General features: G+C 35.0%; 49 protein-coding genes and 1 pseudogene (1 of these 50 running past the window's edge). 25 read left to right on the top strand and 25 right to left on the bottom strand.

All coding sequences use genetic code 11. The annotated features are described in order from the left end of the window. A partial coding sequence (locus ABXZ36_RS13320) for a transposase (RefSeq protein ID WP_354616177.1) occupies window positions 1-578 on the top strand: 578 nt, incomplete at its 5' end. Window positions 579-738: 160 nt separating this feature from the next. Here the strand turns inward: ABXZ36_RS13320 and ABXZ36_RS13325 are convergent. The 4 genes from ABXZ36_RS13325 to ABXZ36_RS13340 all read right to left on the bottom strand — a co-directional run bounded on the left by ABXZ36_RS13325 (window position 739) and on the right by ABXZ36_RS13340 (window position 3,167). After that, window positions 739-1,449 carry a DUF4488 domain-containing protein gene (locus tag ABXZ36_RS13325; protein ID WP_354616178.1) on the bottom strand — a complete coding sequence of 237 codons (711 nt, stop codon included), beginning with the start codon at window positions 1,447-1,449 and terminating at the stop codon, window positions 739-741. 322 nt (window positions 1,450-1,771) lie between these two features. Beyond that, window positions 1,772-1,957 carry a hypothetical protein gene (locus ABXZ36_RS13330; protein ID WP_354616179.1) on the bottom strand — a complete coding sequence of 62 codons (186 nt, stop codon included), beginning with the start codon at window positions 1,955-1,957 and terminating at the stop codon, window positions 1,772-1,774. 425 nt (window positions 1,958-2,382) lie between these two features. Then, window positions 2,383-2,538: a hypothetical protein gene (locus ABXZ36_RS13335; protein ID WP_354616180.1), complete on the bottom strand. Its 156-nt coding sequence runs from the start codon at window positions 2,536-2,538 to the stop codon at window positions 2,383-2,385. Between the two features lie 155 nt (window positions 2,539-2,693). After that, the gene (locus ABXZ36_RS13340) at window positions 2,694-3,167 is read right to left on the bottom strand and encodes a DUF6090 family protein (protein ID WP_354616181.1); all 474 of its coding nucleotides are present in this window, start codon (window positions 3,165-3,167) and stop codon (window positions 2,694-2,696) included. A 236-nt stretch (window positions 3,168-3,403) separates the two neighbouring features. Here ABXZ36_RS13340 and ABXZ36_RS13345 point away from each other — a divergent pair, with 236 nt between their 5' ends. Further along, window positions 3,404-4,081, top strand: coding sequence for a class I SAM-dependent methyltransferase (locus ABXZ36_RS13345; RefSeq protein ID WP_354616182.1), 678 nt, complete (start codon window positions 3,404-3,406; stop codon window positions 4,079-4,081). Between the two features lie 274 nt (window positions 4,082-4,355). Here ABXZ36_RS13345 and ABXZ36_RS13350 read toward each other — a convergent pair whose 3' ends face one another. The 21 genes and pseudogenes from ABXZ36_RS13350 to xerA form a co-directional block, all read right to left on the bottom strand. Then, window positions 4,356-4,910, bottom strand: coding sequence for a type 1 periplasmic binding fold superfamily protein (locus tag ABXZ36_RS13350; RefSeq protein WP_354616183.1), 555 nt, complete (start codon window positions 4,908-4,910; stop codon window positions 4,356-4,358). Between the two features lie 16 nt (window positions 4,911-4,926). Then, window positions 4,927-7,326 carry a TonB-dependent receptor gene (locus tag ABXZ36_RS13355; RefSeq protein WP_354616184.1) on the bottom strand — a complete coding sequence of 800 codons (2,400 nt, stop codon included), beginning with the start codon at window positions 7,324-7,326 and terminating at the stop codon, window positions 4,927-4,929. Window positions 7,327-7,368: 42 nt separating this feature from the next. Continuing rightward, window positions 7,369-7,713, bottom strand: coding sequence for a hypothetical protein (locus tag ABXZ36_RS13360; protein ID WP_354616185.1), 345 nt, complete (start codon window positions 7,711-7,713; stop codon window positions 7,369-7,371). A 386-nt stretch (window positions 7,714-8,099) separates the two neighbouring features. Beyond that, window positions 8,100-8,948, bottom strand: coding sequence for a DUF6671 family protein (locus tag ABXZ36_RS13365; RefSeq protein ID WP_354616186.1), 849 nt, complete (start codon window positions 8,946-8,948; stop codon window positions 8,100-8,102). Between the two features lie 14 nt (window positions 8,949-8,962). Then, on the bottom strand, window positions 8,963-9,919 hold the full coding sequence (locus tag ABXZ36_RS13370) for an L-threonylcarbamoyladenylate synthase (protein ID WP_354616187.1): 957 nt from the start codon (window positions 9,917-9,919) through the stop codon (window positions 8,963-8,965). 8 nt (window positions 9,920-9,927) lie between these two features. Continuing rightward, window positions 9,928-11,274: a dihydroorotase gene (locus ABXZ36_RS13375; protein ID WP_354616188.1), complete on the bottom strand. Its 1,347-nt coding sequence runs from the start codon at window positions 11,272-11,274 to the stop codon at window positions 9,928-9,930. A 186-nt stretch (window positions 11,275-11,460) separates the two neighbouring features. Continuing rightward, window positions 11,461-12,951 carry a pyridoxal phosphate-dependent decarboxylase family protein gene (locus ABXZ36_RS13380; protein ID WP_354616189.1) on the bottom strand — a complete coding sequence of 497 codons (1,491 nt, stop codon included), beginning with the start codon at window positions 12,949-12,951 and terminating at the stop codon, window positions 11,461-11,463. Window positions 12,952-13,233: 282 nt separating this feature from the next. Next, window positions 13,234-13,776 (bottom strand): DinB family protein, encoded by a 543-nt coding sequence (locus ABXZ36_RS13385; protein WP_354616190.1) that lies wholly within the window; start codon window positions 13,774-13,776, stop codon window positions 13,234-13,236. 148 nt (window positions 13,777-13,924) lie between these two features. After that, complete coding sequence (locus ABXZ36_RS13390) at window positions 13,925-14,287, bottom strand: hypothetical protein (protein WP_354616191.1); 363 nt, start codon at window positions 14,285-14,287, stop codon at window positions 13,925-13,927. 237 nt (window positions 14,288-14,524) lie between these two features. After that, on the bottom strand, window positions 14,525-15,178 hold the full coding sequence (locus ABXZ36_RS13395) for a class I SAM-dependent methyltransferase (RefSeq protein ID WP_354616192.1): 654 nt from the start codon (window positions 15,176-15,178) through the stop codon (window positions 14,525-14,527). 198 nt (window positions 15,179-15,376) lie between these two features. Then, on the bottom strand, window positions 15,377-16,033 hold the full coding sequence (locus tag ABXZ36_RS13400) for a serine hydrolase domain-containing protein (RefSeq protein WP_354616286.1): 657 nt from the start codon (window positions 16,031-16,033) through the stop codon (window positions 15,377-15,379). A gap of 137 nt (window positions 16,034-16,170) precedes the next feature. Further along, window positions 16,171-16,629 carry a hypothetical protein gene (locus ABXZ36_RS13405; RefSeq protein ID WP_354616193.1) on the bottom strand — a complete coding sequence of 153 codons (459 nt, stop codon included), beginning with the start codon at window positions 16,627-16,629 and terminating at the stop codon, window positions 16,171-16,173. Window positions 16,630-17,619: 990 nt separating this feature from the next. Continuing rightward, entirely contained in the window at window positions 17,620-19,017 is a 1,398-nt protein-coding gene (locus tag ABXZ36_RS13410) for a hypothetical protein (protein ID WP_354616194.1), read from the bottom strand. Further along, window positions 18,989-19,228, bottom strand: a complete 240-nt coding sequence (locus ABXZ36_RS13415) for a peptidase associated/transthyretin-like domain-containing protein (RefSeq protein WP_354616195.1) — start codon at window positions 19,226-19,228, stop codon at window positions 18,989-18,991. The genes ABXZ36_RS13410 and ABXZ36_RS13415 overlap by 29 nt, the downstream gene beginning before the upstream one ends. 546 nt (window positions 19,229-19,774) lie before the next feature. After that, window positions 19,775-20,527 carry a DUF6090 family protein gene (locus tag ABXZ36_RS13420; protein WP_354616196.1) on the bottom strand — a complete coding sequence of 251 codons (753 nt, stop codon included), beginning with the start codon at window positions 20,525-20,527 and terminating at the stop codon, window positions 19,775-19,777. Window positions 20,528-20,702: 175 nt separating this feature from the next. Further along, window positions 20,703-21,560, bottom strand: a complete 858-nt coding sequence (locus ABXZ36_RS13425) for an alpha/beta fold hydrolase (RefSeq protein ID WP_354616197.1) — start codon at window positions 21,558-21,560, stop codon at window positions 20,703-20,705. 153 nt (window positions 21,561-21,713) lie between these two features. After that, window positions 21,714-22,337: a hypothetical protein gene (locus tag ABXZ36_RS13430; RefSeq protein ID WP_354616198.1), complete on the bottom strand. Its 624-nt coding sequence runs from the start codon at window positions 22,335-22,337 to the stop codon at window positions 21,714-21,716. A gap of 640 nt (window positions 22,338-22,977) precedes the next feature. Next, window positions 22,978-23,646: an RluA family pseudouridine synthase gene (locus tag ABXZ36_RS13435; protein WP_354616199.1), complete on the bottom strand. Its 669-nt coding sequence runs from the start codon at window positions 23,644-23,646 to the stop codon at window positions 22,978-22,980. Window positions 23,647-23,988: 342 nt separating this feature from the next. Then, entirely contained in the window at window positions 23,989-24,411 is a 423-nt protein-coding gene (locus ABXZ36_RS13440) for a DUF1348 family protein (protein WP_354616200.1), read from the bottom strand. Between the two features lie 244 nt (window positions 24,412-24,655). Continuing rightward, window positions 24,656-25,483, bottom strand: a complete 828-nt coding sequence (locus ABXZ36_RS13445) for a CPBP family glutamic-type intramembrane protease (RefSeq protein ID WP_354616201.1) — start codon at window positions 25,481-25,483, stop codon at window positions 24,656-24,658. Window positions 25,484-25,585: 102 nt separating this feature from the next. Continuing rightward, window positions 25,586-26,439 (bottom strand): annotated as a pseudogene (gene xerA, locus ABXZ36_RS13450) (site-specific tyrosine recombinase/integron integrase); the annotation flags it as partial. Window positions 26,440-26,508: 69 nt separating this feature from the next. Between xerA and ABXZ36_RS13455 the strand changes: the two are divergent. The 23 genes from ABXZ36_RS13455 to ABXZ36_RS13565 form a co-directional block, all read left to right on the top strand. Further along, complete coding sequence (locus tag ABXZ36_RS13455) at window positions 26,509-27,435, top strand: Ig-like domain-containing protein (protein ID WP_354616202.1); 927 nt, start codon at window positions 26,509-26,511, stop codon at window positions 27,433-27,435. A 258-nt stretch (window positions 27,436-27,693) separates the two neighbouring features. After that, entirely contained in the window at window positions 27,694-27,900 is a 207-nt protein-coding gene (locus ABXZ36_RS13460) for a hypothetical protein (protein ID WP_354616203.1), read from the top strand. A 256-nt stretch (window positions 27,901-28,156) separates the two neighbouring features. Next, the gene (locus ABXZ36_RS13465; RefSeq protein WP_354616204.1) at window positions 28,157-28,765 is read left to right on the top strand and encodes an RNA polymerase sigma factor; all 609 of its coding nucleotides are present in this window, start codon (window positions 28,157-28,159) and stop codon (window positions 28,763-28,765) included. 89 nt (window positions 28,766-28,854) lie between these two features. Further along, window positions 28,855-30,030 carry a FecR family protein gene (locus ABXZ36_RS13470; protein ID WP_354616205.1) on the top strand — a complete coding sequence of 392 codons (1,176 nt, stop codon included), beginning with the start codon at window positions 28,855-28,857 and terminating at the stop codon, window positions 30,028-30,030. Window positions 30,031-30,076: 46 nt separating this feature from the next. Beyond that, window positions 30,077-33,601, top strand: coding sequence for a SusC/RagA family TonB-linked outer membrane protein (locus ABXZ36_RS13475; RefSeq protein WP_354616206.1), 3,525 nt, complete (start codon window positions 30,077-30,079; stop codon window positions 33,599-33,601). A gap of 17 nt (window positions 33,602-33,618) precedes the next feature. Continuing rightward, on the top strand, window positions 33,619-35,013 hold the full coding sequence (locus ABXZ36_RS13480; protein WP_354616207.1) for a RagB/SusD family nutrient uptake outer membrane protein: 1,395 nt from the start codon (window positions 33,619-33,621) through the stop codon (window positions 35,011-35,013). Between the two features lie 124 nt (window positions 35,014-35,137). After that, a complete protein-coding gene (locus ABXZ36_RS13485; RefSeq protein WP_354616287.1) occupies window positions 35,138-35,992 on the top strand; it encodes a PIG-L deacetylase family protein in 855 nt (284 codons plus the stop codon). An 11-nt stretch (window positions 35,993-36,003) separates the two neighbouring features. Then, window positions 36,004-36,894: a PIG-L deacetylase family protein gene (locus tag ABXZ36_RS13490; protein ID WP_354616208.1), complete on the top strand. Its 891-nt coding sequence runs from the start codon at window positions 36,004-36,006 to the stop codon at window positions 36,892-36,894. A 48-nt stretch (window positions 36,895-36,942) separates the two neighbouring features. Beyond that, entirely contained in the window at window positions 36,943-38,205 is a 1,263-nt protein-coding gene (locus ABXZ36_RS13495) for an MFS transporter (protein ID WP_354616209.1), read from the top strand. Window positions 38,206-38,209: 4 nt separating this feature from the next. Next, window positions 38,210-39,073: an ROK family protein gene (locus ABXZ36_RS13500; protein ID WP_354616210.1), complete on the top strand. Its 864-nt coding sequence runs from the start codon at window positions 38,210-38,212 to the stop codon at window positions 39,071-39,073. A 4-nt stretch (window positions 39,074-39,077) separates the two neighbouring features. Further along, window positions 39,078-41,693 (top strand): exo-rhamnogalacturonan lyase family protein, encoded by a 2,616-nt coding sequence (locus ABXZ36_RS13505; RefSeq protein WP_354616211.1) that lies wholly within the window; start codon window positions 39,078-39,080, stop codon window positions 41,691-41,693. Window positions 41,694-41,820: 127 nt separating this feature from the next. Next, the gene (locus tag ABXZ36_RS13510) at window positions 41,821-43,260 is read left to right on the top strand and encodes an SLC13 family permease (protein ID WP_354616212.1); all 1,440 of its coding nucleotides are present in this window, start codon (window positions 41,821-41,823) and stop codon (window positions 43,258-43,260) included. Between the two features lie 465 nt (window positions 43,261-43,725). Continuing rightward, window positions 43,726-44,235: a hypothetical protein gene (locus ABXZ36_RS13515; RefSeq protein WP_354616213.1), complete on the top strand. Its 510-nt coding sequence runs from the start codon at window positions 43,726-43,728 to the stop codon at window positions 44,233-44,235. A gap of 450 nt (window positions 44,236-44,685) precedes the next feature. Continuing rightward, entirely contained in the window at window positions 44,686-45,132 is a 447-nt protein-coding gene (locus ABXZ36_RS13520) for an HYC_CC_PP family protein (protein ID WP_354616214.1), read from the top strand. Between the two features lie 105 nt (window positions 45,133-45,237). Then, on the top strand, window positions 45,238-49,008 hold the full coding sequence (locus tag ABXZ36_RS13525; RefSeq protein ID WP_354616215.1) for an efflux RND transporter permease subunit: 3,771 nt from the start codon (window positions 45,238-45,240) through the stop codon (window positions 49,006-49,008). Further along, complete coding sequence (locus ABXZ36_RS13530) at window positions 49,005-50,234, top strand: TolC family protein (protein WP_435602531.1); 1,230 nt, start codon at window positions 49,005-49,007, stop codon at window positions 50,232-50,234. The genes ABXZ36_RS13525 and ABXZ36_RS13530 overlap by 4 nt, the downstream gene beginning before the upstream one ends. A gap of 43 nt (window positions 50,235-50,277) precedes the next feature. Continuing rightward, window positions 50,278-50,835: a DUF3347 domain-containing protein gene (locus ABXZ36_RS13535; RefSeq protein WP_354616216.1), complete on the top strand. Its 558-nt coding sequence runs from the start codon at window positions 50,278-50,280 to the stop codon at window positions 50,833-50,835. 86 nt (window positions 50,836-50,921) lie between these two features. Further along, complete coding sequence (locus tag ABXZ36_RS13540; RefSeq protein ID WP_354616217.1) at window positions 50,922-53,423, top strand: heavy metal translocating P-type ATPase; 2,502 nt, start codon at window positions 50,922-50,924, stop codon at window positions 53,421-53,423. An 8-nt stretch (window positions 53,424-53,431) separates the two neighbouring features. Continuing rightward, window positions 53,432-54,031: a DUF2911 domain-containing protein gene (locus ABXZ36_RS13545; protein WP_354616218.1), complete on the top strand. Its 600-nt coding sequence runs from the start codon at window positions 53,432-53,434 to the stop codon at window positions 54,029-54,031. A gap of 8 nt (window positions 54,032-54,039) precedes the next feature. Next, complete coding sequence (locus tag ABXZ36_RS13550) at window positions 54,040-54,750, top strand: PepSY domain-containing protein (RefSeq protein ID WP_354616219.1); 711 nt, start codon at window positions 54,040-54,042, stop codon at window positions 54,748-54,750. A 52-nt stretch (window positions 54,751-54,802) separates the two neighbouring features. Beyond that, window positions 54,803-55,261: a DUF305 domain-containing protein gene (locus ABXZ36_RS13555; RefSeq protein ID WP_354616220.1), complete on the top strand. Its 459-nt coding sequence runs from the start codon at window positions 54,803-54,805 to the stop codon at window positions 55,259-55,261. A gap of 31 nt (window positions 55,262-55,292) precedes the next feature. After that, the gene (locus ABXZ36_RS13560) at window positions 55,293-57,047 is read left to right on the top strand and encodes an efflux RND transporter periplasmic adaptor subunit (RefSeq protein WP_354616221.1); all 1,755 of its coding nucleotides are present in this window, start codon (window positions 55,293-55,295) and stop codon (window positions 57,045-57,047) included. Window positions 57,048-57,305: 258 nt separating this feature from the next. Beyond that, window positions 57,306-57,671, top strand: partial view of a DUF3347 domain-containing protein gene (locus tag ABXZ36_RS13565; protein WP_354616222.1) — the beginning only. 498 nt of this gene lie beyond the right edge of the window; the window shows 366 of its 864 coding nt (coding positions 1-366); the start codon lies at window positions 57,306-57,308; its stop codon lies off the right edge, out of view.

Raw genomic sequence — 57,671 nt, forward strand, 5'->3', positions numbered from 1 at the left:
ACAGTTATTTAAAGAAACGAACGGCCACCAAGAACAAGATGCACGGCGAAGAGGTTCTAGGGTTACCTTCAAAGTTTGTGTACCGTTCTTTAAGACGTAACCGTAAGCATCTGGACAAAGAGGTAAATAGTATTGAAGAGAAGCTACTTTCTTTGGTAAAACAAGAGCAACAACATCAGTTGACCTTACTTACCAGCATCCCCGGTATTGGAATCAGGACGGCTCTTTTTTTGATTGTCTGTACAGATGGTTTCAAGAAATTCGAGAGTGCATCCCAACTATGCAGCTATGTTGGTATAACACCAACAATACGTGAATCGGGCAGTAGTGTCAGGGTGCGTAGCAGGATCAATAAGGTAGGAAACAAAAAGCTGAGGAATCTATTGTTCCAGTGTTCGTTCAATGCCTGTAAACATAACAATGCTTGTAAAGGGGTATATGAGCGAATCGTGAACAAAGGGAAAAGCAAGAAATTGGCATTGATAGCAGTAGCCAACAAACTACTTAACCAGTCTTTTGCTGTTGCAAAACCTGGTAGACCATATGATGACACTTATGTTTCAATATTGCCTAGATAAATATGAAGATAGATCGAATAAAAAAAGCTCAAAGAATCAGATTTTAGCATCTTTGAGCCTAGAATAGTAAGGAAGAATTTACTTGTTTTTTACCTCAGTTCTTTGTTGTGCTTTCGTTATTTTTAGTTTCACCTTTAAGTGTATCTGGTATAAAACCATACTATTTCCTCAAACTCCATATTTCATTGATTGGGTCTCCCTTGCTAGAGAAACCTGAGTGGTGCCACTTACCATCAATCAGTTTATAATTAAATTTTAAGCTAAGCCCAACTTTGGAAAAGTCTCTTGAAAAGAATTCGATGTTCTCGGTGTATTCATCATTCATTGTTGTATACGTCCCCCCACCTGTAGCCATAAATTGTTTTGTTTCTGTGTCGTAAGCTATCCATTGAAATCGAGTTCCAGATAAAATTTTCATCGTTTTTCTTGGTCTACTTGTCTCTCGTAATTGAGTTTTACCTTCACTTATTCTGCCAGACATTAACCAGGCTCCTTGTAATTCGCCTGGAGTACCATTATCAATTTTTGTAAATTTCTGTCCACTCCCTACAATTTCCAACGTACTAGTATTGACTTTTACTTTAAAACTAACTTCAGTACCGACCCGTTCAGAATTATCCGTATGAAATTCTACTTTTTCCGTCATAATATCTTCATCTAATTTCCATGTTCCACCATTGGAGTGTATAAATTCTCCAGTAGTTGCATTATATACGGTTAACACTTGATAGCCATAAGCAAAAATAACAACGCTTTTTAAATTGTCTCCATTTTCAGAGGTTGCAAACGTTTCCCAAGCACCAATAACACTTTGGGCTTTGCTTGTAAATGATAACAAAGTACAAACGATACATACAATCATTTTTTTCATCCCTTTGGTATTTTATTAATTATAGACAACACAACAATAATAATGACTAACGGTTTGTGAATGAAACGCAGCGTGTAAAAAGATACTACATTTTTGGTTTATGACAGAGCTATCCCAAAGCTTAGGGCTTATACATTATCTTTTCATCTTTAAGCCCACCATCCCGATAATTATCGGGATGGTGGGCTTGGCTAAAAGCGCTAAACTTATGCCATTAATAAAACAGAAATTTCTGGCTTTCCTCAAAGCCTTCTTTATTTTTTATCAAAATACCTTTTTACATTAGCTTCTAATACATTATTTAGAGAATCTAAATAATGTATTAGTTCTTTTGGTCATCTCCTGGTCTAGGGGACTTGAATACGTCTATTCCCTCTTTTCTATGCTCCACCACTTGTTCATTGATAAATTCACGGAACTCACTATTGCTCTGACCATCCTGTTTGGAGAATTCAGCTACTGTCTTGGTTATTCCTCTTGACTTGGTATTCAAATATGTTGTACTCATATGTTATTTTTTTAATTGTTCATATAGAGAATACAGGTTTAATATTGAAAGGTTATTAATACTATCTTAAAACTCAGAGATTAACTTAACCATTAGCATACTCGTTTAAGGCTTTTACTAGTAGATTCAATTCTTCAAAACTAGTAGAGATGGCAAATGAGACACGTATGACATTAATGCTGTTTTCATAAATACCTCTAAAGCGTAACTTCTTTTTTTAAGTATTTAAAGCCTTTATTCAGAATCCGTCAACGTTACAGCAGCCTTGACTATAATTTTGTTGTGCCGACATTTGCACGGCACTGGGACAAGCTCGTGCGCTGTTAGAATAGACTTTATCACCTATGAATTCTTGCCGTTTAGTGGTTTTTATTTTAGTTTTTCACATACTGCCACAAGAAATATTAGCCCTTTTTGTGCTTTCGTTATTTTTTCAAGGTTCTTAATTCACTATCTATAGATTTATTTAAACCCTCAATTTTCTCAAACAATTGCTTGTAAAAGCTAACCTTAACTGAATTGATAAAGAGACTTTCCGCCAATAAAATCTTGAATTCTTCATCTTTCTTTAATGTTTCCACATTTTTAATTTTGAAATTATATCTATCAAATTCTTGCTGCCAAGTATCAATTCCAGAACCTAATTGGATTTTTGTTTTTTTAGGGATAACTGCGAAGTGCTTTCTAAAAAAGGTGAATTTATCATCATAGGTGTTAGAAAAAGCGTGATTATTTTCTAACTCTTTAAGTGCTGAAACATAAAAGTCATAGAAACGTGTGATTTCTTTAAAAGATTATTGTTTGTTATTAATCCGATATCATTGTTCTGTAGGTTGTTGAATGATGCATTATGAAATAATGTAAGTAGGTCAATGCCTAATGCATCATTAAAGCTAATACTATCTGTAGGTTTAATACTTTCATCAAGTAAAAAATCAAGTAAATGTTGTTCGTTAGTAATTACGACTTTAATATATTGCAAATTCAGCGCACAATCCACTTTGTCAGCTAAAATGTCCTCTTTAATATTTTCAAGAATGGTTATCTCAAATTGTTGCTTTTTGTGATTTTCACTATTATTATTTATTTGCAACGCTATCAAAATTCCAATTACCACAAGAATTATTTCGCCAATTGCATAAATCAAATATTTACTGAATTTATTTTCAGTCAGTAAATTTTGTCTAATTTTTCTAAAAAATTTTATCATTTGGTTATTGTTTGGTCCCGATAGCTATCGGGATGAAGCATAACAGTTAGATTTAGAATCCGTGGTTAAGACTCGGCGTTAATTAAATAGGGCTGGGGTTGGTGCCGGATTAAATGTACGAAAACTTGTGAATTGCACTAAATATGCTAAAAAATGAATTTTAGTCTTTTTTAAAAGACGTTTTTTATTTAGTGGTTTGTTAGTTTTATAGTTTGGTTTATACCAATAGCGTGTTTATGAAGAATAAAGAAAATAGAACTGAAAGAATAAAGAATCCTTGGCCAACTAAAGATACTATGGAACAGGTATATGAAATGAAGCTTTGGGGTAGGGGCAAAACAGACTTTTATTCAGGTTCAGGATCGCATAATCCTGAGATTGTAAATCCATATATAAGTGTATTAACATCATTTTTAACATCCTTTAAAATACCTCTTACGGTATGTGATTTAGGTTGTGGTGATTTTAATGTAGGAAAAGAATTGGTAGAGTATACCAAGAAGTATGTTGCGGGAGATATAGTAAAAGGCCTTATAGAGAATAATAAAAAAAAATTTAAAGAAGATAATTTGGAATTCCTTTGTTTGGACATCGCAGTAGATGATTTGCCATCCGGAGATTGCGCTTTACTAAGACAAGTATTACAACATTTATCGAATGCCGAAGTGCAGCGTATATTGAGTAAGGTAACTGATTATAAATATGTTATTTTAACAGAACATATACCTGAAGGAGATTTTATCCCCAATAAAGATATTATTTCAGGACAAGGAATTAGACTAAAAAAGCTAAGTGGTTTAAACGTATTAGCCCCACCATTTAATTTTAAAGTAAAAGAAGAAAAAAAATTATTGACTGTTCGTTTGATTGATTGCAAAGGGGTTATTGTAACTACTTGTTATAAAATGTTTTGATGCGTTGGCTGCATTCAAATCGTGCTAGAGAATCATGTCTGACTAATGCGCGAAAAACCCAATTATCTTGTCTGAAATCTGTGTTTGAGAGCTTTTCAAATCTATTGAAAGTTGGGAGGTCTTAATTTTAAAAGGTATAAGAAACTCATAAAACAAAATTTCGCCAAGATGTGCATTTGCTTTTTTCTAAAAAAGTCTAAAACTGAATGCCCTTTACGGAAAAATCATAAAGGGCATTCAGTTTGGAACAAAGAAGAGTATGACTAATTAAAATCTATTGTACTGTTACGTTAAAGGTTGCTGCAATATCTGTTTCTCCACCTGCATCTCCCAAACCAGTATTTGGTTTAGAAGGTTCGTGGCGAAGTGTAATCGTTAATGTGCCTGAGCTCACCGTACCCGCAGTAAGCGTTAATTCTGTCCCCAAGTTATTCCCATCGGTATCAAAGTTGCTATAGGCCGTTATAACGTCTAGTCCGCCACCAATCGTATAGAAAAATTGGTGGTCCAAACTTTCTTCTTCTACTTCTTCGGTAATATTTTCTGATGGATTCACAGTTTCGTTAAGCAGTACAATAGTACCGTTATAGGTAACACCTGCTGTCAATGCGCCCGAAACTGTTACAACAGGTGAGTTCGGACCATCTCCATCTAAATCACGAGTCTGTAAGGTAATGGGTGTTGTGCCTCCATTGGGCACAAGGGTTAACGTTAAAGTGGTAATCACTTCTTCTTCGTTTACCGGCTCTGGGGTATCATTGTCATTTGAACACGATACAAATAGTAATGTTCCAAAAATTGCAGTTGCTAAAAATTTTACTTTTTTCATTTGTTTTTTTTTAAAATTAATAATTGAGTTTGAGATTTAATGAAAAGTTTCTACCTAAGTCGTCTGCATAATAGCGCAGACGGTTTAGGTAATTTCGGTAGGAAGTGTTTAATAAATTGGTGATTCCAAAACCTACAGTGACTGTTGATTTTTGTGAGGCTTTGAAATCAATGCTCGAATTAAAGCTGAGTAAATGGTATGCATCAGGCGGTGTACTCACGTCAACAATTTCTGTTGTTTCGGTCTCTGGGATAAACACTTCAAAATTATTGTTGGGAAATTCATTTTGGCGAAATACATATTCGCTCTGCAATGCCAACCTTAGGTTTTTGAATTCCGGATTTTGATATACAATTTCATTCTTTGTATTTACGGGTGGCATACTTATCAAAGGTTTTTCCCGTGAACGATCGTAACCTTTTACGAGTGAAAACTGATGATTAAAACGGAGATTTTTCGCAAAGGTGTACGAAGCATCAAAATCTACTCCTAACAATTGTGCATCGGACTGTCTGTATTCCCAAACTTGAAAACTGCCCCGAACCGTTTGTTGGATTTCTGTAGGTTCAATAATTATAAAGTCCTTAATAGTGTTTATGAAAGGACTTATTGAAAAGCTGAAATTTTTATTTTCTCGCTGAAAAGTTAGTGATATTTTATGTCCAACCTCTGAATTGAAACGTAGATCGCCCAGTTCTATACGGGAAGCAGAATGGTGCAAGCCTTCGCTAAAAAGTTCGGAAGGATTGGGCGCACGGGATGCCAATGAATAATTGAAAAATAAGGTATACTCCTCGCCAAAAGAATATGTGGCTCCTAAAGTTGCGGAAGCGTTATAAAAATTCAGTTGTGGATTGGTCAAAATCTGATTGTCCAATGCTTCCACTACAATTTCAGGGAAGAGCCCATCATAATTGCGGGATTCCCAAAACGAGGTGCGATAGAATTTAAAAACGTTCATATAGGTATAATCAAATCTCCCACCTGCTTCCACAAGCAGTTTGTCATTCAATCGGTAATCCGCTATGACATAAATTCCCAAATCGTATTTGTCATAATCAGGTATCAGCCTACGCACACCAGTATTTGGGTTTGCAAAGTTATTTTGATATCGTACCATTAAACCAGTCTTTAGGCTTATTGCATCACTCAAATAGGAATCCAAATCCAACATCAGCGTATGCGTGTCCAGTTTCAAATCCAACGAGGCATTATCCTTATCTGCACCGCGCCTGATATCGAATTCCAAGCGGTTGTTACGCTGAAAGTCATATTGCAGGCTCAATTTCCCAAAGTCATCAAATCTTTTGAAGCCTTTTATTCGGCTTAAATGGTGCGTTACATCTTGTTTTGGGGAGTTGATTTGATATGTAAAATCATTAATGATTAGTGGTCTGTCGCTATTTATTGCCCTAATTTGGTCTTGTGCACCGCCCAAATGAGATGCTCTTAAAATGCCGATTTCATTTTTAAAGAGTGAATAATAGGCCTCGATGCCATAATTGACCCGATTAAGTCCAACGTGCAAAGAAGCGTTGCGTTCAAAAATCCCTGTATTGCTTAATATATAATCTGGTGCTTCAAAATCGCCAAAACGTTTTACTGTTCCTTGTACGTTTGCATACCAGCCACTTTGATAGCTTTTGGTAAATTGGGAAGTCAGGGAAGTACCTCGACCATTGCTTGTTCCTGTGAATAAGGTTTTTCCGTAAAGGCTATCTTTAACGGGAACTTTTAAAGCTTCGGCTACAATGACCCCGCCCATAGCATCACCACTGTATTGCAATGCGCCTGCGCCTTTTATCAAGGTAAGGTTGCCTGCGGAATTGATATCAATATTTGGGGCGTGTTCTGCTCCCCATTCTTGGTCTTCCATCCGAACGCCATTATTTATAATAACCACACGACTACTATGAAGGCCATTAATCAAAGGTTTTACAACGGTATTTCCCGTATTGAGGGAAGAAACTCCGCTCAAACTTTTAAGGGCATCACCGATCGTACCGCTACTAAAACGTTCCAATTCTTCCTTTGAGATAGTGTTTTCAAGAATTGTTTTGGACTTGTTGCTGTAGGCTTTTGCGGTGATAGTAATTTCGTTAAGTTCTTCCAAATGGTGTTCCAGCTTAAAAGTCTTGGTGGTGTTACCTGATATTTTAATCGTGAAACCTTTGGTTAAGCAGAATGGGTGTGACACCTGTAAGGAATAAGTGTCATTACAAAGGTTTGAAATGGTAAACTTTCCATCGAGGTCTGTCTGCACAGCTTGTTCAGAACCTGCAACAATAAGTGTTGCACCTGCAAGTAAAGACCCATCGTGAAGGTCCATTACCGTGCCGAATAGTGTGTTGTTACAATTTTGTGATATAGAGGGAACACTGCTTAATAGCAGCACCAATAACATATACCTGCGCATATAAATTCTTAATTAACATAATAATAAATATCTTTTTGTTTATTAAGAAAAAATAGGGGGGGCGCGTAGCTGTGTATTGGTTATTTTAAAGGAATGATATTGTAAGTAAGCAAAGTTTGCTTCAATATTTACAGGAATTTTTGGTTGTACTAAATTAGGGAGTTCGGCTATATCGTAAATAAAAGATGCCAAATGAAAACTACAAATCTCACACTTCACAACGGATTTATGTAGGTGTGTAGTCTGTTCTGTGCAAGCAATGTATTCGTGCCCTTCAGACATATGAATAAACTGAATGGCAGAAGGCAACATTAAAGCTACAAAGAGCAATAATGCGGCTATATTTTTGCCAATCTGTTTTTTATAATCCATTGTTTTCTGTGACACGTAAAACGCTAAAATAAAGAATTATTCTTGGATAAGAGTAAAAATATTTCAGGAATAAATGTGCTGTTTGCGTGGTGGCGTTTTTCAGCGTGGGTTTTTAATGGTGGCTAGGAATTTTTTTAAGCTTGTGGCTTACGGTTCAACTATGAGTAATGCAGAAGCGAGGGAATGTTTTTGTTTCCGTATTGGCGCTTAGCCATAGCTTTTTATTTGTTTTTTAGTTTTTTTGTTGCAAGAGCATTCCCGACACTTCGGGACTAAAGATTTGGCGCACTTTGTTAATAGTTTTTAACTTTGGATTAAGAACTAAAACCCGTATTAATTTTAGTCATTGTGAGCGGCTTTGTTTTATTTTGGGCATTATCATTTCAATCCTTTTTAAGTAGTTATGGGTTGCAATAGTCGCAAAACGTAGGGTCTTCGGTTGTTTTTTTATGAGGATACATTTCTTCTTTTTTGAAATCGCATTTTTGACAGAAGTAAATGAAACTCAACGTAGAGTTGGTAGGTGAACCACATAAACTACATTCTAATCCCTTTTTTACATCTGTAACTCCAAAACCCGGAATATTGCAATGGGGGCAGCAAGAATTTACCTTGTCAACTAATTTTTTGGCAGCATTTTCAATTACAGTCATTCGGGTAGGGTTATACATTGCCCTCATATCAGTTTCTACATAAATAGAATTAGACTCGTCAAGCAGTTTTTTAAAGGCTTTTTTTAATAGGGTTGTATCTGTAATCCCCTTAATTATGTCAGTATTGTCTTTCTCTGATTTACGAAGTATAAGTCCATGAGATGGAAATTTAACAGATTCAGCAAAGTCTAAAAGGTCTTTTTCAGTTTCAATTACTTTACCACCAAAATTGGTTTCTATACTTAATTCTCTTGTGATTATTTCTAGGTTGTTTTTTTTGTCGATGAATATTAAAAACTCATCATCTGCACTTGCAAAAAATATTGAAGGATGGGCACCAAAGGAGCCCTCACTTGCTACTCCCAAATCACAGTTGCTTGCTTCCATAGCTAAAAGACATTTTTTTCTAGCGGTTGCAATTGGGTCAAGCTCTCTTTCAATTTCTCCTGAAAATGTCCCTAAAATATCAGTATCAAAATTTTCATTTGTAAAGCAAGTTACTCCAAGATTTTTTTCTAGTAGGGGAGCAATTACTTTTTCTTTTTTATGTTTAGTAGCAATTATTAGCTTTCTATTTTCAAATAATGAAGTGCCCATATAATTTATAGTAATTATTTTGTAGCTCTTTCTAGTCTATCGTTAATGGATTTGCCTAAGCCAACATCTGGAAATCTTTGTGCAACTATCATATCCAAATTTAAATCGTCCAGAGTGTGAAGTGCACTGTATAACTTAGATGCAGCTTCTTTTAAATCTCCAGACTTTGATAAAATTTCTACGTGTTTAATATTTGAAGCGTTCATATTTTCTGTAAAGCTTACGACACCAATTGTTTTATCACCATTGCTCTTTATAAATTTTTTAATATCGTTTACAAGGTATGTTTTTGTTTTGGGAGCGTAGTGTTTGGCTAGCATGCCCGGTGCATCGGGTGCTTTTTCTTTCTTGTTTTTAACCTTAATTTTTCCTATAACATTTTCAATTTCTTCTATAGCGATAGCTCCTAGCCTGTAGAGCACTGGTTCATTATTTTCAAATCCAATGATGGTAGATTCTAATCCGTTCTTACATTCTCCACCTTCAAGTACCATTTTTATGGAATTCTTAAAATAGCTTTCAACGTGCAATGAATTAGTTGGACTAATTCGATTAAACGGATTAGCACTAGGTGCAGCTAGTGGAAACGATAATTCTTTTAACAACTTTAAAGTTATAGGATGATTCGGGATTCTCACAGCAACGGTGTCTTTACCTGCTGTTATAACATCTGGAATGTTAGATTTCTTCTTTAAAATTAAGGTTAACGAACCAGGCCAAAAAGCATCTGCAAGTAATTGTGCTTTAATAGGAAACTCGCTTGCTATTTCGTCTAATTGTTCAATGGAGTGAAGATGCACTATTAAGGGATTGAACAACGGCCTTTGTTTTACTTCAAATATTTTACGAATGGCTTTGTCACTATAAATATTTCCTGCCAATCCATAAACAGTCTCGGTAGGTATTGCTACTACATCTTCATTGTTTAAGATTTCAACTGCCCTGCCAATGTCATTCGAAATTATAGTCATAGTTGAGGCTAGTTATTGGTGAATTCAATAGGCATTCCAAAGCTATCTTCGTGAAATAGACCATTGTCATAGACTAAATTTCCATTTACAAAGGTCTGTTTGATTGCTGTCTGAAATTTAGTTCCTTCTAATGGAGACCATCCACATTTGTACAAAAGGTTGTCTTTAGCAACTGTCCATTGGCTGTTCAAATCCACCAAGGCTAGATCTGCGTAATAACCTTCTCTGATAAACCCTCTGTCTGTCATACGATACAGAATGGCAGGATTATGACACATTTTCTGAACTATTTTTTCTAATGAAATAAGGTCTTGTTTGTAGAACTCTAGCATACAGTTGAGAGTGTGCTGCACCATTGGTGCTCCTGACATAGACTGAAAATAAGGTTTTTGCTTTTCCTCAAGAGTATGTGGTGCGTGGTCGGTTGTGATAATATCTATTCTGTCATCAAGCAGCGCCTTTAATAGGCCTTGTTTGTCTTGTTCCGTTTTTATAGCTGGATTCCACTTAATGAGCATTCCCAGTCGTTCATAGTCTTTGTCTGAAAACCATAAATGATGTACCGAAACTTCAGTTGTTATTTTTTTCTTTTGTAAAGGAATGTTATTCTGAAATAGGTGTGTTTCTGCCTCAGTCGTTAAGTGTAGAATATGAAGTCTTGCGTTATGTTTTCGAGCCAAATTAATCGCACGTTTTGTTGCTTCATAGCAGCCTTCAGTACTCCTAATAATTGGATGAAACTTTGCGGGAATATCCTCTCCATATTTTTCTCTAAAAGCCTGTTCGTTAGCTTCTACGATTTCTTCTTTTTCGGAATGAATGGCTATAATGGATTTGCAGTTGGCAAATAGTTTTTCCATGGTATCTGGATTATCTGCAAGTAGATTTCCTTTTTTTGTAAAATAAAGTCCATCATCAGAAACTCCAATGAATTGGCTTGTATCTGTTTTTAAAACATCATCAAGATTATCTCCATTTACTCCAAGGAAGAACGAATAGTTTGCTAAAGATTTTTTAGATGCAATCTCATATTTTTCATTTAGGCTTTTAACGGTTAAAATATTTGGAACTGTATTGGGCATATCAATAAAGGAAGTTACGCCACCTGCTATGGCAGCTTTGCTTTCGGTATATAAATCGCCTTTGTGTGTAAGTCCTGGGTCTCTAAAATGAACTTGTCCGTCAATAATTCCTGGGAATAGGTGTTTGCCCGTTCCGTCAATTACTTTGTAATTTGGTTCAATGTCAATTTTTCCAATTTGATAGATACGTCCATTAGACAATAAAATATCTGCAACAAAGGATCTCCCTTCATTTACAATAGTAGAATTCTTAATTAAAATACTCTGATTCATTATTCATTTTCTGTTACTGGTGTCGGTTTTCTTAAATTGCCGCTATCGTATCGGCTATGAGTAGTGCAGGATTAAAAGGCGGTTACTTTTCAGTTTATCACAAACCTTTGTTTTATGTTTATACTTTTGTTTTGGCAAATAATTCACTATTTTTTAAATATAGTGCTGTGATATGTTCTTATTTTCCTATTTCTTATTTAGCTTTTGATGCATTTTTTTTCCTTCTCTAACTATTATTTCAATAATCTCCTCAATATCTTTTTTGGAAGTCCTGAAATTTACAATACAGCCTCTTAAACAGTACTTTTCATTTACAATTGCATTGGATAAAAATATTTCACCACCTTTTTGTAATGCATCAAGTAAAGCTTCATTTAAAGTGTTTAAATAAACTTCATTATTCTTAATGTTTTGCGTATAACCTATAGGAACATATCTCAGGGTGGCAATACTTAAGTTTTGAGTGATAGCTTCCAATTCTATATGGTCTTCTGCTAACTCAAAAAGTAATTTTGATAATTCTATATCTTCACCAATCATTTTTACATATCCGCTTCTTCCTACCTGCTGTAATGCCAGCCATACTTTTAAAGCTCTAAATCCACGAGAATTTTGAAGTCCAAATTCGTAATAATTTTGAGATGATCCCTTTTCATTTTTGCTAAAATTGTAATACTCGGGATTTGAACTATAGGCATCAATTAGATGTTGGGGATTTTTTACCAAAGTACAACCTGCTTCTAATGGCGAATAAAGCCATTTATGAGGGTCAAGCGCTATTGAATCTGCCTCTCGTATACCATCAAATAACGGTTTTAATTCTGGAATAACTGCAGCGGGAATACCATATGCCCCATCTACATGAAACCATAAATTATATGTTTTGCAAAGTGCTGCAATTCCTTTAAGATTGTCTACAACTCCAGTACTAACATCTCCTGCCGTTCCAACGACCATTAGAGGTTGGTGACCTTTTTTTATATCCTTTTTTATGGCTCGTTCTAAGAGGTCATTGTCCATTATATTTGAGGAATTCGTCGGTATCCATCTAGTCGATTTAGAACCATGGCCGAAAAGAATAGCAGCTTTTTCCACCCAAGTATGAGTCGTTTTTGAACAATATGTAATTAATTTTTTTGAAGAACTTGCGAGACCATCTTTTTTAATATTTTTTGGTGCTTTGGCTGTCCTTGCCGCTAAAAACGCAGTGAAATTTGCCATATTACCCCCACTAACTAAGATTCCGCCACAGTTAGGAGAGACACCAATAAATTCGGCTAACCATTTCACAGTTTGCATTTCAATTTCGGTTGCAATAGGGCTTAATATCTGTGCACATACATTTGGATTCACCGAAGCTGCTAATAGATCTGCAAACATTCCAATTGGTGCAGGTGATGAGGTAATATACCCCATAAATTTTGGATGACCATTGAGTAAAGAGTGGTTCATTAATAATGCAGACGCTTTAGAAATTATTTCCTCGGCCGGACTTCCATTATCTGGTAGAGAAGAATTACCTAATATTTTCATCAATTGTTTAGATGATTCGCCTGTAGTAACAGGCTTTTCATCAATTGTGTCGATAAATTCAGAGATGGTATCAATTAAGCGATAACCAATTTTTTTAAATTCGTCTTTACTTATTTCAATTGGTGTTTCTCTGTTTTCAGTCATGGACTTAAGTTTTTTCTCTGAAGGGTTACAACGGTTATACAATGAACAGTACGGGAGTAATTTAGCTATTACTTTCCAGCATGTACATAGCAAAACTTTTTAGTTCTATTTTTTCTTTTTTAGCCAAAGCTATTTCAACGCTTCGGAACTAAATATTTTTCGAACTTAATAAAATTACACAAACCCTGTGAATGCCCAGCAGGCAGTGTTATTTATAGGTTTTTTTAGGAATTTCGTTGTTTTTTAGGAGCTCAATATATTTCAAAATCCCGTTTTCCAAAGTTATTGAAACAAAACGTACCGAGGTGGATAAAGCCCGTTTAGTCTCAGATAAACAAGCATTTGTGCTCTATGATGAGTTACGTGGTCGGTCAGTAAGAAGAAAATTTGTCGCTTACTCCGATTCAATCCAAAATAGTCTAGTTCGTCATCAAATTGAGTCGTATCAAATTGCTGAATTAACTTTATGGTTTCATCAAATGTCTTATTAATTGTTGCAATCATTTCTTCTTTAGATTTATTGGCAACTTTAAATATAGTGTCAGTATTCCAATCCCTGGATTCTCGTCCACCTAATAATGACTGACTATGCCAATCTATCACATATCCGATATGCATTAAATTTTCTGCAAAGCTCATTGCCTCAGGTGTAGTATTGAAGTTATACTTATCCTCTGGCATTGTTTCTGCAACAAGAATTAAATACTTGCGGGAATTTTCTAAACGCTCTAAATAGTCTTCAATAAAATTATCCTCCAGAGCAAATAGCGGTGATGTAACCGAATTAAATAACACAAGAATTGTTAAAATAAGTATATGCTTCATAATATTTAATTTTAATTCAAATATTCTTTTTATCAAGATCTCATAATGAATTCCAGCATGCATGTATAACAAAAGATTACGAACCTTTGATTACGCATTAAAGTATGTATTATTTTTATACGATGTTATAAGTAGCTTTTTATTCAAATCACATTGCTCCAATTACGAATGGAACTTTAGAGTTTTCTGAATAATCTCTTGAAAAACCAGAATTTTTAGTTTTTAAAATCACTCCCGTACTTGTTGCGGTTCCTTTAAATCCATCGTTACAATCTACTTCCAAATTCAGATGTTCAATTTCCCCATTTTCTTTAAATTTAGTTTTAGAAAAATCAACAGTTATATTCTTTTCAGCTTTAAATGCAGATGCAATATTAGTTAATTCAGTTTTGGTTGTATTTTCCGTAATAATTAAGAACACTTTTTCAGAATCAGTTGAATATTTTGTTTCGGATTCCTTTGAACAGCTTAATATTAAAATTCCGATTAGTACTAAAATTATTTTTTTCATTAGTTATTGTTTTTCTATTCGTGTTAGTTTTCTCCTTTTCGTTACAGTTTGGTCATAATGTCACGTCCTAAAATATGGTTACGGGTTAATGCATGGTTTTAAGCCCCTAATTTAGCAAGTACACACCAAACTGGAAATCCGCGGGTCCGGAAGCTTTGGGATTCAGAAGTAGACTAGAACATGCGATTACTTATAGCTATTGTTGTGCGTTGTGGTTCTCTTTGTATGCAGTTGGCCTTAATGCTTTTTCCTACAAATAATGTATGAATCTCCGTGCTTTTTAATTTCTTTGTACTTATCCTTGGCAAGACCTTCATAATAATAGAGAATTTCAAAATCAAGAAAACATTCACGAAGTCTGTTTTTCTCGATGTAGTATCTTATTTCACAACAGTCATCCCTTTTTGTAAAAGTATTAGGCTCAATCATTCTTTCTGTGGAAACATAATCTTTAAATTCCGGATCTAGATAATTCCGCAAAGACATAATGATAATTCCTCCTTTTTTGACTGTCGGTTTTAGTGTTACAATCAACTTTTCAAAATCACTTCGACTCATGCAACAACCAACAAGTAGGCAGTTAATCGCGTCATAATAATTTTGAGGATATCCAAAATCTAATACATTAGTATTCAATATTGAAGCATTTGTAAGTGAGTTATCATCTAAAAATTCTCGTAAACGGTCTAAACGTTTTTCGTTATTATCCAATGCTGTAACTTGGAACCCTTTCTTTGCGAAGAATACAGTATCTGCTCCTTCTCCACAACCAATATCAAGTAAGTCCCTTCCGTTAGTCAAATAAGGCAATGCTTTCTCCGCAAGGGGGTCAGGCTTAAAAGGCTTTTCAAATCCATACTTATTTTTGAGGATACTGTCTAAGTTGCTCATAATATCGTTAAGTTATTTCCTTTTATATTTATGAATTGCACCTCAACTTCAGGTCTATAAAGTCTCTAAGCCAATAGGAACAAGGGTCCTGGGTATGACATGGCGCTTAAGCGCTCGGGCTCTATCGGACTAGATTTGTTTTAACGAAGATAGGAAATAAGCGCAAGCTCAGGGGAGGGATGTGTTATAGGTGATTCGTTATTTTACAAGGAATTTCATTAAATCGAAACAAAGATTGTCAATTAGTTCCTTTTTTGGATTGTTTGTAGCTCCTATGTTAGTCAAAATTATAATAGCTGTTTTATTGTCAAGATTGATGGCCATAGAAGATTTATAACCACCTGTTCCTCCATTATGCCGTAAAAAGGGTTTTGGGGTCTTGTTTTTTAAAATGCGCCATCTTATAGCAATTTCTAGATTCTCATTAATGGTTTTTGTCGATTGTTTCATCAATGTTAACTGATTGTTTAAGGCCTTAAAATTCCACATCAAATACTTGGCTAGGTCACTGACACTAGAAAGTATAGCCCCAGCACCTTTTATTTCTGCCATATCCCAATTCACAGTAAGTTTCCCTTTCCAGTTGTAACCTTGAACCAAAAAGTACTTCACCAAATCCCTTTGAGTAGTGGAATGTTCCATTTTTAAAGGCTTGAATATATCTTCTTGTAACAATGATTCATAATCCCGTGATTCTATTTTAAAGACGATGTAAGCGAGTAAAGCCATACCTAAATTGGAATATTGATATTTTTCTCCAGGTATTGATTCCAACTTTATATCCTTAGTTAAGTAATCAACAAACTTTTCTTTCTCGCAATTTTTGTATAGGTTGCTGGCATCAGTATTAAAAATGCTTCATTCTAAATTACTTGGTAGCCCAGATGTATGATTTGCAAGTTGACCAAAAGTGATAATAGGATCGCCTTTTATCTTAAAATCCAAATAGGGCTCTATTGATTCATCAAGGCTGTTATTTATTTAGTAAACGTTTAAAGCGTAATGTTCAACGCGGATATTTTTAATCCTATACCATTAGGCTCCATTAACTCAATCTTCTTAATGCTCTTAGTGGATATAGAATATGCTTTATTTTCAATTAAATAGCCATTTATGTAAATTTCGTTACTCGTTTTCAAACTAAAGAAAAGATTCAATTCCTCTTGGGTTTTAGTGTCAAATTTTAGGTCAGTCTCTACTTTTATCATTCCCTTGGTAATCTTATCTACAGGAAAGAGATTAATTGGACTCAATTCTTCATTTTTCGAAATTTCAAGATTTTTAATTTCTTTTGGAGAGATTTTTAATAATAGATCTGAACTACCAATAATAGTATTGTTTATTATTAAAATAGGCTTTTCAGGGTTCTTTTTATAAAATGTGGTTTCCAGATTTTGGGAATAAGTAAAAGCACTGATGCTCATAACTATTATTAGAAATACTATTTTCATTTCTGATTTTTTCAAAATGTTATGCAACGGTTAGTCTAATAATCCGTTCTTGAGATTTGATGTTAATCAAATTGTGCTTCGAATCATGCCGGATTAAAAGTACAAAAATTTTTTAATTGTAGTAAAAATGTTAAATAATGGTTTTTATCTATTTTTATGCTCCGGCTTTTCTTTTTTAACTTTTCGTAAAATAGTCTATCATCAATTCATGTTCTTGGCGCATTTAATCCATCCTGATTTTATAGGTGTCCTGTTATCTGTGAAATTTTCATCGCAATAGCCAGGAGTAGATATTTCAATCCAATCTTCTTTCATCGATTTAATTACAAAACAGTCTGTGCGTTGATATTCTATATCTGGTGAAGTTTCCGTCGGTTTAGTTTTGATTTTTGGCGAAATTTTAAAAGTTGAGCGACTCCAAACATACCAATTAGATGTTTTTCCCAACCCTTAAATACTGTCAGGTTATTATTTTTTAACCACTAAGTTTCCCCGTTTCATTATTTACCATGACTTCAAACCACTCAACGGTCTTTGCAATACAGCGAAAAGTAAATACATAATAATCCAACCAAAGAACTTCAGATTTTAGCCATTGTTGTTTTAGATTTATAAGATTATAACTATTATTAGTAAAGTCGGTAATCAATTCTACAACTTTTACAGGTTTACTTTTTAAGGTATCAGAGTGAAGTTCTAAAACTGTTTGTCGTAAAAATTTATAGAGACAAGTCCGATTCTAAGGTCTGTTTGTGATCAAGCTTGGGCTGTCAATAGAAGCAGTATGTTAATTAATAACAGCTTCATTTTTTGGCTTGGGCAAAACGCCGAGGCTATGATTTCGTTGTAAAGACATTTGCGTACTGCACAGGGTGGGTTAACGCACTGGCATCGTAGAATTATCCATTGATGAAATCAGAACGTTTGGTGGTTTCTATTTTTTTTTACATACTGTCACAATCAATTAAAGGCATAGTTGCCAGCGACTTCTTATTGTTTTAGAGGAGTGTTCATCCAATAATTATTAAAGTTCAAAGGCTTAATGATAATTTGGTCTTTAGAAATAGGCCGGTCTTTTTTCATGTAAAGTGTATCTGCGGGTTCATTTGTTTGAGTATTTACTTGTTGTACAAAAAATTCCCGGAATTGGGTATATTGTTTATAGTAGCCATCATTTAAATAGTTTCCTCTTAAGTCTCTCATTTTTGCGAATTCAAAATTGAGTAATTCTGGACTAAAAATTTCATCGGTAGAAATTTTATCAAGTTCATTAAATATATTACGTGCCTCACCGAAATTTAAGTCGGGGTAGAGAATCACCTTCTTATTTCTAAATTCGATTTTATTCAATACAATCTTTTTCCCTTTATAGATGATTCTATAGTTATCTTTACTAACAGCGAAACGTACATTAGGTTCATTATTGAACGTCACATTAAAACACTTATTCGTTAAATCTAATTGAATATCCGTTACCATAAAGGGAGACAACAAAAGCCGGAATTTGTTCTGAAAAGAAATATAGTTTAAGTACATTAATTCATCCACTTTTTGATATTCCGTAGTAATTTTAAATAATAAATTATTATTGTCGTCTGGCTTATTTTGTTTTTTATCCACCGTTCTGATCGATAGATCATATACAGCATATTCCATCTTATGTATGGCAAAACTTTTCTTTGATATAAACATCCTTCCATGTGCGCGAAAACCCGGATAGTTTTTTTTAAACGTTATTGCATACAATGCATCATCTTCCATAAACGTATCTGGTTCTTTGGAAAAATAATGGTTTTTTAATAAATCTGTATCTAACCGATGTATAAATGCATAGGAATCTATCTTATAATTTCTAATAGCATCGTGAATTCTTAAAATGGTAAATTCATTTCCTCCATAATTAAAAAGAAAGGACTTATCAATAGTTTTGCTCTTACCTGTATAGTCGTAAGGTTGTTGGGCTGGTAAGTCCCGCTTAAAATCATAGTTTAACTTATAGTCGTAAATCCTAACTCTGGTAGTTACCTGATCAAGTTCAAGAAAACCTTGATCGTAAACCTCCAAAATTGCTTCGTTCAAATTTATATAGCGATTTTTATCTAACTGATAGTCGCGATAGTAACCGATGGTAGAAAATGGATTTGTTGGAAAGTTTTTGGGAATTGCTTCAATAGCCCTCCTGACTATTTTTTTTGCAGATAACGATTTCTTTTGTTTTGCCTTTACAACGGCTTCGGACAATTCAAAAATTTCTGCTTCCATTTGTATAGTATTTAAATCTATAGAAGACAATTCAGAAATCAGAATATAACGGCTTTGATATCCCATACTAGAGATCACCAAAATGTTGCCTAAGGTTTTAGCTATAGGGAACCTTAAATCCCCCATCAGCATTCGATATTACACCACGGGCCAAATCTTTAATCCGTATGGTGGCAAAGACGACAGGTTCTTTAGTTTCCGAATCTATGAGTTTGCCATTTATAAAATCCTTTTCTTGCGAAAAAATCGATATGGTAAATGACAAAAATAAGAGAACAGCACAATATTTTAGTAATCCAATTTGGAAATTTAAATGAGGTTGCTTTAGTATTGACATAAAACAAGTATTAAATCCAAAAAATATTCAATTATTATGCCATCTTACAGTTTTAAAAGTGATAAATAAGAAATAACTCACAAAGCAGGCAATTATTTTTGTTTTGGTTAACAGATATTCGAAATCTCTTTAGTGCAATAGGCCAGCTTTAACTGAAGGCTGGATAACAGTCTTTGTTACTGTTTTTTTTGATTAACATATATCTTTTGATATTTTTAGTAGGCATTTGTTTTTAAAGTAAATCCATAGCAAATGACATCTAAGGTTAAAGTCTTATCGTTATGGTTGTTTTGTACAGTTTTCAGCAACTCATTTTTCTATATACTTGAAATGTAGGGTAATGGTTACGGCTATGGCAAGTAGGGCAGGCAAGGAAACTTTTCGTTTCCATCTACGCGTAGCAAAATCCTTATGTTTTATTTACTTTTATGGTCAGAGTAATTTTGACGCTTCGGGAATAAAGATTTAGCTAACCATATAAACTAAGACAAAACTTGGAATTAAACATCAAACTCCGTATTGCTTTTAGATTTTGTTGGGCTTTCGTTATTTTTTTTCAACAGAATTATTTTTTGATACTTCAATAATTTCATTTAGTAGAATTTTCGCTTCAATGTATTTTTTTGCTAACCCCCGAGCAGCAAATTGATTGGTTTCCAATATATTTTCAAAATGAATTTCTTGTAATAAATTTGTGTTGTTCATCTTAAATTTAGATTTTTTAGCACTGTCTTGATTATAAAAATCTACATTTATTACAGAACCTTTATTATTAATTACATCTATAAGACCTTTGCCAGATTCTTCCAAACTTGATTGCCATTCTATAAGGTCCTCATATAGTCTTTCCCAATTGTATAAAAGTTGTTTTAGTTTTGTGCTTTTTAAAGCAGATAGTTTACCTGAATTTTTAATGTCATTCAATACAAATGAACTTGGATTCCAAGTAGGAATTTCAATCGCTTCAAAAATTAAACTGTCAATCTTAAATTCAGTTATCGGAATATTTTTAATTCCAGTATAGGATAATAATGTTTTGCCCGCTAAAACCTTTCTTTTGAGTCGTGTTAAATCAACTTCAAGTTCTTGATAATTATTGGTAAATTCAAAGTGTAGGTTTTTTGTTAGTATTTGTAAATCAATATCTGCCTTTTTATTTTCATTCCATTGATTAAGTTGAAGGGCAATCAAAATACCGATGACCACAAGTACGATTTCACCGATGGCATACATCAGATATTTACCGAACTTATTTTCAGTAAGCATTTTTTGGCGAATCTTTCTAAAGAATTTTATCATTTGTTTATTGGTTTGTCCTTGTAGCTGTTGGGATGAAGGCTAGCGTTTGGCATATTAACAGTAGCTCTTGCACGATAGTTGATTTTATTTGTTCAGTTTAATAATTACTTGTTTTTTCATTTTATTGACAAATTGAGTTATTGCTTATAAAGGTTGTGAGTAGCTTTTTTTTGATTTATAGTTTATCATGAAATTCAAAGAATGCTTTCAGTACTTCATCAGGTGTTTCCACGTGGGGATAGTGCCCTGAATCTTCTAATAATACGATATCTGCGTTGGGAACAACAACTGCAAACCTGTCGGCTGCATGTTTACCTGAAATAGGGTCGTCAATACCATTTATCAGTCTTATGGGTACAACTGCATTTACTAAAGGTTCCACCCACCGTTCTCTGTAAATTCTTCTTTCTGTTATATATCTAATTAAATTGGGTATCATAGATAGCCCGCCATTCTCCGTGGTTAGTTTCCATGTTTCACGAATGAACTCGTCTGTTGGAGGATGTGCTTTGCTGAAAATTTTGGTGAGGTTCTTTTTCAATCCCTTTTCAGTCATTAGTTTGGCTACGAGAGGACCAAAAGAGGAATGTAATAATTTTTGAACCAAAAGTGCGTGATGGGTTTCTGGAAAAATTCCTCCATTCATAAAAACGCAAGACAACCAATTGACCTTTGAGGTTTTATTAAATTGCCGCGCTAATAGTTCTTGAGCAATCGTGTCGCCTAAATCATGAGCCAAAATATGGGCCTCTTTGATTCCTTCTTGAATCGCCAATGCTTCAATGATATCAGCTTGTAAACTGATTGGGAGAGGCTGATTTGGTTTAGAGGATTTACCTAGTCCAATTAGGTCATGCGCGATTACATCAAATCGCTGTATTAGCGAAGGCCATATTGGTTCAAAGTCCCATGATGAAGAGGGAAACCCATGTATACAAAACAGCGATTCTCCTTTACCCGAACGTTTGAAAAACACCCTAAGATTGTTAATTGATTCTATTGTTCCATCCAAATACCATGTTTTTGAATTCATTCTGTTTTAATTGCTGCTACAGGTTTGTATATGGTTTGTTACGTATTTTAAGCACCTAAATTAACAAATATAAACTGAATAGAATCCCGATAGCTATCGGGATTTGGAAGTAGGCGAGAACAAGCAATAGGTATTACAATTTTTGTACATTCGTTATTTTTCTTTAATTTCTTGTTCTACTATTTTGAGTATATTTATTATTCTATCTCGCAAAGTTCTAGATTGAATATTTGTTACTTGATTAAATGTTATTACTTGACTAATTATTCCCTCCAATTCAACATCTGCAAGGACTTCTCGTAGGTTTAAATCTTTTTTTGTTGGTTTTATGGTGAATTTATTATTGTATTTCTTGTCCAGTGCTTCCGTTGGTGTGTATCCATTTTGCCATAAAGCATTGTTTAAATTTCTAGAAACTCCAAGTCTATTAAAACAAGGAATAATAAGTTCAGTTCTGAATTTTTTATACTCTAATTCCAACTCTTGTACTTGGTATACTTCAGAAGACCAATTCGATAAAATTCTAACTAATTCCTCGTTTTGTATTAGACGTAGATTTTCTGAACCAACGATGTCATTCTTTGTCGGGTCAAATGTCGGGTCTCTAACAATTTGCCAAAGTGAATTATAAAGTACCTCTTCATTAATATTTTCTGGATTATCAATTTGATTGAGTAAACTATTACAGGCTTCAAGCCCCTCATTCCGCATCAGAACTTTCTCATCTAATTGAGCTAAATAACTTTTATACTCGCTGTGAAGTTGTTTTAATATCATCTGCTCCTTTCCTAAACCTTTCTGCTTTTAATTCCAGTTATTTATTGAAAGAGCAATTAAAATTCCAATGACTACAAGTATAATTTCTCCAATCGCATATTTTAAATACTTTCCCGTGTTTCCTTTTGAAACTAGGTTTTGTCGAATTTTTCTAAAGAATTTTATCATTGATTATTGGTTGGTTCCGATAGCTATTGGGATGAAGTTCAACGTCCATTATAAGCGAAGTGGCGGGATTTACGCACCGTCTTTTCGGTTTATAACCGATTTTAAATATATGAAATTACTTGTTGGATTACACATACTCGAAATTAGGTATTGGATTCTTTATCTATTACCATATAAAAGTTATAATTTAATAACTAATTTATTTTATCTTTTCTATAAACAATTAGGATATTCTGTTGGACAAGTTACTGGATCCGTAGGCATCCTATTATCTCCAAGAGCTAGATGCTCCTGAACAGCATTTTTACTTATGCTTATGATTAAAATCACTAGAACCACCACTTATATAATGTTTTATTTTAACCTAAAAATATTTGATAGAACTTTGGTTGCCTGTACTTTAACGTAATTGGCAGCTTCCTTGTGGAGCATCATTATAAATTATTAATTACCCCAGTTTTACCTGCAAAATTTAGATTGATTTGAATGTCCAAAAATCGTTTTTTGGCAAAGGTGCTTCGAAGGTTTTGAATTCTTTAGAACCAGAGACTTGATAGGTTAATTTCCAGGCATGAAGGCAAACAGATAGAGGGAAGTATTCTTTATCTGAACCATATTTTTCATCTCCGATAATAGGGAGCCCTATATTTGCCAATTGGGCTCTTATTTGATGGAATCGACCAGTTTTTGGTTCTATTTCTAAAAGATAACCAAAATCGTTTTTAGCTATAACTTGATAAGAAAGAATGCATTCTAGGGAGTCTTTTGATCTTGACTGGACTATATCTGCTCTTTTTTCTAAGTTGTTTTTTACGAGAAAATTAATTAAGTTTTCTTTGTTCTTGGGAGGCTTGTTTTTAACAATTGCCAAATATGTTTTTTGAATTTTCCGGCTACTAAATAGATCATTAAATTCGACAAGAATGCTTTTTTTCTTTGCAAAAATCAATACTCCACTTGTCACGCGATCTAATCTATGTATTATTCCAATATAAGGCTTTCGTTTTTTTTTTAAAAGGTGATTAAGAACTTGATCCTCTACAGTGCAATTCTCGTAAGGACTTTTTTCACTTATAAGCCCAGCCATTTTGTTAACGACTATATAATCGTTGTTTTCATGTACTACTTCAAGGTTTCGCATTAGCAGTTTTCTTTTTTAAATTTCAAAATAATATTAATACGTTCAAGAAGTTCGGTTGCTATCTGGTTATCCAAGTTTTAATCACTTAAATTAATTCTTGGTTAGGAAAACTAGCATTAATTATTCCACTCTCTTTTTACGAAATGATATATTGTATAAATTCTCTACCACTATTCTTCCATCAGTAAGTAATTAGTGCTAATGGTAAGGCTATGATTCCGTTGTTGAGATTTGATATTAATCAAATCGAGCTGGGATCATGCCGGTCTAATGTACGTAAAGTTTTGAGTTGTAGTAAATAAGCTAAACAATGAATTATAGCCATTGCTAGAGCCAGTTTTTTTAATTTCCATTCAGTTGTCTTTCATATTCTTCTGCATCATAAGTTCCGATTGATTTTTGAACGAGCCCTTGGTCATTCATTGTCCATTCCTCAAATCCACTGAAATCAACTTTATTACCAGTTCCGTTTGGTCCAGAATTAGTTCCTTTAAAAGTCCAATAATATCTGTAAATACCATTTTCCTTCGTCAAACTGTCCATTGTCAATTCTAAATCGGGAAATGCTTCCATATAAGATTGAGCAGTTTCAGCCAGTTGTTTTCTTCCAACTGCTGGTGTTCCCTTATTTACAGTTAGTGTTCCATCTTCTGCGTAAAAGGTAGCCATTTTCTCTGGCACTTTACTGTTCCAAGCATCCGTATATTTTTGTCCGAATTCGACTATTTTATCATATTCCGACTTGTCAGATTTACATCCTGTCATTGCGATTGTGATTAGAAGAAATATTGTTATTGTCACAAGTTTAGTTTTCATAAGATTTTGTTCAAATTGGCTCTAACACAGTACCTATGAGTAGTGCGGAGGGAAGGAAACCTTTTTGTTTCCGTCTTCGCACGTAGCAAAAGCTTTTTGTTTTGATTTATATTTTTTCGCCAGAGCAAAATCGAAAAGATTTTGCGGACATAGTAAATATACCCTTACTTTAAATTAAACAACAAACCCAGCATTACTTATAGGTATTGTTGGCACTTGTTTTTAATTTATTCTTTACTATTAAAAATCCAGTAAATATTAACATTCCTATACTGGATAATAAATGTACTTTTTTGAAATCCATATTTAATTCAGGATAAAATAGTAATGCGATTCCTGCATTAATTGACAAGTGAAATAAAATTGCAATAAGAACACTTCCCTTTGAATTAATTACCAACCAAGTAATTATTATGGATAGGCAGATTAGCATAGTGAAATATGTAATGACAGGAATTAAAGATATTGGTTCTCCACTAACCAAGGTTCCGAATGGTGCCCACCATAGTGGAATATGCCAAATAAACCATATAAATCCAATAATGATTGCACTTTTCAAGTTTGAATATCTTTTTTGAAATTCGGGCAATAAAAAACCTCTCCATCCAAGTTCTTCTCCCAAAGGTCCTGCATATAATCCCGCAAATAATATTGTTGGTATCGATAGATATGCCAGTTCATCAAAACCTCCAATTTCACCAATATACTGGCTGTAAAGTGCAATGCCAATAATGACAAATATTAGAGGTAAAAGAATTATATATATATAATATTTTAAAGGGACTTTCCATATAAAGAGCTTCTTGATTAATTCAAATACCCCTATAAGTCCATCAAAGAATAGAGTTGTAATTATCCCCGAAATTGTTGGTCCATATACACCTGCAAAAAAGAAAATTAAAAATTTACCGATTGACTCTTGATTAATTCCGTCTGATAGGTAGTTTAATCCAATAATCCAAAGTATCCAAGACCACAAAAAGGTTAGTATTAAGAATACAAATAATTTTTTCCTATTCATTTTTTTTAAATAAGTGCCAACAAGTGTATAATGAACATATGTTCATTATACACACCAATATAGGATATATAGAACATATGTTATATATATCTTTTATGTTTTTTAAAAATCTAATGGATTTTTTATTTCCTTAAAAGTAGTGGTAGCCACATGGGTGTATATTTCGGTAGTCTTGCTAGAGCTATGTCCTAATAAAACCTGAATTTGTCTTAAATCTACACCAGCTTCTAATAGGTGTGTTGCAAAACTATGCCTAAGCATATGGGGTGTTACAGGAGTTTTTATACCGGCCTTTGCTGCTGCATTAAGAACTATTTTCCCAATACTTTGTCCAGAATATTGCTTGCCGTACATACCTTCTATGATATATTTTTCTGGTTTCCATTGTTTATAATATTCTCGTAGATCTTTTAAAAGGGAATGCGAAAGTAGGGTGTAGCTATCCTTATTGCCTTTTGCAGCCTCAATGCGTATTAACATTCTTTTACTGTCAATATCTTTAATTTTTAAATTGACCAATTCATTTCTGCGTATTCCAGAGGAATACAGAAGGCTAGCAATGCATTTGTGCTTTAAATTGCTCGTATGGTTTATAATACTGAGAACATCATCTTTGGAAAGTACTTTTGGCGATTTTTTTTCTTTTCTAGGTCTTTCTATCTCATAAAATCTATTAGGCATGCCAAGTACGGATTCATAGTAAAATTTAATACTGTTGATAGCGGAATTAATATAAGAGTTGGATTTGCCTTCTTGAACTAATTTTAAAATATAATTTCTTACATCACTTTCATTAATAGCACCCAATTCTTTGGTGTTATAATAATTGATAAATGTTTCAAATGAGGACACATATGATTTTACCGTGTTGTTTGCATACTTCTTCAATTCTAACTTATCTAAATAACTGGTAGGGCAAACAAGATAGGAGGGGGCAGTTGCCTTTTTCTAAACCAAATAATCGTTCTATTTTTAGGGGTCCACCTATTTTGGTATGTGTCTGGTTATCATTTGCTACAACACTTTTGGTTGCTCAAAAGTTACCCCCAGTAGTAAATAATGATGTATATGTGACTGGCCTGAATATGACTTTGGTTGTAAATACTGCTAATGGATTACTAATAAACGATACGGACCCCAATGGTGCTCTTGGTCTTACGGTTGGTACTACTCCCGCAAGCGGTCCGACCTCCGGGGTTGTGACGCTAAATGCCGATGGTAGTTTTTCCTATATACCCGCCTCTGGTTCTAACACCTCTTCTAGCTTTGAATATCTAGTTTGTGATGATGGCACACCTGATATCGTTGTCTCACGATTTGATTTTGACGCTGTGCCGCTAACCGCCGCAACGGTAGGGCCAGATGCTATTTTCATAGATGCTGATGCAGAACAAACAGGTTGTGGTATTCATATACCACTAGGTCGAAGTGGTGGCAGTAAGGGACTGGATCTGGTCATACCCAATACGGGGAATATTTTTGATTTTACCAGTTTTCGATTTGATTTTGAATACCGCGACAAGGAAGGCACAGCGGATATAGCTACAGCAGGAAATTTTAGAGTCTACCATATCACAGCCAATCAATTGGGGCTGCGGGTATCGGTCATAAATGGCAGTACGGGATTATCGGCCAACTATACAATTAACTTAGGGAATTTTTTGCCAGGCAACACACCTTACACTTTGGAGTATGATGAGCTTACCGGCAATGTCCTCTACACTGCAAACGGCACAACAACAACTACCAAAATTGCTCCGCCGTATTCAAGGCTTGATATAAGTTTAGCAACAGATATTACAATTGGTAGATTTATGGTAATGGTGGGTCAGCACTTTCAGCACTATGTGCCATTGCATTTACCGATACCAGTATACTGTGTGCTACAGGCATTGTTACTATTGATTTGGTCACCTCGGTTGTCACTAACCGAAGAATTACCTACAGGGTAAAACAAAATTAATATAGTGACGTACGAAGGTTACAAAAACCTCAAAAATATTAAGGTTGGAAGCTTATGTGCGTTTGTAATGCTATGTATCCCTTTTGCTGCACTTTTTTTTGAAAAGCCTGATATTGTTGCTTTTTGATGGGTGACAAACAAAAACTTTTCTGTCTTCCCATATAGACATACAAGTGGGATGGGTTAAATCCTTTTGCTGCATTTAAATATGATATTCTGCTAAGCCAAAAATATTTTTAACATCCTTGTGAGCAATAAGCTCTCAAGGAGAATCAATGGAAGATGTATTTTTGGTTTTTATATTTTTATCTGTTACCTCATTTTGAATACCATTGGCTTTGTTTCTTTGTTGGCACACGCTATTAATGGTAATGCTGTCCCTTTTCCATTATCTACCATAGAATTGTCCTATGGCCATTTTGAGGAAGCCGTACCAATTATGTTCTTATATTAAAAAGAAAAATACCATTAGGAAAATCCTCTTTGCACTCGTAAAATATAGTCGTAAGGGAAGATTGCAATTAATGAGGTAGTAGAAAAGCACTTTTAATAAGCCAGCGCAAAACTTAAAAAAACTATTGTGCTAAAGGGGTTTCCTTAGTACATTTAATTAAAGCCTGCCGTATTTTATAAATGTGCCAAGAAAGATTAGCTTTACAAGTAATAGGTTTTTGAATTTTCATTCAGCGCTCAATAAAAGTAATCGCAAAATGAGTTTGTATAATTACGACAATGAAAAGATACTTATTGGAAGGTTAAAGATTGGCGATGAAAACGCATATCAACATCTTTACGAATTATACTATGCTGAATTGTGTAATTATCTTAATACAATTTGTGGAAATATGGATTTGTCAAAGGATTTAGCGCAACAGGCATTTATAAAAATTTGGAAAAAAAGAGATTCCCTTCTCATAATATTTTCCTTAAAAAAATACATCTTCAAAATTGCGTATAATCTCTTTATGGATTCACAGCGAAAAAAGAAAAGAGACCATCTACTAATAGATCAACTAAAATATGAGGCGGCTAATGAAATAACAGATATATCTCATGATAATTTAGATATACTATTAGACTTGGTGAATTCTGAAGTTGATCAACTACCTTCTCAATGTAAAAGAGTTTTTTTATTAGGAAAAAGAGAGGGATTAAAATATAGAGAAATAGCTGAAGAGTTAAATATCTCCATTAAAACAGTAGAAAGACATATGACTAAGGCATTAAAAAGACTTAGGAAGAGGTTAAAAGATAGGTCAGGCTCTGTTTTTGTAATGATCACTCTTTTTAAGCCAAATATCTTTCTTAAAGGCCAATAATTTCATTTTCACTAAAATTAATGATATAAATAGTGGGGGTATTTCATAATTACCACGTCTACCTTTTAAATCTAATATTATAGTTGAAAATGAAGGAGTTTAATGCCAAAAATAGGATCGTAAAATATTTGGATGGTGAGGCTACAGCGTTAGAAAAAAAGCAGCTTCTTACATGGATTGAAACTAAAAAGAACCAAAAAATATTTAAAGAGTTTTTAAAATCACAGCAGCTAATAACTAGAAATTATAAAGCGATTGATTCTGAAGCTGCTTTTAATGACTTTTTAGATAAAATACATTCGGATAAAAAAGGATTGAATCTTAAAAGTATAATTCCTTACATTGCCTATGCTGCAATATTTATCGGTGTTTTTTTATCGACATTTTATTTTATAAATAAAGAAAGCCCCATTAAATCTTCTTTATATAATAATGAAGTTTCATTACAAATAGTTAATGGTTCTAGTGATCATATAAGCATAGTAGAAGATCAAGTTGTTAAAACAAAGGCAGGAGCTAAATTCGCAATTGTTAAAAACGGAGTATTAAAGTACCTGCCAACAGGAAACAGCACAAAAAGTATAGCATATCAAAATATTCTAAGAGTACCTTATGGTAAAACATTCAAGGTTATTTTATCTGATGGCTCATTAGTGCATTTAAATTCTGGATCTGTTTTAACTTATCCAAGTGTTTTTCAAAAAAACAAACCAAGAAAGGTTTTTTTAGAAGGGGAAGCGTTTTTTAAAGTTTCTAAAGACATTCATACTTCCTTTCTAGTGAACTCTAAAAGTAGTAGTACTAAAGTTTACGGTACTGAATTTAATGTTTCTGAATATTTAGATGAAAACAGCGCAGATATTGTTTTGGTGGAAGGCTCTGTTGGTGTAAAAAAGAATTTAGGGATAAAAGACAATGAACCATACAAGCTTATTACTCCCTCACAAAAAGCATCACTGCGTAAAAATGCAAAAGATTTTGAAATTACAGATGTAGATGTCAAGAAATACATAGGATGGAAAGACGGCATTTTAATTTTCCAAAATGATAGGTTCGCAGATATTAAGAAAAAGCTTGAACGTCATTACAATATTAAAATAACAAACAACTATCACGAAATTAACAGCCTTAGATTTAATGGTGATTTTCAAAATGATAGTATTGAAAAAATCTTAAATACAATAAAGACCCATACTGATTTTTCTTTCGAAAGAAAAGGAGACACAATTTTAATCAATAACCCTAAAAACAATGAAATGAACTAAAATTAAGCTTGATAAGTAACCTAAATAAAAACTAAACTCAATATTTATGAAAAGTATAATGCAAATTATCAAAAAACCAAAAGTTAAAAATTTGACTAGAGTTTCATTATTCTTGTTATTACTTTTTAGCTCCAATATGTATGCAAACATCTCATGTGAACAGAATGAGATTGTATCTGTTAATATTAAAAACGAACCGTTAAAAATGGTTTTTAAAACTATAACAGATTCTTTGGGTTATAAGTTCTTTTATGAAACTTCAGAAATTGATCTTTACAAAAAAGTAGATTTAGTATCTAAAAATGTCTGTTTATCAGAATTGTTAATTGAACTTTCTGTAAAGTCTAACTTAGATTATAAAATTACTTCTAATCAAATTGTAGTTACAAAAAAGACGGCTAATGTGAATGTTGGCAAAACTACAGATACTAAGATTCCTTTGCCATATCAGGACAAACTTAAAGGAACTGTTTTGGATGAACTGGGTATGCCCTTGCCAGGCGCTACGGTACAGGTAAAAGGCACTAAAGTAGGTGTGATCTCTGATTTTGACGGTAATTTTGAAGTGCAACTACCAAATAATAGTACAGAAATTATAGTTTCTTATGTTGGTTATAAAACTCAAAATATTAATGTTTCAGGAAAAACAACCATAACAATAAATATGGTTGAAGATGCCGCAACATTAGATGAAATTATAGTTGTTGGTTATGGAACACTTTCCAAAAAAAGAGTAACAGGTTCTGTTGCATCAATCTCACCACAAACAATCGCCGATATTCCGGTAATAAGTGCAGAGAATGCATTAATTGGTCAAGTTGCAGGTGTTCAAGTGCAAGAAACATCTGGAGAGCCAGGCTCTAGTCCAAACATACGTGTACGTGGTTCTGGTTCAATATCAGCAGGTAATGATCCCTTGTTCGTTATAGATGGTATTCCAATCTCAAAAAACTTAACAACGTTAGGGTTGCAAGGGGATTTGGCTCGTAGAGGTGGAACTTTTCAAGCTCCTCCAGTAAATCCATTGGCAACAATAAATCCTAATGATATTGCTTCTATAGAAATCTTAAAAGATGCTTCTGCAGCAGCAATTTACGGCTCAAGAGGTGGTAACGGAGTTGTATTGATCACAACCAAAAAAGGGGTAGCTTCTGACGAAGGTGTTTTTTCTTTTGATTCTTTCTACAGTCTACAAAGTGTAGCCAATAAGGTAGATTTAATGAACTCTAGTGAATTAATAGCCTATACAAGAGATGCTAGAAATAATCCTTATTTACAAGATGTTCCTGGTGCTTCAATAAATGATCCAATTGGGCCCGGTGATAGAGGAAATACAAGTTATGAATTGCCTGAGGCCTATATTAATTGGGACGGGACAGATACAGATTGGCAAGATTTAATTTTTAAAACAGGATATAGTAAGAGTTACAATCTTTCTTATGATTCTCCTTTAATTAATAAAACCAGTTACCATGCGTCTGGTGGGTATTTTAAACAGGAAGGTGTAATACCGCAATCAAGTTTTGAAAGATATAATTTAATGCTGAACCTGAATTCTCAGGTAAGTGACAAGCTTAATTTAGATGTAAAGATAGCACCAACTATTACAGAAAACCAGAGACAGCCGGCATCTGCGCCTTATTTTGCAAGACCTCCAGGAATTGTATATTCTGCTTTGGTACATTCACCTGTAGTAAAACCGTTTAATGCAGATGGTACAATTAATCAAACAAATAACCAATCTCATTTAGGCGGAAATACTACGTCAGCGAGTAATCCGCTAGCAATTATAGATGCGGTTGATGACAAATTGTTCCAGTTTCAAACAAGAGCTTCTCTAGGGTTATCCTATAAAATAAGACCCGATTTAACATTTAAAACTTTTGGGGGTACTTACGTAAACCTTTATAATCGAGATTTTTATAGGGCTAACACGCTTCTTTTTAGAGAAGCAACAGAAGGAGAATCCTACGCACAGGCCTCCTCTTCAACAGAAGTAAATTGGCTTTGGGAAAATACTTTAAATTGGGAAAAGGAATTTGATATACACTATTTCAATGTTATTGCAGGTTACACAGCTCAGAAAGATAATATTAGTATTAAGCAAGTGCAGGCAGATAATTTTCCTGATGATTTAGTAACAACCATTAGTGGTGGTCAAGTATTTGCTGGAAATTCAATTAGGGAACAATGGTCTTTGGTTTCTGCACTGTTTAGAATGAATTATAGTTATGATGATAAGTATTTGTTTACAGGAACTTTTCGTTCTGATAAATCTTCTAGATTCGGAAAAAATAATCAAACCGGATATTTCCCCTCCTTTTCTTTGGGATGGAGAGTAAATGAAGAAAACTTCCTTCAATCTCTAGAATCTATTTCAGAATTAAAATTGAGATTTAGCTGGGGACAAACAGGAAATTTTGAAATCCCTAATTATGGAGCTATTGGTCTGCTTTCTCCAAATAATTATAATATTAGTGGAAATGAAGTTAATGGCCTAATACAATCAACCATTCCTAATCCAGAACTAACTTGGGAGAAGTCTGTACAAACAAACGTGGGATTAGAATTCGGATTACTAGATAATAGAATATTTCTATTAGCAGATTATTATAGAACAATTACTTCTGATTTACTTTTAAACGTTGGTATTTCTTCAGTTTCTGGTTTTGAAACAACACTTCAGAACATTGGCGAGGTGAAAAACGAAGGATTTGAAATTGCTTTAAAGAGTAGAAATTTAGTGGGTGATTTTACTTGGGAAACAGATATTAACTTTTCTACAAATAAAAATGAAGTACTATCTCTAAACCAAAAAGGAGAACCTATTTTTTCTTCAGGTAGTGCAGGTATAAGGCATATTACGCGTATAGGTGATGCCATAGGAAGTTATTACGGATATGTTGTTGATGGCATTTATCAAAACCAGCAAGATATAGCAAACTCTCCAAGCGATACACAAGCACCAAATCCTGCTCCAGGAGATTTCAAGTTTAAGGATATAGATGGTGATGGAGAAATTACACCCGAGGATAGAACGGTAACTGGTAGTTATTTCCCAGATTTTACATGGGGTATAACCAATAGATTTAGTTATAAAGGATTGGATTTCAGTTTTTTAATACAAGGAGTAGAAGGGAACGAAGTTCTAAACTTAACCTCGAGACACTTAAAAAACGGAGAAGCAAACTTTAATTCATATGCTGTTTTTAATGACAGGTGGATATCTGAATCTGAACCGGGTAACGGAAGTGTTCCTAGAGCTGACAGGCTATCGGGAAACCATGGTAATAACAATAGACCTTCATCTTTTCAGGTAGAAGATGGGTCGTTTATTAGATTGAGAAATATGACAGTTGGTTACACATTACCTTCAGATGAAATTTTTGGAGCTGCTATTAAAAAGCTAAGATTTTTTGTAACTGGAACAAACCTATTTACTAAAACTGATTACCTAGGATTTAATCCTGAGGTAAGTGCTAGTCCAAATAGTAGTTTAACTCCTGGTGAAGATTATGGAGCATATCCTTTAACAAAGTCATTTACTATGGGGTTAAATCTTTCTTTCTAATTTAAAAAAAAATCAAAATGAAAAATATATTTATACTACTTATAGCAATTTTAGTTTTAAGCTCTTGTAGCGAAGATTTTACTGATTTAGCACCTATTTCGAACAGAAATGAAGCCGACTTTTATACTACAGAGAACGATTTTGTTGCAGCAATAAATGCTAGTTATGCAGGGTTGCAAAAAAAGGGTGTTTATGGTAGAGGATATTGGACCATGTTTGAAATGAGAAGTGACAATACAGATCAAGGGCCAGATGCTACTGGTTTGTCTAGACAATTTGCAGAAATTAATGCCTTTACAGAAGATCCTTTAAATGAACAAATAACGTCAGCTTGGACGGACTCTTACGGGGTAATAGCTAACTGCAATGTTATTTTGGCAAGGATAGAAGGCGTTACAATGAATGAGGATATTAAAAAGAGAATTATAGGGGAGGCCTTGTTTCTAAGATCTTTAATGTATTATCATTTAGCTGTTGCTTATGGTAATATTCCATTACAATTGGTGCCCTTTGTTCCAGGAGACCAATTGACCCAAGTAGATGCTACTTCAGTTTATGCACAATTAATTACAGATCTGGCAACGGCAGAGGCTAATTTAAGTATATCCTATGCAGCAGATAACAAAGGGAGAGCAACCAAAGGCGCAGCAGCAACATTATTGGCGAAGGTATTATTAACTAATAACCAAAAGTCAGAAGCTGCAGTGGCATTAAGAAAAATTATAGGTAATTATAACTATGAATTACTTGATAATTATTCAAATCTATGGGGAGCGTCAAATGAAAACAACAAAGAATCTATTTTTGAAGTTGAATTTGCAAGTGGCGGTATAGGTCAAGGCAGTGCATTTACCAATGATTTTTCTCCTAGCGCATTTTTACAGACTGGTCAAGGTTTCGGGAGAAATAGACCAACAGTAGAGATGGAAAACTCATATGTTACTGGAGATTTACGATTTCCTTCTTCTATGGGAACATCTTACGTGAATGCAACTGGTGAAACAGTTCTAGCTAATTATGTTAGAAAATATGAGAGTGATCCACCAACTGAAAATGATTCTGATATCAATTTTGTAGTCTTTAGATATTCGGATGTTCTTTTAATGCTTGCCGAAGCAATTGGAGAATCTAATGAAGCGTATGATCTTATTAATCAAGTACGCGATAGGGCTGGTTTAGATCCTATTGATGCCACTATGCCAGGGACTTTTAGCGAGAAATTATTAGAAGAAAGGCAATTAGAATTAGCTTTTGAAAACCATAGATGGGCAGATTTAAAAAGGTTTGGTGTGGCTGCAGAAAAAGTAAACGGCGCAGAACCTTTTATTTCTGCAGGATCAGTAAGAAGTTTATTCTTTATACCGCAACGAGAAATAGATATTAATACAAATTTCGTTCAAAATTCAAATTAAAAACCATTCTAAATTGGTCACTATAATAAACCTATAGTGACCAATTTTAAAATACTCTTTAGTAGAAACTTCTAAAATTTCCAATTTGAAAAATTATATTATTCAAGTAATGGTTACCTTCTGTATGCTTTCTAATCTTTCTACCCTTACTGCACAGAATACTTCAAAAAGGGTGTTAAATATTATTGTTTTTGGTGCCCATCCAGATGACTGTGATAATAAAATGGGCGGTACAGCAGCTCTGTTTGCTCAAATGGGCCACCGTGTTAAATTTGTTTCTATAACCAATGGCGATGCAGGACATTATGAAAAGGGTGGAGGAAACCTCGCGAAAATCAGAAGAAAGGAAGCTCAAGAATCGGCAAAAAGATTAGGTATAGAATATACTGTTCTTGACAATCATGATGGTGAACTTTTTCCAACGATAGAAGTAAGACACCAGGTGATAAGAGAAATAAGAAATTGGGATGCAGATGTAGTACTTACACATAGGCCTGTAGATTATCATCCAGACCATAGATATACGGGGGTTTTGGTACAAGATGCAGCCTACTTGGTAATTGTACCTAATGTGACACCAGATACCCCACCATTACAAAAGAATCCGGTTTTTCTATACTTACAGGATCATTTTCAAAAACCAAATGAATTTAAAGCCGATATAGCAGTAGATATTACCAGTGTTTTTGACCAAAAAATGGACGGTTTAGATGCACACACTTCTCAGTTTTACGAATGGTTACCTTGGACTGAAGGAAAACTTGCTGAGGTTCCAAAAAACGAAAAAGAGAAAAGAGCCTTTCTCATTAAAAATTGGAGTAGACCTATATCTCCTAAAGTAAGGGAATCTTTAGTAAAATGGTATGGTTCAAAAAAAGCAATGACAGCGGTACATGCAGAAGCTTTTGAAATTTGTGAATATGGGAAGCAACCAACTGATGAAGAAATAAGACAACTTTTTCCAATGTTGAACAATTAAAAATATAGAAGATGAAAAAAATAACATTTTTAGTACTAATAGCTATGATTAGCCTTGGTTCTTCTGCACAAGAGCAAATCAACAAGCCTTTAAGAATTATTGCAATAGGTGCTCATCCTGATGATTGTGATTCAAAATTTGGAGGTACAGCGGCATTATATGCAAAATTAGGACATAAGGTAAAATTCCTTGCCCTTACCAATGGAGATGCAGGTCACCAAAACATGGGGGGTGGTGTCTTAGGAAAAAGAAGAAGGGAAGAAGCTAAAAAAGCTGGTGAAGTTTTAGGAGTAGAGTATGATGTTTTGGACAATCATGATGCAGAATTAATACCAACTTTAAACGTAAGACACCAGGTCATTAGAAAAATCAGAGAATGGGATGCAGATATTGTCCTGGGTCTACGCCCTAATGATTATCATCCAGATCATAGAAATGCAGGCATAGTTGTACAAGATGCTGCCTATTTAGTAATTGTACCTAATGTTACTCCAGATACTCCGCCTTTAAAGAAAAACCCAATTTTCTTATATATGCAAGATGGGTTCCAAAAGCCGTATCCATTTTCAAAAGATATTGCGGTTGTCATAGATGATGTTATAGATCAAAAACAAAGAGCTTTTGCAGAACATGAATCACAGGTCTTTGAGTGGATGCCTTGGACAATGGGAATGGATGAAAACGATATTCCAAAAGGAAAAGAAGAGCGTTTGGCTTGGATGAAAAACGTGTATCTAAAAGAAACAAAGTTAGATCAGTCAGGAGTAGATGCAGTTAAAAAGTGGTATCCAAAAATTGACATATCTAAGGTAAAGAATGTAGAATTTTTTGAGATATGCGAATATGGAAAACAGCCTACAGATGAAGAAATAAAATACTTTTTTCCAATGTTAAAACAATAAAAATAGCAGTAAGAAACACCCAATTAGTAACTAAACCAAATTCCAGATATGGAGAACCAAAAGAAACAAACAAAGAAATTCTATCACATCATCGTATTGGTTATGATGGTTTTCTTTGTCATATCTTTCATAACAAATATTCTTAATTCTATAATTGTAGATGTAAAACAGAGTTTTGAATTAAGCTTAACTTTAACTGGACTATTGCCATTTTCATTTTTTATTGCTTATGGTATCATGTCCATTCCTGCAGGTTTTTTAGCAGAAAAATACGGAGATAAAACATTATTGGTCGCTTCTTTTTTTGTGATGATGTTGGCTTCTTTTCTTTTCGCCTTTAATCCTAGTTATATTACGTTTACCATAACCTTATTCAGTTTAGGCTGTTGTATGGCCGTATTGCAAGTGGTAATTAACCCAATGCTTAGAGTTGCTGGTGGCGAAGAGCATTTTGCCTTTAATTCTGTGTTGGCACAACTTGTATTTGGTTTAGCCTCTTTTGCTAGTCCTTATCTGTATAAGTATTTAGTCAGCAATAATAGCACAAACACCCAAGATCTTGCTGCTTTATTAAAAAACTATGTACCTGCAGACCTTCCTTGGGTTTCGTTATATTATGTTTTTTCATTTATTGCTTTTATAATGTTGTTGGTTGTTCTTTTTGTGAAGTACCCAAAAATTGATAGAAATGAAGATGAAAAAGCAGGGGACAAGGGATCTTACCTAAGTCTTTTGAAAAACAAATGGACCTTGTTATATTTTTTAGGAATCTTTTGTTATGTAGGGACGGAACAAGGTATAGGAAATTGGATTTCCCAGTTTTTAGCTGAATATCATGGCTTGGACCCTCAAACAACTGGAGCAGACACTGTAGCTTATTTTTGGGCTATGCTTACAGTGGGATGTCTTTTAGGACTTCTTTTATTAAAAGTAATGGATAGCCGAAAATTATTGATATCTGCAACTATAGTAACCATAATTACAATTGTTTTAGCTATTACAGGCTCATCACAAATGGCATTGATTGCTTTTCCTTTAATTGGTTTTTTTATATCGGTAATGTGGTCTATCATTTTTTCTTTGGCTCTTAACTCAGTAAAAAGTCATCATGGATCATTATCAGGGATCTTATGTACCGGAATTGCTGGTGGTGCCATTGTTCCTTTTATAGTGGGTTGGTTAGGAGAGCTTATCAATCTCAGGGCAGCAATGTTTTTTCTGATAATTCCCTTGCTTTTTATTTTATCAATAGGTTTTTGGGCTAATCCTTTGGTTAATAACAAAACGATTAGTTTAAAAAAAGAGAGCTAAAACTATGAGAGTAGAACTGCTTGGGGTAGATATAGGAGGAACAACAATACATGTTGGTTTGGTAGCAAATAATTCAATTAAAAAAGAAGCTAAAATTCTTGTTGATAGAGAGGCTGCGGCAGCTATTACGCTTCAAAGTTTACTAAATGTTATACGCCAAAATTTGACTGGAAATGTTGTAGCTATTGGTATTGGCGTTCCAGCAGTTGTAGATCCGGACAAAGGAATTGTTTACGATGTGCAAAACATCCCCTCATGGAAAGAAATTCCATTGAAAAGCATTCTTGAAAAAGAGTTTAACATTCCTGTTTTTATAAACAATGATGCCAATTGTTTTGCATTAGGTGAGTTCACTTATGGACAGGCAAAAAACTATAAAAATATCATAGGACTTTCCTTAGGAACAGGGATTGGAATGGGTATAATTAGTAACGGTATGTTATATAATGGCGTGCTCTGTGGCGCAGGTGAAATTGGAATGTTGTCCTATAAAGATAGTATTATAGAAAATTATGCAAGTAGCTTTTTTTTTACAGAACACTACAATGCTACCGCCAAAGATCTTGCAGATGAAGCTAGGAATGGAGACAAAATAGCATTACAGGCTTTTAATGAATATGGGTCTCATTTAGGAGAGGCTATCAAAAATATATTGTATTTGTTTGCTCCCCAAGCAATAATTCTCGGGGGTTCTATTAGTAAGGCATATCCTTTTTTTAAAGAAAAGATGTTAGAAAGCGTACAAGGTTTTGCGTATCAAAAACAAATTGAAAATCTAATTATAGAGGTGTCACAAACAAATGGATCGGCACTATTAGGAGCTGCCTCTTTGTGTCTCCAGAAAACAAATAATAATGCATTAAACTAAATATATGAGAAATAAAATATTCTTATTGTTAATCCTGCTTATATCGGTAAATTTATCCGCAGCAATAAGTAATCAAATACCCATTAAGATTGAAAACAATAAAAAGGGAGCTCCTATTACCTTGGGAATCCCGTTCCCTAAAGGAGAACTTTATTCACCAGATAATGTGAGATTGCTAAATAGTAAAGGAAAAGAAATTGTATGCCAAACTACAGAAGTAACCACTTGGAAACCAGCAGACGATAGTATTAAATGGATCTGGGTATTCTTTTTTGCTGATGAGAATGTAGATTATACTTTAGAGTATGGAGAAGGAATCTATGCGATGGAAGCAGAAAACAGAATTGAGTCTGTAAACAACATGAGGCCCAGAGGGGGAATAATTGTGAATACGGGTACATTAAAGTTTAGGATCAATAAAAAAGGAAATGGATTTTTAGATGAAGTCTATATTGATAAGAATAATGACAAGGAATTTTCTGAAGATGAGTTAATAGCATCTGCCTTAGAAGATTCTAGAGGTACCTTTTTAGATGTTTTAGATGATTCTGGAATAGATTTGTCTAAAGCAACTGTAAATGAGGTTTTTAGAGAAATTGGATCTGGTCCCTTACACGCAATCTTTAGAGTAGAGGGCACCTATAAATACAATAAAACAGACAATAATGATTCTCCATTTTCTATGAGAATACATGCCTATGCCGGTAAAAGCTATATCAAAGTTTTGCATACACTTACGTATACTGGTGTGCCAGATAAGCATAAAATACAAAAAGGGGAACACAGCAACATAGCGACTCAAAAAGAAGTAATTCTTTCAGAAGATACTGCTAATGATAAAGGATGGACACAACCTAACGACCAAATTTCTGGTTGTGGGTTAACATTCAAATATCATCTAGATAAAGAAGTACAGTTCGCTACTTCTACTAATCAAGAAAGAGATCTTAATACGAGAAAAGATTTTGATTTGTATACCGCTCCTTTGTCAAATAAAAAGACAGGTGTTCTACAAATAGGACCTAAGCAAAATAGGGAAAAAAAGGGATCTACTTCAATGCAGAGAGAAGAAGGTTTTATTGCAACGATTTTTGAAGATAATAATGTGCAAACAAAAGCACAGAGAGCTAAAGGATGGATAGATATATCAGACACATCTAAAGGTATTAGTGTAGGAATAAAAAATTTCCTTCAAGAATATCCAAAAGAATTAGAAATAGACCCAAAAACGAATACGGTGAATGCTTATGTATGGCCTGTTAGTATTGATCCAATGAGTTTTGAAAGAAAAAACACAAAATTAGACGGAGAAATGCTGGATAATTTTGCACAAGGTACTACCAAAACAACAGAGTTCATTTATTATTTCCATGCAAAGGAAAAGATCGATAATATTTATCTTACCATGGATTATGTTTTAGATCCACCTATTGCACACGCTAGTCCTGAATGGTATACGGCTTCTAAGGTCTATGGCAATATGGCTCCTTACAGTACTAAATTTCCAGAATTTGAAAATGCCTTACAGTATAAATATGATTGGATAGCATTTAATCAAGAATGGGAATCTTGGTTTGGTATTTTTGATTTTGGAGATATAAAAACCAATTATTTCAATGACGAATGGCACATGTGGAATAATAACGAGCCCACAGTTGATTTTAGTTTGTGGACAAATTTTATGAGAACTGGAAATCCCAAATATTACCATATGGCTCAAAATATGAGCAAACACAGTATGGATGTTGATAATATTCACTGGCCAAGAAAAAGAAATTACGTAGGAGAAATCAATGATGCCATAGATTTTTGGAACTATGAAGATGAACCAGAATCTACACCTTATCTAGGGATTGGTCGAAGACACGGAGACGAACATTGGAACGCATTGTTAAGCGCTCATGTGTGGATCCAAGGCTGGATTGCTTCTTATTACATAACAGGGGATCAAAGGGCATTGGAGATCGCTAAAATGACAGGAGATACTTATCTTAAAAGAATTTGGGGAGAACATGACTTAAGAGGAAGAAGATTGTATTTATCCGTTCTCAATTTAGTAGAACTTTATGATGCCACTAAACTAGAAAAGTATAAAACAGAATTAGATGATAGGGTAAGAATAATGCTAGAACTACAAAAGGAACAAGGTGGCAATATTTTGTTGGATAGATATGGGTACTCCCAAACTTATGTAGCTCAGGGACTTTACAAGTATTACCAGTTAACAGGAAGTAAGGAAGTAAAGAAGGCTCTTATTGACCATGCAAGATGGGTAAAGAACGTACCGCCACTTAATCATCAAATGGAGTCTTATTTAGCTACCATCTATCCCTTAATCATTGGATATGATCTAAGTGGAAATAAAACATTTTTTGGCGAGGCAATGAAAAGATCAGAATTACTTAAGGTGTCAAAATTATCTCTAAACTTAAATAAAGATGTTACTCAAAAAGAGTATAGCGAAGCTTTATTAAAAATTTCAAGATTACCAAAAGATGAAGGAGAAACTGCAATTTGGGACCTTAACCAAGGATTAAGAGTTTTTGGCTGGACACACGCCAATAACATTCCTTATTTGTTGTATTGGTTAAATAAATCCGATGATATAAATACAAAGTAGGTTTTTTTAAATTTCAAAATTAACAAACCATACTCATTAGAGTGTGGTTTATTAATTTTAGTATATGTGATAGGGAATTGTACTAGATATCCTTTTAAAGAACTTTCATTACATAGTTATATATACAATGAACATTACCAAAAAAACAATAGCTTTAATTACAGGTCCATTATCCTTTTTTGTTTTAACCTATTTTGATGCGCCATCAGGCATGCCTGAAAGTGCTTATCTGATGTTAGGCGTTACACTATGGATTGCTGTTTGGTGGGTTACAGAGGCTGTTCCTATTGCGGTTACAGCATTATTGCCTTTAATTTTATTTCCTATAGCGGGTATTATGAAAATAGCAGACACCACTGCGGCCTATGGTGATAAATATGTGTTCTTGTATTTGGGGGGGTTTTTCATAGCCATAGCTATTGAAAAATGGAACTTGCATAAACGTATAGCCTTACATATTATTAATATAATTGGAACCAATATCTATAAAGTAATTCTTGGCTTTATGGTAGCTACGGCGTTCTTATCTATGTGGATATCTAATACAGCTACCTCAGTGATGATGTTGCCTATTGGTATGTCTATTATATATCAATTAAAAGATAACCCTATAACTATTGAAAATGAGAACTCCATTTTTGGAAAAGCCTTAATGCTTAGTATAGCATACTCGGCATCCATAGGAGGTATAGCCACTTTAATTGGTACTCCTCCAAATTTAGTAATGGCTGGTTTTGTTCAAAAAGCATATGGCATTGAAATTACTTTTTGGCAGTGGTTGAAATTTGGTTTTCCAATCTCCATTTTATTACTAGGTATTGCTTGGTTTTATTTAACCCGTATTGCTTTCAAATTCAAACAAAAAGAATTTCCAGGAGGGCAAAAGGAAATAAACCGACTAATAAAAGAACTGGGGCCAATGCAGTTTGAAGAAAAATTGGTGCTAATTGTTTTCGTTACTACGGCACTTTGTTGGATCACGCGTTCTTTTATATTACAATCTTTAATACCAGGAATAGATGATACCATTATAGCCATGGGCGCAGCCATAGTTTTATTTATCATTCCAACAAAAGATAAAAAGCATCGTATCATTACTTGGGAAGACTCTGTTAAAATACCTTGGGGAATTATTTTATTATTTGGTGGTGGTATGGCTTTGGCAGCAGGTTTTCAAACAACAGGTTTAGCAATTTGGCTTGGGAGCCAAGTAGATCTTCTAATAGGAGTTCCCCTATTTTTATTGATTCTCATCATTATAATATCAGTCAACTTTTTAACTGAAGTAACTTCAAATCTAGCAACAACAGCTATGCTAATGCCTATTTTGGCTCCAATTGCTGTCTCATTGGATGTAGACCCGTTTATTTTAATCGTAGCTACAACAACTGCGGCATCTTGTGCTTTTATGCTTCCTGTTGCCACGCCTCCTAACGCTGTAGTCTTTGGTTCTGGGTATTTAAAAATTATTGATATGATAAAATCTGGTTTTTGGATGAATATTATATCTATTGTTATTTTAACCTTTATGGTGTATTATGTACTTCCTGTTTTATGGGGATTGTAAAAAGTTATTAATAATGTAAGATATTGAAAAAGGTAAGATCAATATTGGTTTATCTATTTTGATGTGCACTTATGGGGTAAGCATTCTTTTAAGGAACCATATGGCAAAATTCTTTTTCATTCTCACTTCAAATGTCTAACTTTTTGTACACATCTCTCAAATGATTCAACGAATTTACGCAGGACATTTATCCTTTAGAAATTCTTTAAAGGCTTAGATAAGTGCACTATAGCGGAACCATAATTAGATGGGATAGTGCCACGAATTGAAATGGTTCATTAGGATGCTGTAAATCCTTTTTTTAGAATCAAATAGTGTAAGAAAAAGTGTGACGGTGCTGCCCTTTACTTTTATATTTGCACAAAAAATTATAGGTCTAGTGTTAATACTGATTTTTTAAGAAAAGGAAAAAAAATTAGTGCATTTAGGACCTAAGATGAAAAGGTAACAAATACAAGAATAAAAATGAAAATGACAACGGGATTATGGATGCGTATCATTCATCGTTATTTAGGATTTTTCCTAGCAGGTATTATGGCTATGTATGCCATCAGTGGAATCATTATGATTTTTCGCAACACCGATTTTTTAAAACAGGATGTTGCTGTAGAACGGGAATTAAAACCAAATTTAGCATCGGTGGAATTAGGAGCTGCGTTAAAGATCAAAGGATTTAAACCTGAAAAAACAGAAGGAAATACGGTCTATTTTGCCCAAGGGAAATACAATACAGAGACAGGCATGGCTAATTACACTAAGAAGGAGCTTCCCTTGCTTCTTGACAAAATGGAACATTTGCATAAAGCCACTACCAATAGTCCAATATATTGGTTAAATATTTTCTTTGGAGTATCCTTATTGTTTTTTGTGGTCTCGGCATTCTGGATGTTTATGCCCAAAACAACTGTTTTTAAGAAGGGGGTTTTGTTTAGTTTGGCAGGTATCGTAGTGACCTTGATTTTACTGTTTGTTTGATAGCAATAGAATTCACGAATTTCATAGTAACAAAAAAGGAGTGATGCATGGCATCACTCCTTTTTTCATATTGTACAATTACAATGTATACTGCTAATTGTAGTGTAAGGCTATCTGGGCAAGCTGTCCCACAATTTTAACTGAATCTTTCATGGTTTCATTTGTATCATCCTCAATGAAAAGAATATTCATAATTGTGGTGCATTAAAATTTAAATAACTAATATAATAAATAAAGTAAAAGCTAAGAGAAGCTGAATGGCAATTATTTAAGGGTAAATGATTTAAGTCTAATTCGTAGCTGTTTGACATATTTTTGACCATGGAATTATTTATTTCAAAAATGCTCATCAAATAAAAAACCTGTGGCGTAATTTAAGTTCTTACAGTTATAAAAGTTGTTGGGTTATTTTGTTTATTGCATTTAAACTTTTGTTAACCAAGGCAATAAATGTTAAATTTTCGTAGTTTTGTTATTCGGATGAAGGTTTTTATACGTCACATAGTATCCTTAGTAATGGCATTTTTAGTGCTGTTCTCCACCATTTCTTTTACGGTGGACATGCATTTTTGTGGTAAACATTTGGTTGATTTTAGCTTGTTTAATAAGGCAGAAACCTGCGGGATGGACTCTATGATGGCAGTTTCTGGTGATGGACAGATGACTATGGAAATGGATTGTTGCAGCGATTTTAATCTAGTACAGCAAGGTCAGGACCATTTAAAATACTCATTTGAACAGTTTACTTTTGAACACCAACTTTTTGTAGCCTCCTTTATTACTACCTATATTGATATATTCCTGGGGATACATGAAAATGTGGTCCCACACAATGAATATCCACCTCCCTTATTGTTCAAGGATATTATTATCTTTGAACAGCAGTTTCTTATTTGATTTAAGATTTGGAAATAAGCCCATCAGCTAATGCTGTGAAAGGGCTCATCGTGTTGTATGTACTCCCATATAATACTGTATTCTAAATTTTAAAATCAAACTCCTATGCTGAATAAAAGCATCAAATTTTTTATAGACAATAAACTTGTAGCTGTTTTGTTACTGCTACTTTTCGTTGGCTGGGGTACCATAAATGCCCCATTCAATTGGAATATTGGTTTCTTACCTAGTGACCCAGTTGCAGTGGATGCCATTCCTGATATTGGTGAAAATCAACAAATTGTCTTTACAAAATGGGAAGGGCGTTCCCCCCAAGATATTGAGGATCAAATTACATATCCTCTAACAACCTCTTTATTGGGTATACCAGGTGTGAAGACGATTAGAAGTTCTTCCATGTTCGGATTTTCGAGTATCTATATCATTTTTGAGGAAGATATAGAGTTCTACTGGAGCCGCAGCCGTATTCTTGAAAAATTGAATTCGTTGCCTAGTAACCTACTTCCAGAAGGCGTAAACCCTTCTTTAGGACCAGATGCCACTGGCCTTGGGCAAATTTTTTGGTACACTCTTGAGGGAAGGGATGAAAATGGTGAAGTTACAGGAGGATGGGACCTTCAGGAATTGAGAAGCGTTCAAGATTATTATGTAAAATTCGCCCTTTCATCCGCAAGCGGGGTGTCAGAAGTAGCCTCCATTGGGGGGTATGTTCAGGAATATCAGATAGACGTAAAACCTGAGCTGATGAAGCAATATAATATTGGCCTTCAGGAAGTGGTAAATGCCGTGAAACAAAGCAATAGGGATATTGGGGCCCAGACTTTGGAAATCAATCAAGCAGAATACTTGGTACGGGGATTGGGATATATTAAGTCTTTGGATGACATTAAAAATGCGGTTGTCAGTTCCACAGATTATACTTCCATAAGAATTAAGGATATTGCTAATGTTTCCTTGGGTCCAGCAGTCCGTAGAGGTATTTTGGATAAAGAAGGGGCGGAAGTTGCTGGTGGGGTTGTGGTTGCCAGATATGGAGCCAATCCCTTGGAAGTCATCAACAATGTTAAGGATAAAATCAAGGAACTTAGTTCAGGGCTGCCCTCTAAACAATTGAGCGATGGGCGTACATCCCAATTGACCATTGTTCCATTTTATGACCGTGCGGAATTGATCCAAGAAACGCTGGGAACCCTTAAAGAAGCATTGACCTTGGAAATATTGATCACCATTTTGGTAATCATTGTTATGGTTTTTAATCTTAGGGCTTCCATATTAATTTCAGGCTTGCTGCCCGTTGCGGTATTAATGGTGTTCATTGCCATGAAGCTTTTTGGCGTGGATGCTAACATAGTGGCATTATCAGGAATAGCCATTGCCATTGGTACCATGGTAGATGTGGGGGTTATCCTTGCTGAAAATATCATTCGCCATATAGATGAAGACGAGGGAAAACTGTCTATGGATGCCATTGTTTACAATGCAACTGCGGAAGTTTCAGGGGCCATACTCACGGCGGTATTGACAACAATTATTAGTTTTCTTCCCGTATTTACCATGATAGGAGCCGAAGGCAAGCTTTTTAGACCTTTGGCATTCACCAAAACAATGGCACTTACGGCTTCTTTAATCATTGCCTTGTTTTTGATACCTCCGTTTGCAGCTTATTTGTTTAGAAAGAGAAATTATAAAATCAATTTTCGCTATGTAATTAATGTAATACTGATGGTGATTGGCTTTGGTGCCATCATTATGGGGTATTGGCTGGGTACATTATTGATAGCCTTTGGGATTGTTGGTATTTTAAAAATAAGAGGGATTCTGAATGATAAATTTGCCAATCTTGCCAATATTTCAATTTCCGTCCTCACAATTGTAATTCTATTGTCTATTTATTGGAGACCTCTTGGATTTGATAGAGGTATTTTTATAAACCTACTTTTTGTGAGTTTAATTTGTTTTGGGCTATTGGGAATATTTTACATTTTTCAAAAATATTATTCCAGAATCCTGGAATGGGCCTTGCAAAATAGGGTACTCTTTTTAATGGTTCCTACCACGGTGTTGGTTATGGGAATATGGGTCATGGGGAATACTGGGAAGGAATTTATGCCTGCCCTAAATGAAGGCACGTTTCTTTTAATGCCCACTTCTCTTCCCCATTCTGGAGTAGCGGAAAACAAACGTGTATTACAACAATTAGATATGGCCGTAGCCAGTATTCCTGAAGTGGAAACAGTAGTGGGCAAATCAGGAAGGACGGAGTCTGCCTTAGACCCAGCTCCTCTATCCATGTATGAAAATATTATTCAATATAAATCGGAATACCTAAAGAATAAGAATGGGGACAGACAACGCTTTAAGGTAGACAGTGAAGAACGGTTCCTAATCAAAGGTGGTGGACATGTAGTAAACCCAAATGTGAAAGTAGAAGGGAATTCAAATGAAAACACATCTAATGCTAGTGCATTTTCAGAGGTCACTCTAGATGATTTAATTCCTGACAACAGTGGAGAATATTACAGAAACTGGCGACCAGAAATTCAATCTCCAGATGATATTTGGAACGAAATAGTAAAAGTGACCCGGCTGCCAGGCGTTACTTCTGCTCCTAAATTACAGCCTATTGAAACTCGGCTGGTGATGCTCCAAACAGGAATGCGAGCACCTATGGGTATAAAAGTGAAAGGGCAGGATCTCCAACAGATCGAAGCTTTTGGTCTCCAATTAGAAACTATTATCAAAGAGGCCGATGGTGTTAAAGACGAAGCCGTCTTTGCAGATAGGATTGTAGGTAAGCCCTATTTGCTGATTGATATCAATAGGGAACAGTTGGCGCGATATGGCATCCTTATTGAGGATGTGCAACGGGTTCTGGAAGTTGCTGTTGGCGGAATGACTCTAACACAAACTGTTGAAGGCAGAGAACGTTATGGGGTTCGTGTTCGCTATCCACGAGAATTAAGAGAAAACCCGGAAGACATCAAAAACATTTATGTTCCAGTGGCTAATGGAACCTCGGTACCGTTGAGTGAATTAGTAACCATACGTTACGAAAAAGGGCCACAAGTGATTAAAAGTGAAGATACGTTTCTCGTTGGCTATGTACTTTTCGATAAAATAGATGGCTATGCGGAGGTCAGCGTAGTAGAGAATGCCCAAGCATTAATTGAACAAAAAATTAACGAGGGAGAATTAATTGTGCCCAAGGGTATCAGTTATAGATTTACAGGTACTTATGAAAATCAATTAAGGGCAGAAAAGACGTTGTCCGTAGTGGTGCCTTTGGCCTTGTTGACCATTTTCCTGATTTTGTACTTTCAATTCCGTTCGGTAACCACTTCTTTAATGGTCTTTACAGGAATTGCGGTAGCATTTGCAGGCGGATTTATCATGATTTGGTTGTACGGGCAAGAGTGGTTTTTTAACTTTAATTTTTTTGGGGAGAATCTGCGGGAATTGTTCAACATGAGAACCATTAACCTTAGTGTCGCTGTTTGGGTAGGTTTCATAGCCCTCTTTGGTATCGCCACAGATGATGGGGTGGTAATGGCTACCTATTTAACCCAAACTTTCGATAAAGATAAGCCGAGCACTGTAAAGGAAATAAGGGCTGCCACTTTGGAAGCTGCCCATAAACGAATTCGTCCTTGTCTAATGACAACCGTTACCACCATTCTAGCACTCTTACCAGTACTGACCTCCACGGGCAAGGGAAGTGATATCATGATTCCTATGGCCATTCCAATATTTGGTGGGATGATCATAGATATAACCTCTTATTTTATTGTTCCCGTTTTATATAGCTGGCGACAAGAAATTTCAAATGGAAAACTAGCAAAATTGCTACAAAATGAATCTATAATATTGGACAAATGAAATTGAATTGCACACATAAAATAATACTGTTTTTTATGCTGCTTTTTGCCCATATGTCACAAGGGCAAATCTTGGAAAGCTACTTGGAACAGGCAGAAGCCAACAACCCAGAAGTGCAAGCTTTTGAACTTAGGTATACAATCTCCAAAGAAAAAGTAAATGAGGTGAATACACTTCCGAATACCGAAATAAGTGCCGGACTTTTTGTGAGTGAACCAGAAACTAGGACAGGGGCCCAGAAAGCTAGATTTTCTGTAAAACAAATGTTGCCTTGGTTTGGTTCTATTGCAGCTAGGAAAAATTATATAGCCTCTCTCTCCGAGGTAGATTTTTTGGACATGGTTATTATTAAAAGGAAACTTAGGCTGGCGGTATCTCAATCGTATTACAGACTTTATGCCATCAAAAAACAGCAGGAGGTATTGGGTGAGAATATAGAGCTTCTAAAGACCTATGAAAAACTAGCATTAACCTCATTGGAAGTGGGCAATGCATCGGCTGTAGACGTATTGCGTTTACAGATCAGGCAAAATGAATTGCAGGCCCAAAAAGAAGTGCTGGTGCTGGATTATGTATCCGAAGGCAACCTATTTAACAATTTAATGAATAGGGAAGAGGCACTGCCAATTGATCTGGTGGATGATTTACCCGTTAGTAATGAAGGGGAAAAGCAGATTTGGGACTTACAATTTCATCCTGAATTGGAAAAATACGATCGACTCTACGAATCTATTACCCAATCTGAAATACTGAACCAGAAGGAAGCCAAGCCAGACCTTGGTTTTGGATTGGATTATATTCCTGTTGCTGAACGAAATGATATGAATTTTAGTGATAATGGAAAGGACATTATAATGCCCATGGTTTCTCTGTCTATTCCAGTTTTTAATTCAAAATATAAGTCCAAGACCATACAAAATGCGTTGCGACAAGAGGAAATTAGTGCACAGAAAAGCAATCAAAAAAATAAATTAAAAACACTCTTGAGCAATGCAGTGTCGTTTAGGGAAGCGTCTCGTATCAAATACAACATTCAGGAAAAGAATTATAGACAAGCAAAAGATGCAGAGGAAATATTGATTAAAAATTACGAAACGGGAATCATAAATTTTAATGATGTCTTGGATATTCAAGAGTTAGGGCTGAAATTTCAAATGAATCAAATTGAGGCCGTTAAGAATTATTATTCGGAATCGTCGATAATTAATTATTTGGTACTGAAATAAAAATAAATAGGAAGTCAATTTTAAATAGAAAAGGAATAAAATTATGAAGAACAAGATGGTTAAGAATAGGAAACACAATGGTTATGCAATCCTTGCAGGTATAACTTTAATAATAATGACCGCATGCGGAGAAGAAAAGAAAGAGGAGCCTAAGGCGGCCGACTCTTCCAAAGTAACAGAAATAAAAAAGGAAGCCACCGCTATGGTCTCTTTTAAAGAGGAGGCTACAGAAGAGGTCTTCCAGAGGTACTTGGAACTAAAAGGGGCATTGATCAAAACAGATGTGGCAGGAGCAAAGATTGCTGCTAGCATGATGATAAAAAATCTCAATGAAAATCAATTAGAATTGAAGTCGATAGCCCAAGAATTGGCAGATTCTGACGCTATTGGGAAACAAAGGGAGCTGTTTGCCACGTTAACCTCTAAGGTAGAGCCGCTTTTTAAAGAGCAGATGACTCAAGGTACCATTTATAAGCAGTTCTGCCCTATGGCTTTCAACAATACAGGAGGCTATTGGTTTTCAGACGTTTCTGAAATAAGAAATCCCTATTATGGGGATATGATGTTGACGTGTGGCGCTGTGAAAGAAACCATCCAATAGAAAGGGATAGTTACTTAAAGGAAGTACCTTTAGGATACGAATGAAAAGTGGATGAAAAGGAGTGCGGAATTAATAAAAAAAGGAAAATGAAACATACCTATCATATAGATGGCATGACCTGCAACGGGTGCCGTAGTCATGTAGAAGCAACTTTGCAAAAAGTAGACGGTGTAGTTAGTGCTTACGTAGATCTCGACAAAGCGGAAGCCGTTATAGAAATGGATTCTCATATTCCTATTGCTTCCTTTAAAACTGCATTGGAAAAGGCAGGCGGACATTATACCATCCATATGCAAGGTGAGAAGAAAGAAGATATACAAAAAAAGGATAGCACACCAAAAGGAAAGGGTACAGGTACCTATTATTGCCCTATGCATTGTGAGGGAGATAAAACGTATAACAAGCCCGGTGATTGTCCTGTTTGTGGAATGGATTTGGTAGAGGAACAAAGTATGTCGTCTACATCTGGCACCCAATATACGTGTCCGATGCATCCAGAAATTGTAGAGAATCAACCAGGTTCTTGTCCCATATGCGGGATGGATCTGGTGCCAAAGGAACCAGATGTGTCTTCGGAGGAAAAGAATTATCGGAAATTATTGAAAAAGTTATGGTGGTCAGTAGGCTTTACATTGCCCATTTTTTTGATAGCCATGTCCGAAATGCTGCCCAATAATCCACTTTACGAGGTTTTGGAACTCAAATATTGGAATTGGGTTCAATTTGGACTTTCTATTCCAGTAGTTTTTTATACCACTTGGATGTTTTTTGAACGTGCCTACCGATCTATTAAGACATGGAATCTAAACATGTTTACGCTTATTGGTATTGGTGCAGGGGTGGCATGGTTATTTAGTGTTTTTGGATTGATTTTTCCTGATTTCTTTCCAGAACAATTTAAGACAGATTCAGGTACGGTGCACGTTTATTTTGAAGCGGCAACGGTTATTTTAACCTTGGTGTTATTGGGACAGGTATTGGAAGCCCGAGCTCACAGCAAAACAAATTCAGCCGTAAAGGAATTGTTGAAATTAGCTCCCAATAAAGCTATTAGAGTTGTAGATGGGAAGGAGGAAGAAATTAGTATTGATGCCATTGCATTGGGAGATATTTTGCGCGTAAAACCGGGGGATAAAATACCAGTTGATGGGTCTTTGGTAGAAGGACACACGTCCGTAGACGAATCTATGATTACTGGCGAGCCCATTCCCGTGGATAAAGTAGAAGGAGACACCTTGAGTAGTGGGACTATTAATGGCAATCAATCTTTTTTGATGAAGGCCGAAAAAATTGGATCAGATACATTGCTTTCCCAAATTATAAAGATGGTGAACGATGCGAGCAGAAGCAAAGCTCCAATACAAAAATTAGCCGATAGGATATCTGGATATTTTGTTCCAGTAGTGGTTTTGGTCTCCCTGATAACTTTTGGGGTTTGGGCCATTTGGGGACCAGATCCGGCCTATGTATTTGCATTGGTGAATGCCATCGCAGTTTTAATCATTGCTTGTCCCTGTGCCTTGGGACTTGCTACACCTATGTCCGTTATGGTAGGTGTAGGGAAAGGAGCCCAAAATGGAGTACTTATAAAGAGTGCAGAGGCTCTAGAAAAGATGGCAAAGGTGACTATTTTGATCGTTGATAAGACCGGGACCTTAACAGAAGGTAAACCCAGTGTAGAAAAGGTGATAGCTTTCAGCGACAGCCTTTCTGAAACAGAAGTGCTACAATATTTAATTTCTTTAAATCAATACAGTGAGCATCCCTTGGCCGAAGCTACGGTTGCCTATGGAAAAGAACAAGGGGTTGAAATGGTAAAGACGGAAGGCTTTAATGCCGTGACCGGAAAAGGAGTGGAAGGGACTGTAAATGGAAAAAATGCGGCCTTGGGCAATGAAAAAATGATGGAACATGCCGGTTCAGTGGTTTCCAAAAAAATGGAAGAGGAGGCTACGTCCTATCAAAAACAAGGCAAAACCGTATCGTTTCTATCAGTGGACAAAAAATGTGTTGGATATCTCGTCATCGGGGATAAAATTAAACAGACTAGTGCGGAAGCTATAAAAGAATTACAGAGCAAAGGTATTGATGTACTTATGCTGACAGGCGATAATCACAATACAGCGCAAGCGGTGGCTAGTGAATTGAATTTAGCTGATTTTAAAGCCGGTATGTTGCCAGAGGATAAGCTAAAAGAAGTAGAAAGACTCCAAAATGATGGTAAGGTAGTGGCAATGGCAGGAGATGGTATCAACGATGCTCCTGCGTTAGCAAAAAGTGATGTGGGTATCGCTATGGGAACAGGTACCGATGTAGCCATTGAAAGTGCTTCAATTACCTTGGTAAAAGGAGATTTAAACGGAATTGTGAAGGCCAGAAACCTAAGCGAGAAAGTTATGGGCAATATCAAACAAAATTTATTTTTTGCATTGATTTATAATACTGTTGGGATACCCATTGCGGCAGGAGTATTATTTCCATTTTTTGGAATATTATTATCACCCATGATTGCTGCAGCTGCGATGAGTTTTAGCTCAGTATCTGTAATTGCCAATGCCCTTAGATTGAAAACTAAAAACATAAATTAATACAAACGATGAAGAATCTTTTTTATATTTTTTTAGCCCTAATTTTATTTTCATGTAAAGAAAATAAGAATACAGATTTAAAAGACCCAGCTCCTGCTCATTCCAATCATAAAGATAATATGATTGAAAGTGAGAAAGGCTCTGTAAAGAAAATCCTTAGTCCACATACTGCTGCTATGGCTATGATTGGTGAGGCTCATATTCATATTGATTATTCATCACCTGGCGTAAGGGATCGTATTATATTTGGCGGATTGGTGGGCTACGGACAAGTCTGGCAAGCTGGTGCCCATAAGGCAACTTGGATTGAGACGAATAAGGATCTCGAGTTTGATGGCCAATTGTTAAAGGCAGGTAAATATGGTTTTTTTACAATTCCTGGTAAAAGTGATTGGACTATAATATTTAATTCAAATTGGGACCAACATGGGAAAGATGAATACGATGAAAAAGATGATGTTCTTCGTTTAAAGATCATACCAGAAGTCATGGACGATGTAAAAGAACATTTAGAATATCAAATAACCAAAACCAACCTTACAGAAGGAAGCATTTCACTCTCTTGGGAGAAAGTAAGAATTAGCTTTCCATTTGTAGTTAAACCTTAATTAAAGTAATGATTAAAAGAAAAACTGTAGCTAAAATCCGTAAGACTCATCGTTATTTAGGGCTCTTTTTGGGCATCCAATTTTTGATGTGGACCATTAGTGGTTTGTATTTCAGTTGGACCAATTTAGATGAAATCCACGGGGATCAATTTAGAAATCAAGCTATGAACCATACCATGTTCACAGATTTAATGAGTCCAACAGAAATAGCCAATACATCTGACATTATGTTCTTGGAGTTTAGGGATATTGCCAATGTGCCTTATTATTTGATTAATCAAACCCAATTGGTCAATGCACAGAGCGGTACTTTAAAAATGGAAATTTCTAAAGAGGAAGCATTACAGGTTGCCCAAAAAAATATGATAGCCGGATTAAAGGTTCAAGGGATAGAGCGTATTACAGAAACTGGGAAACATCATGAATACAGAGGAGGACCACTTCCCGCATATGTCATTTCATTCGATACGCCAGGAAATATTAAGGCCTATGTTTCCATTGCCGATGGCTCCTTTAAAACACTCCGCCATAGAGATTGGCGTTGGTTCGATTTTTTATGGATGACACATACGATGGATTATGAGGGAAGGGACAATTTTAACAATGTAGTTTTAAGAGCATTTTCATTATTGGGGTTAATAACTGTATTGAGTGGGTTTACCCTTTGGTATGTTACTTCTCCCACAATGAGGAAGAGAAAAAAGGTGACAAAGGAATAAACCTTTATTACACTAAAAATGGGAAGTAGCAAAGAGACTAATCATAGACAGCATGAAAAAGAATAGCTATACAAAATTTACAGGAATGCTTGTGGCCTCATTTGTTGCCATGTATATCACCATGTACTGGAACACTTATGAAATAGACCACGTCTATTTTAGTTTAACAAGATTTTATATGAGCTGTCTAGGAATTGCGGCAATGGCAATTATAATGTTTGTAGCCATGAAAAACATGTACCAGAACAAAAAGAAAAATATCGCAATTATTCTGGGTAGCGTCGTTCTTTTTTGTGGTGCGCTAGGTTTGGTAAGGACCCAAAGCCCAATTATTGGTGATGTATTATGGATGAAAGCAATGATACCACACCATTCTATTGCTATTTTGACAAGTGAGCGAGCAGCCATAAAAGATCCAGAAGTGAAAAAATTGGCAAATTACATTATAAAAGCTCAAAAGAGGGAGATAGAAGAGATGAAATCGATGATCAAAAGATTAGAAAGTAACTAATACAATACATAAAGAATAAATAATTGAAGCTATGAACAAGAATATCATATATCTCAGTATTGCAGTGATTATTGGTCTATTAGCAGGCTACCTTATTTTTAGTGGTAATGGTAACAATGGTAACGCAGCGGAACATGACCATACTGAAGAAATGGCGAGTGGAAAAATGTGGACCTGTTCTATGCACCCACAGATTATGCAACCTGAGCCTGGGGATTGTCCGATTTGCGGAATGGACCTCATTGCTGCTGAATCTGGGGCAGACGGACTTGCAATGAGTCAATTTAAAATGAGCGAAAACGCCATGGCTTTGGCGAATATAAAAACACTGACAGTTGGTAATGGCAAGACCAAGGAAGGCATCCTTAAGTTATCCGGCAGCATAATGGAAAACGAGGAAATTAATGGTACACAAGCTGCATATTTCGGAGGGAGAATAGAGAAGCTTAATGTGAATTTTGAAGGAGAAGAAATAAAAAATGGACAACTACTGGCTACCATCTATTCTCCAGAATTGGTATCTGCACAACAAGAGTTATTGACCGCATCCAGGCTAAAGGAATCTCAACCTGAACTTTATAAAGCGGTCAGAAATAAGTTAAAACTATGGAAGCTCTCTGAAAAACAAATAACACAAATAGAAGTTAGTGGTAAAGTCACTGAAAACTTTCCTTTGTATGCCAATGCCTCAGGTACGGTTTCAAAAATAATGGTGGAAGAGGGCGATTATATAAAACAAGGGGCAGCCTTATTTACTATAGCAAATTTAAGTTCGGTCTGGGCGGTATTCGATTCCTATGAAAACCAAGTAGGTAGTCTCAAAAAGGATCAGGCTATAACCATCGTTGCAAACTCATATCCCAACACCAATTTTAAAGCCAATATTTCATTTATAGACCCCATATTGAACTCTAATAAGCGAACTGTTGAGGTCAGGGCAGTCCTACAAAATAAGGACGGATTACTTAAACCGGGGATGTTTGTTCAAGGTGCAGTTATGTTATCGGCCAGCAAGATGGCAGACCGGATCGCTATTCCTGAAAGTGCTGTGTTATGGACAGGGGAAAGATCTGTGGTCTATATAAAAACAGATAGTAAGGAGCCAGTTTTTGAAATGAGGGAAATAACGTTGGGTACTATCATAAATGGAAGTTATGAAGTACTGGACGGGTTAGAAAATGGAATGGAAATAGTGACTAATGGAACGTTTACTGTTGATGCTGCGGCACAACTCAAAGGAAAAAAGTCCATGATGAACAAAGAAGGAGGGAAGACCACAACCGGACATGAGGGGCACACAGGCAGTAGTATGGAAGGGAACACTACTACAAGTATGAAAATGAGTATTTCCAAAGGAGTGCAAAAGGATTTTATGTCCATAATCACATTGTATATGGAAGTAAAAGATGCTTTGGTAGCGTCCAATCCAGAAAAGGTAAGTAACTCCGCTAAACAAGCTTTAAATGGTCTAAAAAACATAAAGGAAACCGATTTGGATAAAATGACTAGAGGGCATGTATCCATTATTAAAGACAAGTTTTCGGCAATAGCCAACAATAGCAATCTTGAAAATCAACGTGATCATTTTATCGCACTTTCGGATAATATGATCGCTATCAGCAAAAATTTGGACCAGGTGTCCACCTCGTTATTTATTCAAAACTGTCCTATGGCCAATAAGAATAAAGGGGCTGATTGGCTGAGTTGGGAAAAGGAAATTCGTAACCCTTATTATGGGGAGGCTATGATGACTTGTGGGGAAGTTAAGCAAGTAATATCCAAATAAATTAGACAACAAATTTATATTTATAAGATCTGATGAAATATAGGAGACACCCTTTAAGGAGGCCTATACTATAAAATGCTTTTCCATTAAATAATCGAATGAGAAATGATTTATTCATTATCTTTATATAAAGAATAAACCACTCAAAATGGCCTCATACTTCACTATGCGAGGCCAGCGTATAGTTTGGTCTAGTATATTTTAAACAAGCCTTATGCTCGTGGTATTTAGTTTTTCAATAATTCAAAATTTATAAATATGAAATCGATAAAAATCGTTTTTATAGTGCTAGTTGCACTATCAATGACAACGTCATATGCACAACTAAAAAATCAATCATCTGAATACGTAAAAATCCTTGGGAATTGTGATATGTGCAAAAGCACAATAGAAAAGGCTGGTACTATAGAAAACGAAGCTAAGGTTGATTGGGACAAGGACACCAAAATGGCTACGCTTACATACGATAGTGTTAAAACTTCCAAGGAAGACATTCTTAAACGTATAGCCTTGGTTGGTTATGATAGCGAAAGCTTTTTAGCGCCAGACGATACCTACTTAAATTTGCCAAGTTGTTGCCAATATGAAAGAGCTGACCAAGTATCCGCTAAAAGGGATGGGCTA

The organism is Sediminicola arcticus (assembly GCF_040566695.1).
GTDB lineage: Bacteria > Bacteroidota > Bacteroidia > Flavobacteriales > Flavobacteriaceae > Sediminicola > Sediminicola arcticus.

Excerpts from the sequence above, each read along its gene's own strand:
- ABXZ36_RS13325 (WP_354616178.1), bottom strand. The coding sequence starts at position 1,449 with ATGAAAAAAATGATTGTATGTATCGTTTGTACTTTGTTATCATTTACA.
- ABXZ36_RS13330 (WP_354616179.1), bottom strand. The coding sequence starts at position 1,957 with ATGAGTACAACATATTTGAATACCAAGTCAAGAGGAATAACCAAGACA.
- ABXZ36_RS13340 (WP_354616181.1), bottom strand. The coding sequence starts at position 3,167 with ATGATAAAATTTTTTAGAAAAATTAGACAAAATTTACTGACTGAAAAT.
- ABXZ36_RS13345 (WP_354616182.1), top strand. The coding sequence starts at position 3,404 with ATGAAGAATAAAGAAAATAGAACTGAAAGAATAAAGAATCCTTGGCCA.
- ABXZ36_RS13350 (WP_354616183.1), bottom strand. The coding sequence starts at position 4,910 with ATGAAAAAAGTAAAATTTTTAGCAACTGCAATTTTTGGAACATTACTA.
- ABXZ36_RS13355 (WP_354616184.1), bottom strand. The coding sequence starts at position 7,326 with ATGCGCAGGTATATGTTATTGGTGCTGCTATTAAGCAGTGTTCCCTCT.
- ABXZ36_RS13365 (WP_354616186.1), bottom strand. The coding sequence starts at position 8,948 with ATGGGCACTTCATTATTTGAAAATAGAAAGCTAATAATTGCTACTAAA.
- ABXZ36_RS13370 (WP_354616187.1), bottom strand. The coding sequence starts at position 9,919 with ATGACTATAATTTCGAATGACATTGGCAGGGCAGTTGAAATCTTAAAC.
- ABXZ36_RS13375 (WP_354616188.1), bottom strand. The coding sequence starts at position 11,274 with ATGAATCAGAGTATTTTAATTAAGAATTCTACTATTGTAAATGAAGGG.
- ABXZ36_RS13380 (WP_354616189.1), bottom strand. The coding sequence starts at position 12,951 with ATGACTGAAAACAGAGAAACACCAATTGAAATAAGTAAAGACGAATTT.
- ABXZ36_RS13385 (WP_354616190.1), bottom strand. The coding sequence starts at position 13,776 with ATGAAGCATATACTTATTTTAACAATTCTTGTGTTATTTAATTCGGTT.
- ABXZ36_RS13390 (WP_354616191.1), bottom strand. The coding sequence starts at position 14,287 with ATGAAAAAAATAATTTTAGTACTAATCGGAATTTTAATATTAAGCTGT.
- ABXZ36_RS13395 (WP_354616192.1), bottom strand. The coding sequence starts at position 15,178 with ATGAGCAACTTAGACAGTATCCTCAAAAATAAGTATGGATTTGAAAAG.
- ABXZ36_RS13405 (WP_354616193.1), bottom strand. The coding sequence starts at position 16,629 with ATGAAAATAGTATTTCTAATAATAGTTATGAGCATCAGTGCTTTTACT.
- ABXZ36_RS13410 (WP_354616194.1), bottom strand. The coding sequence starts at position 19,017 with ATGGGGGATTTAAGGTTCCCTATAGCTAAAACCTTAGGCAACATTTTG.
- ABXZ36_RS13415 (WP_354616195.1), bottom strand. The coding sequence starts at position 19,228 with ATGTCAATACTAAAGCAACCTCATTTAAATTTCCAAATTGGATTACTA.
- ABXZ36_RS13420 (WP_354616196.1), bottom strand. The coding sequence starts at position 20,527 with ATGATAAAATTCTTTAGAAAGATTCGCCAAAAAATGCTTACTGAAAAT.
- ABXZ36_RS13425 (WP_354616197.1), bottom strand. The coding sequence starts at position 21,560 with ATGAATTCAAAAACATGGTATTTGGATGGAACAATAGAATCAATTAAC.
- ABXZ36_RS13430 (WP_354616198.1), bottom strand. The coding sequence starts at position 22,337 with ATGATATTAAAACAACTTCACAGCGAGTATAAAAGTTATTTAGCTCAA.
- ABXZ36_RS13435 (WP_354616199.1), bottom strand. The coding sequence starts at position 23,646 with ATGCGAAACCTTGAAGTAGTACATGAAAACAACGATTATATAGTCGTT.
- ABXZ36_RS13440 (WP_354616200.1), bottom strand. The coding sequence starts at position 24,411 with ATGACAGGATGTAAATCTGACAAGTCGGAATATGATAAAATAGTCGAA.
- ABXZ36_RS13445 (WP_354616201.1), bottom strand. The coding sequence starts at position 25,483 with ATGAATAGGAAAAAATTATTTGTATTCTTAATACTAACCTTTTTGTGG.
- ABXZ36_RS13465 (WP_354616204.1), top strand. The coding sequence starts at position 28,157 with ATGAGTTTGTATAATTACGACAATGAAAAGATACTTATTGGAAGGTTA.
- ABXZ36_RS13470 (WP_354616205.1), top strand. The coding sequence starts at position 28,855 with ATGAAGGAGTTTAATGCCAAAAATAGGATCGTAAAATATTTGGATGGT.
- ABXZ36_RS13475 (WP_354616206.1), top strand. The coding sequence starts at position 30,077 with ATGAAAAGTATAATGCAAATTATCAAAAAACCAAAAGTTAAAAATTTG.
- ABXZ36_RS13480 (WP_354616207.1), top strand. The coding sequence starts at position 33,619 with ATGAAAAATATATTTATACTACTTATAGCAATTTTAGTTTTAAGCTCT.
- ABXZ36_RS13485 (WP_354616287.1), top strand. The coding sequence starts at position 35,138 with ATGCTTTCTAATCTTTCTACCCTTACTGCACAGAATACTTCAAAAAGG.
- ABXZ36_RS13490 (WP_354616208.1), top strand. The coding sequence starts at position 36,004 with ATGAAAAAAATAACATTTTTAGTACTAATAGCTATGATTAGCCTTGGT.
- ABXZ36_RS13495 (WP_354616209.1), top strand. The coding sequence starts at position 36,943 with ATGGAGAACCAAAAGAAACAAACAAAGAAATTCTATCACATCATCGTA.
- ABXZ36_RS13500 (WP_354616210.1), top strand. The coding sequence starts at position 38,210 with ATGAGAGTAGAACTGCTTGGGGTAGATATAGGAGGAACAACAATACAT.
- ABXZ36_RS13505 (WP_354616211.1), top strand. The coding sequence starts at position 39,078 with ATGAGAAATAAAATATTCTTATTGTTAATCCTGCTTATATCGGTAAAT.
- ABXZ36_RS13510 (WP_354616212.1), top strand. The coding sequence starts at position 41,821 with ATGAACATTACCAAAAAAACAATAGCTTTAATTACAGGTCCATTATCC.
- ABXZ36_RS13515 (WP_354616213.1), top strand. The coding sequence starts at position 43,726 with ATGAAAATGACAACGGGATTATGGATGCGTATCATTCATCGTTATTTA.
- ABXZ36_RS13520 (WP_354616214.1), top strand. The coding sequence starts at position 44,686 with ATGTTAAATTTTCGTAGTTTTGTTATTCGGATGAAGGTTTTTATACGT.
- ABXZ36_RS13525 (WP_354616215.1), top strand. The coding sequence starts at position 45,238 with ATGCTGAATAAAAGCATCAAATTTTTTATAGACAATAAACTTGTAGCT.
- ABXZ36_RS13530 (WP_435602531.1), top strand. The coding sequence starts at position 49,005 with ATGAAATTGAATTGCACACATAAAATAATACTGTTTTTTATGCTGCTT.
- ABXZ36_RS13535 (WP_354616216.1), top strand. The coding sequence starts at position 50,278 with ATGAAGAACAAGATGGTTAAGAATAGGAAACACAATGGTTATGCAATC.
- ABXZ36_RS13540 (WP_354616217.1), top strand. The coding sequence starts at position 50,922 with ATGAAACATACCTATCATATAGATGGCATGACCTGCAACGGGTGCCGT.
- ABXZ36_RS13545 (WP_354616218.1), top strand. The coding sequence starts at position 53,432 with ATGAAGAATCTTTTTTATATTTTTTTAGCCCTAATTTTATTTTCATGT.
- ABXZ36_RS13550 (WP_354616219.1), top strand. The coding sequence starts at position 54,040 with ATGATTAAAAGAAAAACTGTAGCTAAAATCCGTAAGACTCATCGTTAT.
- ABXZ36_RS13555 (WP_354616220.1), top strand. The coding sequence starts at position 54,803 with ATGAAAAAGAATAGCTATACAAAATTTACAGGAATGCTTGTGGCCTCA.
- ABXZ36_RS13560 (WP_354616221.1), top strand. The coding sequence starts at position 55,293 with ATGAACAAGAATATCATATATCTCAGTATTGCAGTGATTATTGGTCTA.